Here is a 57,275-nt window from a genome sequence, read left to right on the forward strand (position 1 = left end):
GCGCACCACGGCGGCCGGCGGCGTCCCCGCCACGATCCGCGAGGTCGTCACCTCCGGGCGGCTGTCCCGCACCAGGCTGGGCCTGCTCCGCAAGGCCGACCGGGCCGCCGTCGACCGGGCCATCGAGCTCGTCGGCCTCGCCGACCGCGCCAAGGACTCGGTGGACGCGCTCTCCGGCGGACAGCACCAGCGGGTGCTGATCGCCCGCGCGCTGGCCGCCGAACCCGAGCTGCTGATCATGGACGAGCCGATGGCCGGCGTCGACCTGGCCAGCCAGGAGATCCTCGCCGCGACCCTGCGCGAGCAGGTCGCGGCCGGCACCACGGTGCTGCTGGTGCTGCACGAGCTCGGCCCGCTGGAGCCGCTGATCGACCGCGCGATCGTGCTGCGCGACGGCTGTGTGATGCACGACGGGCCGCCGCCGGAGGCGCTGGGCCAGCACGCCCTGCCCGGACACGACCATGTACACCCCCACGCGGCCATCGAGCCCGTCCGGACGGGACTGCTGAGCTGATCATGGAATTCCTCAACCCTCCCTTCATGCAGCGGGCCCTGCTCGCCGCCGTGCTCGTCGGCGTCATCGCCCCCGCCGTCGGCATCTACCTCGTCCAGCGCCGCCAGGCCCTGATGGGCGACGGCATCGGCCACATCGCGATGACCGGCGTCGGGCTCGGCTTCCTGCTCTCCACCAGCCCGGTCTGGATGGCCACCGCGGTCGCCGTCGCCGGTGCCGTCGTGATGGAGCTGATCCGCTGGTACGGACGCACCCGCGGCGACATCGCGCTGGCCATGCTGTTCTACGGCGGCATGGCGGGCGGTGTGCTGCTGATCAACCTCTCCGACACCGGTTCCAACGCCAACCTCACGTCGTACCTCTTCGGTTCGCTGTCCACGGTCTCCTCCGAGGACATCGTCTCGATCTGCCTGCTGGCGGCCTTCGTGCTGCTGGTGGCGCTGGGGCTGCGCCGTCAGCTCTTCGCGGTCAGCCAGGACGAGGAGTTCGCCCGGGTCACCGGGCTGCCGGTGCGGGCGCTGAATCTGCTGGTCGCCGTGACGGCGGCGGTGACCGTCACCGTCGCGATGCGGGTCGTCGGGCTGCTGCTGGTCAGTGCGCTGATGGTGGTGCCGGTCGCGGCCGCGCAGCAGATCTCCAGGTCCTTCCGGGTGACATTCGTGCTGTCGGTCGTCATCGGCACGGCGGTGACCCTGGCCGGCACCGTGACCTCGTACTACCAGGACATTCCGCCCGGCGCGACCATCGTCCTGCTGGCCATCGCGGTCTTCGTCGCGCTGACGCTGCTGGCGACCCCGCTGGCCAGAAGCCGCGCCCGCCGGAGCGAAGCGGCGTCCGAGGAGTGCACCCTGGAGGTACCGGCCTCCCGTCCGGCCCCGGACGAGCTCCGGGTTTGACCGCGGCGCCGGGACGGGCTGGCACAATGGCCCGACACAGGTACGGGCGACACGAGGAGGCTGCTGTGGCGACGGCGCCGATCAGTGGAACGAACGCGGCCCCGGTACGCGGCCGGTCGACCCGGCAGCGGGCGGCGGTGGCGGCGGCGCTCGACGAGGTGGACGAGTTCCGCAGCGCCCAGGAGCTGCACGACGTGCTCAAGCACCGCGGCGACTCGGTCGGGCTGACCACCGTCTACCGCACCCTCCAGTCCCTCGCCGACGCCGGCGAGGTCGACGTGCTGCGCACCACGGACGGCGAGTCCGTGTACCGGCGCTGCTCGACCGGGGACCATCACCACCACCTGGTGTGCCGGATGTGCGGCAAGGCCGTGGAGGTCGAGGGCCCCGCGGTGGAGCAGTGGGCGGAGACCATCGCCGCCCAGCACGGCTATGTGAACGTGGCCCACACGGTGGAGATCTTCGGTACCTGCGCGGAGTGCGCACAGACCGAGAAGTGAGGGTCCGGGGGCGCCGCCCCCGGACCCCTCGCTCAGCCCTTCGGCTCCTGCTCCGCCTCCACCGCACCACCGAAACGCCGGTCCCGCCGGGCGTACTCCAGGCAGGCCCGCCACAGGTCGCGGCGGTCGAAGTCCGGCCAGAGCACGTCCTGGAAGACCATCTCGGCGTAGGCGCTCTGCCAGATCAGATAGTTGGACGTGCGCTGCTCCCCGCTGGGTCGCACGAAGAGGTCGACGTCCGGCATGTCCGGGTAGTAGATGTACTTCGCGAAGGTCTTCTCGTTGACCTTGGACGGGTCCAGCCTCCCGGCCGCGACGTCCTCGGCGATGCGCTGCGCGGCGTCGGCGATCTCCGCCCGGCCGCCGTAGTTGACGCAGAAGTACAGCGTCATCCTGTCGTTGTCCTTGGTCTGCTCCTGGGCGACCTGGAGCTCCTGGACCACGGACTTCCACAGCTTGGGCATGCGGCCCACCCAGCGGATGCGGATGCCCAGCTCGTCCATCTCGTCGCGGCGGCGGCGGATGACGTCCCGGTTGAAGTTCATCAGGAACTTCACCTCCTCCGGGGACCGCTTCCAGTTCTCGGTGGAGAACGCGTACAGCGAGAGGTTCTTGACGCCCATCTCGATGCAGCCCTTGAGCACGTCCATGACGACGCCCTCGCCGACCTTGTGGCCCTCGGTGCGCGGGAGGCCGCGTTCCTTGGCCCAGCGGCCGTTGCCGTCCATCACGACGGCCACGTGCTTGGGCACCAGCTCGCCGGGGATCTTCGGGGGCGTGGCACCGGAGGGGTGCGGCTCCGGGGTCTTGTAGTCGCGCCGGTTACGGCCGCCGAGCATCCCGCGTACTGCCATGAACTGTCTCGCTCCCTGTGCCTGATCTGCCTGAGTCACTTCTCTACGTACCGCAGTGAGCGCAGCCCGCGCTCCAGGTGCCAGTGCAGATAGGCGGACACCAGTCCGCTCCCCTCCCTGACATGACGCGCCTCGCACGCGTCCGCCGTCTCCCAGTCGCCGCTGAGCAGCGCGCTCAGCAGGGCGACGGCCTCAGCCGAGGGTACGACGCTGCCGGGCACCCGGCAGTCGCCGCATACGACACCGCCCGCCGCGACGGAGAAGAACCGGTTCGGTCCGGGCATTCCGCACCTGGCGCAGTCCTCGAAGCTGGGTGCGTAGCCGTTGACGGCGAGCGAGCGCAGCAGGAACGCGTCGAGGATGAGGTGGGGCTCGTGCTCGCCGCGGGCGAGGGTGCGCAGCCCGCCGACGAGCAGCAGGTACTGCTGGACCGCGGGCTCGCCCTCGTGGTCGGTGAACCGCTCGGCGGTCTCCAGCATCGCGGTGCCGGCGGTGTAGCGGGCGTAGTCGGTGACGATGCCGCCGCCGTACGGGGCGATCGTCTCGCTCTGGGTGCAGAGCGGCAGTCCGCGGCCGATCAGTTCGCTGCCGCGGGCGAAGAACTGCACGTCGACGTGGGAGAAGGGTTCCAGCCGCGCTCCGAACTTGGACTTCGTGCGCCGCACCCCGCGCGCGACGGCGCGGACCCGGCCGTGGCCGCGGGTCAGGATCGTGATGATCCGGTCGGCCTCGCCCAGCTTCTGCGTGCGCAGCACCACGCCGTCGTCCCGGAACAAGCTCATACGACCATTGTCCGGTACGGAGCCGGCTCACCGGTCCTCCGGGGCGGTCAGGAGGGGGTGCGCGCCGCCTCGGCGAGCAGCCGGGCCGTGTCCTGGGCGCAGAGCTGCAGCGCGCCGCCGACCGTGGTCAGCACCTCCCGCTCCGCCTGTCCGTACGGGCCGTCGGCGAGCGCGATCCGGGCGCCCTGGAGCAGAATCGATTCACGTCCGGCGGGGGCCAGATGCGGGGCGAGGGGCTCCAGCGCCTCGTGCAGTTCGATGGCGAGGGCCGCTCCGCAGGCCTCGGCCGCGGGGCCGAAGGCGGAGCCGTCGCCGGTGTCGGCGGCGAGCACCTCGACGACGGTGCAGAGCTGTTCCTCGGTGCAGTCGTCGAAACCGGCGCCGCGCACGATGGCGGCCGCGGTCTCCAGCACCGTGCGGGAGGTGGTGCCGCCGGCCGCGAGGACGCCGAGCGTGACGGTGTGGACGGCGTCCCGGAGCATGGCGGAGAGCCGGGTGGTGGTGGGGTGGTCGAGCGCGTCGGTGCCGAAGTGCTCGCGGCAGGCGGCGCATTCGACGACCGGGCCCACCGTGCCGCGCGCCAGCATCGGCACGCCGAGCACCGCGAAGCGCCGACGGCCGGTGAGCCGGCGGTAGTTGCGGTCGCCGCCGCAGCCGGGGCAGAAGAACTCGCCGTCGCCCACGGGGTCCCAGATGGTGCGGATGCCGCAGATACGCAGCTTCATGGCGCGTTGTCCCAGGGCTGACCGCACGTCGCACACCTCCGTAACGCTCCGGCAACATTGCCGTGTGGACGTGATGTTAACCACAGTCGTGATGTGGCGTCAGCACCTCGCTCGTCACAACCCTCCGGAGATGGCCGAACCCCGCCCCCCGGATGCGGGTGGACGGGGTCCTCGGCCGTGCGGCTCACGCCCTCGCGGGCGCCGGATCAGCGGCTGGAGCGGTTGACGGCGGAGACGACCGCCTTCAGCGAGGCCCGGGTGGTGTTGGCGTCGATACCGATGCCCCACAGGACCTTTCCGTCGATCGCGCACTCGATGTACGAGGCGGCCTGGGAGCTGGCGCCCTCGCTCATGGTGTGCTCGGTGTAGTCCAGCAGACGGGCGTCGATGCCGATGGCCTGCAGCGCTTCGAAGAACGCGGAGATCGGTCCGTTGCCGGTGCCGTTCAGCACGGTGTCCGCGCCGTCCACGGTCGCCTCGACGGTGATCGTGTCCTGGCCGTCGGAGCCGGTCGTGGTCTGGCCGGTGCGCAGCTGCACGCGGCCCCAGGCGTTCTCCGGGTTGGGCAGGTACTCGTCGCGGAACGTGGACCAGATCTGCGTCGGGGTGACCTCGCCGCCCTCGGCATCCGTCTTGGCCTGAATGATCCGGGAGAATTCGATCTGCATCCGGCGCGGCAGGTCCAGCTTGTGGTCGTTCTTCAGGACGTAGGCGATTCCGCCCTTGCCGGACTGGGAGTTGACCCGGATGACGGCCTCGTAGCTGCGGCCGACGTCCTTCGGGTCGATCGGCAGGTACGGCACCGCCCACTCGATGTCGTCGACGGTCTTGCCCTGGGCGGCCGCGTCGGCCTCCATGGCGTCGAAGCCCTTCTTGATGGCGTCCTGGTGGGAGCCGGAGAAGGCGGTGTAGACCAGGTCGCCCGCGTAGGGGTGGCGCGGGTGGACCTCCATCTGGTTGCAGTACTCGCTGGTGCGGCGGATCTCGTCGATCTGCGAGAAGTCGATCTGCGGGTCGACACCCTGCGAGAACAGGTTCATGCCCAGGGTGACCAGGTCGACGTTGCCGGTGCGCTCGCCCTGGCCGAACAGGCAGCCCTCGATCCGGTCGGCACCGGCCATGATGGCCAGCTCGGCGGCGGCGACGGCGGTGCCGCGGTCGTTGTGCGGGTGGACCGACAGGCAGACGAACTCGCGGCGCGACAGATTGCGCGACATCCACTCGAACCGGTCCGCGTGCGTGGAGGGCGTCGAACGCTCCACGGTGGCGGGCAGGTTGAGGATGATCTCGCGGCCCTCCTCCGGCTGCCAGACGTCGCAGACCGCCTCGCAGACCTCCAGGGCGAAGTCCAGCTCGGTGTCGGTGAAGATCTCGGGGCTGTACTGGTAGCCGAAGATCGTCTCCGGGCCCAGCAGCTTCTCCGCGTACTCCATGACCAGTCGCGTGCCGTCCACGGCGATCTGCTTGATGTCGGCCTTGGAGCCGCGGAAGACGACCCGGCGGAAGGTGGGCGCCGTCGCGTTGTACAGGTGGACGGTGGCGCGGTGGGCGCCGACGAGGGACTCCACGGTCCGCTCGATCAGGTCCTCTCGGGCCTGCGTCAGGACGGAGATCGTCACGTCCTCGGGGATCGCGCCCTCTTCGATGATGGAACGGACGAAGGCGAAGTCGGTCTCGCCGGAGGACGGGAAGCCGACCTCGATCTCCTTGTAGCCCATGCGTACGAGCAGGTCGAACATCTCGCGCTTGCGGGCCGGCGACATCGGGTCGATCAGCGCCTGGTTGCCGTCGCGCAGGTCGGTGGAGAGCCAGCGGGGCGCGACCGTGATCCGCTGGTCCGGCCAGGTGCGGTCGGGGATGTCGACGGCGTCGTAGGTGCCGTACTTGTGGATCGGCATCCCGGAGGGCTTCTGCAGCCGAGTCGCGTTGGTGACCGGCGTCGGACGGCCGACGGCGGACTCGGCGGGGGTCTGGGCGGGATTCACGGCAGTCATGGCGTAGGGCTCCTCGGGGTCCAACCAGTGGGACGGCCGACTGTGTCGCTGCAACACAAGACTCCGCGGGGAGGGGGTCGGCCTACGACTACAGGCCCTCGCCGCGGCAGCTAAGAAGAAGCAGCCCGAAACGCATGATGCGAAGAGACTAACCGAGGGGCGCCTGATACGTCGGTCCCGTATCAGTATGCGGGACCGGGCGCAGGAAACGCCCAACAGTGACCGATCACTCCATTTCGTCAATCCTGATCGCAACCAGTGACATCGCGATTACCTGCTGCCACAGTCGGTGGTATGCAGCCTCAGTCACCGCACGGGTTCCACCCCGTCTTCTGCACGATCGTGCCGCCTCACGTCCTCGACAAGCTGTCGCAGTCCGACAACCCCGATCTCGCCGGTCCCTCCCGTCGCACCCTGGAGAGCGACGCGGCCCGCCGCACCCGCCGCCAGATGGCCACGGTCGTCACCGTGCCCGTCGCCCCCGCGACCGACGGGGAAGCCTCCGACAAGCCCGACCGGACGCTCTACGACTGCCGCCACCGCACCCGCCTGCCGGGCACCAAGGTCCGCTCCGAGGGCCAGGATCCGACGCAGGACGCGAGCGTCAACCGCGCGTACGCGGGGCTCGGCGCCACCTTCGAACTGCTGCTCAAGGCGTACGGCCGTCGTTCGATCGACGGCAACGGACTGCCACTGATCGGTTCCGTGCACTACGACGAGAAGTACAACAACGCCTTCTTCGACGGCGAGCAGATGGTCTTCGGCGACGGGGACGGGGAGATCTTCCTGGACTTCACCGTCTCCATCGACGTGATCGGCCACGAGCTGACCCACGGCCTGACCCAGTACACCGCCAATCTGAGCTACTACGGCCAGTCCGGCGCGCTCAACGAATCCATGTCCGACGTCTTCGGCTCCCTGGTGAAGCAGTACACGCTGGGCCAGAGCGCCGACCAGGCGGACTGGCTGATCGGCGCCGGACTGCTGGCGCCCGGTGTCCAGGGCGTCGCGCTGCGCTCGATGAAGGCGCCGGGCACGGCCTACGACGACGACGTGCTGGGCAAGGACCCGCAGCCCGCGTCGATGGAGGACTACATCCACACCAGCGAGGACAACGGCGGGGTGCACCTCAACTCCGGCATCCCGAACCGCGCGTTCTATCTGCTGGCGACGGCGCTCGGCGGCAACGCGTGGGAGCGTGCCGGGCAGCTCTGGTTCGATGTGCTCACAGGTGGTCAACTGGCCGTGGACGCGGACTTCGCGTCCTTCGCCCGGCTGACGGTCGCCGCGGCCCGCAGCCGCTTCGGCGAGGGCGACGAGACCGAGGCCGTCCTGAAGGCATGGTCGGAAGTGGGCGTACCGACCGCTTAGCACCCGGACGCCCGGCGTTGGAGGACATCGCATGCGGATTCAGGTCAGCAGGACCGGCGGCTTCGCCGGTGTCGCACGCCACAGCGAGGTCGACACCGCCGGGCGGGACGACGCCCCGGAGTGGGAGGCACTGGCCGAGTCGGCGCTGGCCGCGGGCCACGACACCCCGCCCAAAGGGGTGCCGGACGGCTTCCGGTACCGGATCACGGTCGGCGACCGGACGGTCCACTGCGCCGACCCGAGGCTGACCGACGCCCAGCGGGCCCTGGTCTCACGCGTCCTGAAGGAGGGCGCGTGAGACCGGTCTTCGCGTGACCCGCCTCAGAACCCCAGCTTGCGCAGCTGCTTCGGGTCGCGCTGCCAGTCCTTGGCGACCTTCACATGGAGGTCCAGGAAGACCGGTGTGCCGAGGAGCGCCTCGATGTGCTTGCGGGACTTCGTGCCGACGTCCTTCAGCCGCTTGCCCTTCGGGCCGATGATGATGCCCTTCTGGCTCGGGCGCTCGATGTAGACGTTGGCGTGGATGTCGAGCAGCGGCTTGTCCGCCGGGCGGCCCTCGCGGGGCAGCATCTCCTCGACGACGACCGCGATGGAGTGCGGCAGCTCGTCCCGCACGCCTTCGAGCGCGGCCTCGCGGATCAGCTCCGCGACCATGACCATCTCGGGCTCGTCGGTGAGATCGCCCTCCGGGTAGAGCGGCGGGCTCTCCGGGAGCAGCGGGGCGATCAGGTCGCCGAGCAGGTCGACCTGGGTGTCCTTGACCGCGGAGACCGGGATGATCTCCGCCCACTCGAAGCCGAGCTCCTCGCCGAGGCGCGAGACGGCGAGCAGCTGTTCGGCGAGCTGCTTGGAGTCGACCAGGTCGGTCTTGGTGATGATGGCGATCTTCGGGGTCTTCTTGATGCCCGCGAGTTCCTTGACGATGTACTTGTCGCCGGGGCCGAGCTTCTGGTCGGCGGGCAGGCAGAAGCCGATGACGTCGACCTCGGCCCAGGTGGTCCGCACGACGTCGTTGAGCCGCTCGCCGAGCAGGGTGCGCGGCTTGTGGAGGCCGGGCGTGTCGACCAGGATCAGCTGCGCGTCGTCGCGGTGCACGATGCCGCGCACGGTGTGCCGGGTGGTCTGCGGCCGGTTGGAGGTGATCGCCACCTTCTGGCCGACCAGAGCGTTCGTGAGGGTGGACTTGCCCGCGTTGGGGCGGCCCACGAAGCAGGCGAAACCGGCCCGGTGGGGGGCCTTGCCCGCGGCCTGCCGCGCGGCGGCTTCTGTGTCAGGTCGAACGCTCATGGCGCCCATTGTCCCCGATCCCGGCGGCCCCGCCGCACCAAGGGCCGCGGCGGGGCCTGCCGGGGTGTCGCCTCAGGCGGTACGGGCACGGCTGCGGCGGGCCCGTATCCACATCGCCGCACCCCCGCCGACGATCACCAGCAGGATCCCGGCCATCAGCCAGGGCAGGGCGAAGTACGGGACGGCGGCGGACTCGCGGGTCTGCCGGGCGCTCGCGGTCAGCCGGATCTCGCCCCATTCCAGCTGGGGCGCGTCGGCCCACTGCTCGGTCAGCCGTACCTCCTGGCGGGGCAGCAGTTCGGAGGGGATCCGCTTCAGGTCGCGGGCGAGCAGGGTGCGGCCGAAGAGCCCCTCGGCCTTGAGGGCGACCTTGGGGCTGAGGGTGACATTGCCCCGGTTGTGGAGGGTGTACGAGATGACGGCCCGGCTCCGCCCGGTGCCGGGGACCAGCGGCTGGGTGTGCTCGACCCGGATGTCGTCCACGGAGAGCGCGGGCATGGTCGGTCCGTTCACCCGCAGATAGATCCGGGCGCCGACGGCCTTCTGGATGCCCACGGCGACGGAACCGGCGTCGGCGGGGTCGACGCGTTCGTCGAGTGCGACGAGAGCGCCGGGGTGGTCGCCCGGTTCGGCGCTCCCGGGGACGGTGATGGTGAGCGGGACGGTGACCGAGCCGTGCGGCTCCACGGTGACCCGGTCGCGGTCGGTCCTGGCCCAGGCGCCGACCGAGCGCTGCCGCTCGTCGAGGGCCCGTACGGCGAAGCCGCCGTCGCGCGCGGTGTTGTAGGCGTCGGCCGCGTACAGCCGGAAGGTCTGCGGCCGGTCCGTCTTGTTGGTGACGGTGACCTTGTCGTGGAGCGTGGCGCCGGGATCGGCCGAGAGGTAGAAGTACGGGCGCTGACCGGCCCGTTCGGTGGCCGGGTAGACCGACCAGCTGCCGTTGTCCGCGGCGTGGGCGACGGGCGCGCCGATCAGCAGGAGGGCGGCGGCCAGGAGAGTCAGGTAGATGGTGCGCACGGTGCGAAGCCCCCGGGTGGTGGTCGGGACGGGCGGTCCGGGCGGGTGCGCGCCCGGTCCGCCTGCTGGTCGGGACCGCTCGGTCAGGTGAGGGTGAGGGTGAGTACGCCGGAGTACGCGCCGGGGGCGGTGTACGCCGGTACCTTCAGCGCGAGCCGGGCGTCGACGGTGAACTCACCGCCGGTGACGGTCCCGTTCGGCGTGGACGCCAGGGTGGCGCCCGCGCTGCCGACCGAGCCCCCGGAACCCGCCGCGCAGGTGCTCGGGCTGCCGGGCTTCGTCGCGCAGACCGGGGTCCAGGCGAGTGCGGAGGCGCCGATCGTCGCGCCGCCGGGGCCCTTGAAGTCGGTGACCTTCCCGGTCAGGGACCAGCCCGCGGGGCCGCCGCGGAAGTCCTCGACCGTGACCGTCTGCAGGGAGCCCCGGGAGGAGCCGCCGCGGCCGAAGTCGACTGCCGACATCTCGACGGTGTCCCCGGCCTGGACCATGGAGAGCGTGCCCGCCCTGATGGAGGTGTTGAGCCGCTGGCTGCCGTCCGGGACCTCGCCGCCGCCACCGGTGACGGTGTAGGCCTGCGGGCCGGCGCCCCTGGCCGGGTCCCAGCTGCCGCCCTCGTAGGCGACGATGCCGGTGGTCGCCGGGTCGTCGACGGTGAGCCGGCCGTTGAAGTTGCCGGAGCCGTCCGCCTTGGCGGTGGCCGTGTCGGCGGTCGCCGCGTCACCGGCCCGGCCGGCGAGGGTGATGTCCGCGCCGGGGGTGAACTTCGACCCGGTGACGGTGACCGCGTCGCCCGCCTTGCCGGACGCGGCCCCGAGCTGGATGGCACGCTCGTTGACCTGGCCGCCGTCGTCCGTCGCGATGATCGTCTCGGAGACGGGGGCGGGCGGGTCCGTCACCGTGCAGGGGGTGTCCAGCTCCATGATGTAGCTGGTGTGGATGTTGTAGTCGCCGGGTGAGAGCGTGATCTGTCCGGGCGCGGTGACCGTGAAGGTGCCGGTCATCGAGAACGACGGGAAGACGCCCTTGCCGGGTACCGGGTCGTTCTTCTTCGGGCCCGCGACGGTGACGCTCGCGCTCTGCGCACCGCCGACGGTGACCTTGCCGGTCGGCGTCATGATGTCGGCGGGCAGCGCCAGATCGACCGGGTTGCTCGCGGCGGCTTCGACCACGGTGTACGTGACCGTGACCGTGTCGCCCACCTTCGGGGCGGCGTTGTCGACGGTGATCTCGGCCTTCGTGGTCCCGTCGATCGGCGGGATGCCCGCGATGGCCGGCGGGATGCAGTGGGTGGGGAAGTCCACCGGCACCGAGGCGGTGGCCATGGCCTGCGCGGGGCCCGCGAGCCCCCCTCCCCCGGCCACGACGAGCGCGCCGACGCCCAGCGCGGCGGCCCAGCGGCGGCCCGGCCGTCTTCGGGCGGCGGATCTTCGCATGCTGATTCTCCGGACGGTCTGACGCATGGAGCCCCCTCCTGCGGATGCGGCGCGGCGGCTCTCCGCGCCGACGGGGGCCCATTGACGGCTCCGGCCCCGAAGAAGTCAATGGAAGCGGGACTCCTGGGCTGATGACCCATCAGATACTGTCAAGATCCGCGCTTCCCGCGCCCGGTGTGCGAAAGCCCCGCACCGGTCGGGTGCGGGGCGTTCGTGGACGGTGTGGGGATCGGGCCGGTGTCAGCCCGCCGTCACGCTGACCCGCAGTGTGCCGTCGGGCCCGGCGAGCAGTACGGGGGTGTCCGGGCCGCCCAGGTCCCGTACCGCGGCACGGTCCTCGTCCGACGGGGTCTCGGCCTCGGAGACGACCGCGGCCGCCTCCAGGGAGGTGGCCCCGCTGGCCACGGCCATCGCCACGGCGGTCTGCAGCGCGCTGAGCTTCAGCGACTCCAGCCGGACGGTGCCCGCGACGTACGTACGCCCGGTCTCGTCCCGTACGGCCGCGCCCTCCGGCACACCGTTGCGGGCGCGGGCGCTGCGCGCCAGCGTGACGATCTTGCGGTCCTCGGCGCCGAGGTCGGTGCTCTCAGTCATGTGCCGAGCATACGAACCGGGCGCGCCGTCCCGCGCACCGCCTACGGCCGGTCGAGCCGCAGCCGGTCCGCCTTCGGCAGTCCCGCCACCACCAGGTCGTAGGAGTCCTCGATCAGCTCGCGGAGCACCCGGTCGGGCACCCCGGACACCGTCACCGTGTTCCAGTGCCGTTTGCTCATGTGCCAGCCCGGCACCACCGCGTCGTACTTCTCCCGCAGCCGCACCGCCTCGTCCGGATCGCACTTCAGGTTCACCGTCAGCGGCCGGGCGTCCAGCGCGGTGAGCGCGAACATCTTGCCGAGCACCTTGAAGACGGAGGTCTCGGGGCCGAACGGGAACTCCTCGGCGCTCGCGTTGAACTCCAGGCAGAAGGCCCTCAGCTGCTGCGGGGTCATTCCTCGCCCTCCCCCTGTGGTGCCACGGGCTCCACCAGCACCGTGACGATCTTGTTGCGGCGGCCCGCCGGGGACTCCGCGGTCAGCCGCAGCCGGCGGCCGTCCGGCAGGTCGACGACGGCCGAGGCCCCGGCGATCGGGACCCGCCCCAGCGCCTTGGCCAGCAGGCCGCCGACGGTCTCCACGTCCTCGTCGTCGTACTCGTCGAGGCCGAACAGCTCCCCGAGGTCGCCGATGTCGAGGCGCGCGGTCACCCGGAAGCAGTCGCTCCCCAGCTCCGTGACGGGCGGGAGCTCGCGGTCGTACTCGTCGGTGATCTCGCCGACGATCTCCTCCAGGATGTCCTCGATGGTGACGATGCCCGCCGTGCCGCCGTACTCGTCGATCACCACGGCGACGTGACTGCGCTCCTGCTGCATCTCGCGCAGCAGGTCACCGGCGTTCTTGGTGTCGGGCACGAAGGCGGCCGGGCGCATCGCGGTGGAGACCAGATCGGCCTCCGACTCGCGGTTGATGTGGGTCTTGCGGACCAGGTCCTTGAGATAGACGATGCCGACGATGTCGTCCTCGTTCTCCCCGGTGACCGGGATCCGGGAGAAACCTGAACGCAGGGCCAGGGTGAGCGCCTGCCGGATCGTCTTGTAGCGCTCGATGCACACCAGGTCCGTCCGCGGCACCATGACCTCGCGCACCAGTGTGTCGCCGAGCTCGAAGACGGAGTGCACCATACGGCGCTCCTCGTCCTCGATCAGCGACTCCGCCTCGGCGAGGTCGACCATCGCGCGCAGTTCGGCCTCGCTGGCGAACGGGCCCTTGCGGAAGCCCTTGCCCGGGGTCAGCGCGTTGCCGATGAGGATCAGCAGCTGCGGGATCGGGCCCATGACCCGGGCCAGCGGCAGCAGGACGTACGCCGCGGCGGTGGCCGTGTTCAGCGGGTGCTGGCGGCCGATGGTGCGCGGCGAGACTCCGATGGCGACGTAGGAGACGAGGACCATCACGCCCATGGCGACGGCCAGCGCCTCCCAGGTCTGCGGGAACTCCTTCAGGCAGGCGTACGTGACGAGCACCCCGGCCGACATCTCGCAGGCGACCCGCACCAGCAGGGCGACATTGAGATAGCGGGTCGGATCCGCCGCGACCTGCTCCAGCTTCCCGCTGCCGCGCCGCCCGGAGCGGACCGCCTCGGCGGCCCGGAAGCTGGAGACCCGGGCGATGCCCGCCTCCGCGCAGGCCGCCAGCCAGCCGACGACGACCAGCAGAACGGCCCCGAGAACGAGAGGAACGCTCACGAGACGGTGGGGGCGGGCGACGGACCGGTCAGACCGTGCTCGGCGCGCCAGCCATCGACGATCGCGGCCTGCAGGCCGAACATCTCGGCCTTCTCGTCCGGCTCCTCGTGGTCGTACCCGAGGAGGTGCAGCACTCCGTGGACGGTGAGGAGCTGGAGCTCCTCGTCCATGGAGTGCCGGGTCTCCGCGTCCTCGCCCTGCTTCTTGGCGACCTCCGGGCAGAGCACGATGTCACCGAGGAGCCCCTGCGGGGGCTCCTCGTCGTCCTTGGCCGGCGGACGCAACTCGTCCATCGGGAAGGACATGACATCGGTGGGGCCGGGGAGGTCCATCCACTGGATGTGGAGCTGCTCCATGGCGTCGGTGTCCACCACGATCACCGAGAGCTCGGAGAGCGGGTGGATCCGCATCCTCGCGAGTGCGTAGCGGGCGATGTCGAGGATCGCCTGCTCGTCGACCTCGGTTCCGGACTCGTTGTTGACGTCGATCGACATGGTGCGCTGCTACTGCTTCCCGTTGTGGCTGTCTCGGTTGTCGTACTTCTCGTACGCGTCGACGATACGGCCGACGAGCTTGTGCCGGACGACATCCTGGGAGGTGAGCCGGGAGAAGTGGACGTCCTGGACGCCGTCCAGGATCTCCTGGACCTGGCGCAGACCGCTCTTGGTGCCGTTCGGCAGGTCGACCTGGGTGACGTCACCGGTGATGACGATCTTCGAGTCGAAGCCGAGCCGGGTCAGGAACATCTTCATCTGCTCGGCGCTGGTGTTCTGTGCCTCGTCGAGAATGATGAACGCGTCATTGAGGGTCCTGCCCCTCATGTACGCCAGGGGCGCCACCTCGATCGTGCCCGCGGCCATCAGCCGGGGGATGGAGTCGGGGTCGAGCATGTCGTGCAGCGCGTCGTAGAGCGGGCGCAGGTACGGGTCGATCTTCTCGTAGAGCGTGCCGGGCAGGAAGCCGAGCCGCTCGCCCGCCTCGACCGCGGGCCGGGTCAGGATGATCCGGTTGACCTGCTTGGACTGCAGGGCCTGGACGGCCTTCGCCATGGCGAGATAGGTCTTGCCGGTGCCGGCGGGGCCGATGCCGAAGACGATGGTGTGCTTGTCGATCGCGTCGACGTACCGCTTCTGGTTGAGCGTCTTGGGGCGGATCGTGCGACCGCGGCTGGAGAGGATGTTCTGGGTGAGCACCTCGGCCGGTGTCTCCTCGCCGTCCCCCTCGCCGCTCTCCGTCGCCCTGAGCATGGCGATCGAGCGTTCCACTGCGTCCTCCGTCATCGGCTGACCGGTGCGGAGCACCAGCATCATCTCGTCGAACAGGCGCTGGATCAGGGCGACTTCCGTCGCGTCTCCGGCGGCGCTGATCTCATTTCCCCGGACGTGGATGTCGGCCGCCGGGAAGGCCGTCTCGATCACGCGCAGCAAGGCGTCGCCGGAACCCAGAACGGTCACCATCGGATGGCTGGCGGGGACGGTGAAGTGGGCTCGCGCCTGCCTCGGCGCAGGGGTCTGGGCTGTGGGTGTCTGAGTCATGGGCCGGCTCTGTGGCCTGCACATACCTCCCGTTGCAAGGTTCTCGCCGATCGACAACCTCTCGGATTTACAAGCCTACGACTCCGCACCGACAACACCGAGGTCTTTTTCGCACACGCTCACGAACAGACGTGCCCGGCCGTCAGGCGGGATGCCGGAAGCCGATCGTCGGGACCGCGCGGCGCAGCGGCCAGGGCCGGGCGGCGGCGGGCAGCAGTTCCTCCAGGAAGGCGTACCGCTGGAGCGCGGCCGGGTCCTGGTCGGCGAGGGTGCGGATCTGCTGCCACCAGGCGGCGATCTCCGCCCAGCCCGGCGCCGACAGCGATCCGCCGAACTCCTGGACCGAGAGCGCCGCGGTCAGCCCGGCGAAGGCCAGCCGGTCGGCCAGCGGCCAGTCCGCCAGGGTGCCGGTGACGAAACCGGCGACGAAGACGTCGCCCGCGCCGGTGGGGTCGAGCGCCTCGACCTCGATCGCGGGCACCTCGGCGCTCTCCCCGGTCGCCGAGTCCACCGCGTACGCGCCCTCGGCGCCCAGGGTGACCACGGCGAGCGGGACGCGCTCGGCCAGGGCGTGGGCGGCGGCGCGCGGGCAGTCGGTGCGGGTGTAGCGCATCGCCTCCTCGGCGTTGGGGAGGAAGGCCTGGCAGTGCTCCAGGTCGGTGAGGGCGTCCAGGTCCCAGCGGCCGGTCTCGTCCCAGCCGACGTCGGCGAAGATCCGGGCGCCGTTGCGGGCCGCGGTGGCGACCCACGGTTCGCTGCGGCCGGGGGCGAGCGAGGCGACGGCGGCGCGGGCCCGGGGCGGGCAGCGCGGGAAGGACGGTTCGCCGGCGGGGAGGGCGATGCCGTGGGTGCCCTCGGGGCCGGGGGCCTCGTGGCCGTGCGAGACCATCGTCCGCTCGCCCTCGTACGCCATCGAGACGGTCACCGGCGAGTGCCAGCCGGGGACGGTGTGCGACATGGACAGGTCGATGCCCTCGCCCTGCTCCAGGGCGTCCCAGCAGTACTCCCCGTAGTGGTCGTCACCGAAGGCCGCGGCCAGCGAGGTGTGCAGCCCCAGTCTCGCCAGGGCGGTGGCCATGTTGGCGACACCGCCGGGGCTGGAGCCCATGCCGCGGGCCCAGGACTCGGTACCGCGCACCGGGGCGCTGTCCAGGCCGGTGAAGATGATGTCGAGGAAGACCGTGCCGGTGAGGAAGACATCGCAGTCCGGGTCCTGCGGGGCGCGCAGCCCGTCCAGTGGGTCGATACCTGGAATGTCCGTGCTCACCTTGCACTCCCCGGTCGTGGCAGATCCAGCCAGTGTGCCCGATTCGCCGCCGTAACCGGAGCGCGCGCGCCGCCGGTGCCGACAAGGCCCGCCCCGGCACCCCGCATTCAGCCGCTGACCTGCATAAACATGCGCTGCTACCCGGAGCCCCGGAACGTAAACGCATATGTGAGCCAGATCACACGGGGGTGGCTTTCGGTCGACTGTCCGCGGTTGATACAAATTGGCCCGCGAGCCCCTTCGGCGACGGTTGCCGACGAGTGGCCCGACTTCCCCGCATTTCCCGCATTGCCCTCCCCTGCCTTCTCTGCCGCATCGGCATGTCTTCAGGAACGCCCATGTCCTCGCGCCCTCGCGCCGCGTGGCCCCTGGTCGCCGTGTTCACCGCCGGTTACCTCGCCGCCTATCTGCTCCCCACCATCGTCGGGCGGCTCTCCGTCCATCTCGGCCTCAGTACGGCGCAGTCGGGTCTGGTCGGCAGTGCCCTGCTGCTCAGTTCGGCGACCGCCGGGTTCACACTGGCGGGCCGGGTCGAGACGTACGGGCCGCGGCGGCCGGCCCGGATCGGGCTGGTGCTGGCCATGGCGGGGTACGGCTGCGCCGCCCTGGCCGGGTCGGTGCCGCTGGTGGTCATGGGCGCGATGATCGGCGGCTTCGGCTCCGGTACGGCGACCGCGGTGGCCGCCTCGGGCATCGCCGCCCAGCGCGATCCGCACCGGACCTCGTCGCTCGGGCTGCTCAGCGTCTCCGCGACGGCGGGCGCCCTCTATCTGACGATCCCGCACCTCGGCGGCGGCCACCGGCTGCCGTTCGCCTCGATCGCCCTGGTCGCCCTGGTCGTCTGGCCGGCCACCGCCCGGCTCGGCGGCGTCGTGCCCGCCGGTCCCGCCGTTCCGGCCGCCGCCCGGCTGCCGCACCGCCGTTCCGGTCTGGTCCTCGCGGGCGGCATGCTCGTCTGGTCCATGGCGCAGAACGCGCTGTGGGGTGTCAGCAGCCGGATCGGGGTGGCTCAGGTCGGGCTCTCCGAGGTGACCATCGGCGCGGTGTTCGCCGCCGCGCTCGGCGCGGGTCTGCTCGGGGTGATGGGCGCCGGGGTACTGGGCGCCAGGCTCGGCCGGGCGGTGCCGATCGGTCTGGGCACCGTGATCATCGCGGCGAGCATCGTGCTCAGCTCGTCGGCCGGGAGCCTCGGCCGGTTCGCGACCGGCGAGATCCTCTGGAACACGGTCTACCCCGTGGTCCTGTCGTACCTGATCGGTCTGGCCGCTTCCCTGGACGTACGCGGCCGCTGGGCGGTCCTCGCGGGCTCCGCGTCGTCCGTCGGGGTGGCCTGCGGTCCGGTGCTCGGCAGTGTGCTGTCCGAGCAGGCCGGCTACCCGGTCATGGGCCTGATCCTGGGCGCGCTCACCCTCCTGGTCGCGGCCCCGTTCACGGCCGTCGCCCTGCACACCGGCGGCCGTCCGCTGGTGCCGGGTTCGGTGCGCCGCAGGGGCGGCGCCCCGGCCGCGCTGCTCGCCGTCACCACCGGAGCGGTGCCGGGCGCCGTGCCCAAGCTGGGCGCGCCCGAGCAGGCCGTCACGGAGATCAGCCTGCCCGTGCGCCGCAGGCGCCCGGTCCGGGCCGCGTTCCGGACGGCCGGCCCGGCGGGCGGGGCCGGTCAGTCGAACGCGTACGCCTCGACCTCGGACAGATAGCGCGCCCTGCGCTCCTCGTCGTGGTCGAGGAAGGCCGCCTCGAAGGAGTTGCGGGCCAGCGTGCGCAGCTGCTCCCGGTCCAGGCCGAGCGCCTCGCGGACGGCGTGGAAGGTGTCCCCGGCGTATCCGCCGAAGTAGGCGGGGTCGTCGGAGTTCACCGTGCAGAGCAGTCCGGCGGCCATCATGGCCCGCAGCGGGTGCTCCTCCAGGGTGTCGATGGCGCGCAGCCGTACGTTGGACAGCGGGCAGAGGGTGAGCGGCACCCGGTCCGCGACCAGCCGCTCCACCAGCTCCGGGTCCTCCATGCAGCGCAGCCCGTGGTCGATGCGCTCCACCCCGAGGACGTCCAGGGCCTCCCGGATGTACTCGGGCGGGCCCTCCTCGCCGGCGTGCGCGACCTTGCGCAGCCCGAGTGCTCCGGCCGCCTCGTACACCTCGCGGAACTTGGCGGGCGGGTGGCCGACCTCCGCCGAGTCGAGGCCGACCGCGCTGATCCGGTGCAGATACGGCTTCGCCGCCTCCAGGGTCGCCAGCGCCGACTCGGCCGGCTGGTCGCGCAGGAAGCACATGATCAGCTGGGTGGAGATGCCGTGCTTCTCCTCGCTGCGCTCCAGCGCCCGGCCGAGCCCCTCGACGACGGTGCCGATCGGGACGCCGCGGGCGGTGTGCGCCTGCGGGTCGAAGAAGATCTCCGCGTGCCGGACGCCCTGTGCGGCGGCGCGGGCGAGGTAGGCGTCGGCGAGCTCCTCGAAGTCCTCCTCGGTCCGGAGCACCGCCATCAGCGCGTAGTACAGGTCCAGGAAACTCTGCAGGTCCTCGAAGAGGTAGGCGGTGCGGAGCTCCTCGGTGTCCGCGTACGGCAGTTGTACGCCGTTGCGTGCGGCGAGCGCGAAGGCCAGTTCGGGTTCGAGGGTGCCTTCGATGTGGAGGTGGAGTTCGGCTTTGGGGAGGTGCACGGGTTTTTCACGCTCACAGACGGTGGTGCTGATGTGTTCAGAGGTGCCGGGTGGGCACGGGAACCCGGCCGAGGTCCTGGGCCACGGTCAGTTCGCCCTCGTACCCCGCCGCGCGGGCCTGGGTCTCGAAGGCGGCCGGGTCGTCGTACCGCTGCGAGAAGTGCGTCAGCACGAGGTGCCGCACGCCCGCGTCCCGGGCCACCCGGGCCGCCTGGCCGGCGGTCAGATGGCCGTGGTCGGTGGCGAGCCGTTCGTCCTCGTCCAGGAAGGTCGACTCGATGACCAGCAGGTCGCAGCCCTCGGCGAGCACATGCACGCCGTCGCAGAGCCTCGTGTCCATGATGAACGCGAACCGCTGGCCGCGCCTGCGCTCGGAGACGTCGTCGAGCGTGACGCCGCCGAGGGCGCCCTCGCGCCGGATCCGGCCGACGTCCGGGCCCTTGATGCCGTGCTCGGCGAGCTTCTGGGGCAGCATGCGCCGCCCGTCGGGCTCGACGAGCCGGTAGCCGAACGACTCGACGGGGTGCGAGAGCCGGTGGGCGCTGAGCGTGTACGCGTCGGTGGTGGCGAGCATCCCGTCGGCGGCGACCGGGGCCTCGGCCAGCTCGACGGACTCGCGGTAGGCGGTGGCGTACCGCAGCCGCTCGAAGAAGCGCTGTCCGCTCGCCGGGTAGTGCGCGGTGACCGGGTGCGGGACCTGGTCGAGGTTGATCCGCTGGATCACCCCGGCCAGGCCCAGCGAGTGGTCACCGTGGAAGTGCGTGACGCAGATCCGGTTGATGTCGTGCGCGGCGACACCGGCCCGCAGCATCTGGCGCTGGGTTCCCTCACCGGGGTCGAAGAGGATGCCCTCGCCGTCCCAGCGCAGCAGATAGCCGTTGTGATTGCGGTGTCTGGTCGGGACCTGGCTGGCGGTGCCGAGGACCACGAGTTCGCGTACGGACACGGTGTGCGACCGGCCCCTCTAGCCGGGGGGCCACTGCAGTCCGCGGCCGCCCAGGACGTGGGCGTGCGCGTGGAAGACGGTCTGGCCGGCGCCGGAGCCGGTGTTGAAGACGACCCGGTACCCGCTGTCCACGATCTTCTCGTCGGCGGCGACCTGCCCGGCCTCACGCAGTATGTCGGCGGCGATCGCCGGCTCGGCGGCGGCGAGCGCGGCGGCGTCCGGGTGGTGGACGCGGGGAATGACGAGTACGTGGGTGGGGGCCTGCGGGTTGATGTCCCGGAAGGCGACGGTGGTCTCGCTCTCGCGGACGATGGTGGCCGGGATCTCGCCCGAGACGATCTTGCAGAACAGGCAGTCGGGCTGCGGTTCTCCTGCCATGGGGCGGCTCCTCGGTAGGTGATGGTCGTGGTGATCGCTGTACGGCATGCTATCGGGCCCGCAATCCAGCCCCTCCGGCGATCGGGGAGCGGGGCCCGGGGGCTGTGCCCCCGGGCACGGGAAGGGGCGGGCAGGGGAACACGCCGCCACCGGCGCACCCCACCCGCGCCCCCGCTCCCTACACCTCCGGCAGCTCCGGCGCCCGCTTCGCCGGCGTCCGCGCCAGTGACGCCAGCGCGATCCGGATCGCCTCGTCCAGCTGCGGGTCACGCCCCGCCACGTGGTCCTGCGGCGTCATCACGACCTCCACATCGGGATCCACCCCGTGGTTCTCCACGCCCCAGCCGTAACCCTCCAGCCAGAACGCGAACTTGGGCTGGGTGACCGATGTCCCGTCCACCAGCCGGTACTTGCCGTCGATGCCGACCACGCCGCCCCAGGTCCGGGTGCCGACGACCGTCCCGATGCCCAGCGCCTTGATCGCGGCGTTCACGACGTCGCCGTCCGAGCCGGAGAACTCGTTGGCCACGGCGACCACCGGCCCGCGCGGCGCGTCCTGCGGGTAGCTGAACGGCCGCCTGCCGCGCGGCAGGTCCCAGCCGACGACGCGGCGGGCGAGCTTCTCCACGACCAGCTGCGAGGTGTGGCCGCCGCGGTTCTCCCGGACGTCCACGACCAGTCCCTCACGGGCCACTTCGATCCGCAGGTCGCGGTGGAGCTGCGCCCAGCCCGAGCCGACCATGTCGGGGACGTGGAGGTAGCCGAGGCGCCCGCCGGAGTGCTCGTGCACGTACGCCCGCCGGCCGGCGACCCACGCGTGGTAGCGCAGCGCCTCCTCGTCGGCCAGGGGTACGACGACGACATGGCGGGGGCCGCCGCCGTCCACCGGCGAGACGGTCAGCTCGACCGGCTTGTCCGCCGAGCCGGTGAGCAGCGGTCCGGGCCCGGTCACCGGGTCGACCGGGCAGCCGTCGACGGCGAGGATCGTGTCCCCGGCGCGGACCGCCACCCCTGGCGCGGCGAGCGGCGAGCGGGCCTCCGGGTCGGAGGACTCGGACGGCAGGATCCGGTCGATGCGCCAACCGCCGTCCTCCGCACGGGAGATGTCCGCACCGAGCAGGCCCTGCCGGGCCGAGTCGTCGCACCATCCGCCGGACGGCCTCACATAGGCGTGCGAGGTGCTGAGTTCCCCCTGCACCTCCCACAGCAGGTCCATCAGGTCGTCATGGGTGGCGACCCGCTCCAGCACCGGGCGGTAGCGGTCCAGGACCCCGTCCCAGTCGAGGCCGCCCATGTCGGGGCGCCAGAAGTTGTCCCGCATGATGCGTCCGGCCTCGTTGTACATCTGGCGCCATTCGGCGGCCGGTTCGAGGATCCGCCGGATCCGGGAGAGGTCGACGGTGACGCCGCCGTCGCTACCGCCGTCCTCGTCGTCGGCGGAGACATGGCTGTCGGACGGTACGACGCGCAGCTTGCCCCGGGTGTGCAGGACGATCCGCTTGCCGTCCCCGCTGACCGCGAAGTCCTTGACGCCCGAGGCGAGTTCCTCGCAGCGCAGCTTCTCCAGGTCGTACCGCTCCAGCACGGTCTCGGGCCGCCCCGAGTCGGGTGTGGCGCCGCTCGTGCCGAGGACCCCGGTCACCGGGTGGCACAGCCACAGCAGGCCGTCCTTCGCGGCCCGCAGCGTGGAGTAGCTGGCGGCCTCGACGGGCAGCGGCAGGATCCGGTCGGCGAGCCCTTCGAGGTCGATGCGGGTGACGGGCAGCGCGGTCGGGTTGTCCTGGTCGCCCTCGCCGCCGCCCTTCTCCTTCTCGGTCGGGCGGCCGTGGCGCTGGGGCCCGAACGGGGAGGGCGTGGTGGCGGCGAGCGTCAGCAGATGCGGGCGGCAGGAGCCGATGAACGCCAGGTCGAAGACATGGGCGTCGTAGACCGGGTCGAAGGACCGCTCGGAGAGGAACGCGAGGTGCTTGCCGTCGCCGGTGAACGCGGGGGCGAAGTCGCGGAAGCGCAGCGGGGTGGCCTCGGTGACCGAGAGGTCGGCGAGGTGCGCGAGCTTGAGCTGGCTGAGCGGCTCGGGGCCGGGGTGGGACCAGGCGAGCCAGGCGGAGTCGGGCGAGAAGACGAGGCCGGAGGCGTCGCCGTGCTCGCTGCGGTCCACCTCGTGGACCTCACCGCTCTCCCGCTCGACGATCAGGACCCGCCCGTCGTGCGCGGCGACGGCGAACCGGCTGCCGTCGGGGGCCGGGGCGAGGTCGAGGACCCTGCCGATGCGGCCCGCGGCGAGGCGGCGCGGTGCGGAGCCGGGCGCGGTGCCGGTGGCGGGTGCGCACTCCAGGGCGTCATCGCCCTCCGCGTCGGTGACCCAGACGACGTGCTGATCGCCCTCGGCCTGGAAGGTGCGGGGCAGCCGGGCCCGTACGCCCGGTTCGGCGGCGAGTACGCGGGCCGGGCCCCCGTGGTGGGTGACCCAGTGGACGGCGCCGCGCGTCCCGACGGCGCTGCCCCGGCCGGTGCGGTCCGGGGAGGCGGAGTCGAGGTGGCTGCCGGCGTGCACGGGGTGCGGCTGGAGGTCGGTGCGCTGGCCGCCGAGCCGGATGTCGAGGCGGCGGGGGCCGTCGCCCTCCAGGTCGTCCAGCAGCCAGAGTTCGCCGGCCGAGGCGTAGGCGACGCGGGTGCCGTCGGTGGTCGCGTGGCGGGCGTAGAAGCCGTCGGTGCCGGTGTGGCGGCGCAGGCCGGAGCCGTCGGGGAGCGAGGAGTAGAGCGCGCCGACGCCTTCGTGGTCGGAGAGGAAGGCGATGCGCTCCCCCACCCACATCGGGCACTCGATGTTGCCGTCGAGCTCCGCGTGGATCCGTACGAACTCCGCCGGGCCGTCCGCCGGGGGTTCCTGCTCGATCCACAACTTGCCCGCCGTGCCGCCCCGGTAGCGCTTCCAGGTGGCGGCCTCGCGCCCCATCGTGACCGAGAGCAGCAGGACCCGGCCGCCGGGCCCGTACGCGAGCGATCCGACCGGCCCGTACGGCAGGGTCCGTGCGGGCCCGCCGTCGACCGGGACGGCCCGGGCCCAGGTGCGCCGGTGCGAGGCCTGCCCCTGGGCGCTGATGACCAGCACCTCGCCGCCGGGCGTCCAGCCGTGGACGGCGGTCTGCCCGTCGCCCCAGTGGGTGAGCCGCTCCGAGGGGCCGCCGTCGGCGGGTGCGACGTGCACCTCGGGCGCCCCGTCCCGGGTGGAGGTCCAGGCGACCCGGGTTCCGTCGGGCGATATCCGCGGGCCGGTGACAGGCCGGTTGTCGGCACTGACGCGCCAGGCCCGGCCGCCGTCCAGCGGCGCCAGCCAGACATCGTCCTCGGCGGTGAAGGCGATCGAATCGCCCTGGACATGGGGGTATCGGAGGTAGGCAGGCTGTGTCACACCGATCACCCTAGGCGGCGGCCATGCTCTGCGTAACCGGGTTGGCCGGAGTACGACGGGCCGCCGGACTCACTTGCCCAGGGGTGCTTCGGTCACCGTCACGGTCACGGTGACGGCCGGCCGGAAGCCGGCACCGCCACCGGCCGGCTGCGGGTTCACCACGGCGGTCGAGGGGGCGGCGTCGCAGTCGCCGAGCACATCCGCCCGGAAGACGGACCTCCCGCCCGCCTTCGCTGTCAGGTCGCCGCGCACACACCGCCCGCCGAGCGCCTGGGTGACCTTGCCGGTGAGTGTGATGGCCTCGCCGTTCCCGGTCTTGCCGGTGCAGTCGACGTCCGCGATCCGGTTCGCGGAGGCGGCGGGCGAGGCGGCCCCGGCCCCGAACCCCTCCCGGTCGACTCCGGCGGTGCAGCTCAGCCACCGCACGTCGACCCCGTTGCGCTCCAGTGCGCCGGTGCCGACCTGATCGGTGGTCACGGCGATGGACGCGGAATTCAGTCCGCCCACGGGCTCACAGCCCACAGCACCCGCGACCGCCGCGACCACGAGTGCGGACACGGCCAGAAAGCGCCGTTCTCTTCCCCGGGCCCATGCCCTTGATGTCCCCATACGGGCACCTTCCCACCGTTCGCCCGTGGAGCGGTAGACGGCTTGCGGTCAGAACCGCGAGCGGCTCCGGCGCACGCGACGGGGCGCACAGCAGGCGCACAGCGTGACCCAGCACTCAGGACTCAACACTCAGCACCCAGGACTCAGGGCAGGGTTCACGACCAGCGGCCGGTGCGCCCCAGCAGCAGTGCCGTCGCCGCCGTGCCCGCCGTCGAGGTACGCAGGACGCTCGCCCCGAGCCGGCAGGTCCGGGCGCCCGCCGCGGCGAAGACCGCCAGCTCCTCCGGCGACACACCGCCCTCGGGACCCACGACGAGCACGATCTCGCCCTGGGCGGGGAGCCGGACGGTGGCCAGCGGCTCGCTGTCGTGCCCCCGGTCCTCGTGCAGCACGGCGGCGAAGTCCGCCGCGGCCAGCAGCGCCGCGACCTGCTTGGTCGTCATCGCGTCCGCGACCTCGGGGAAGCGCACCCGGCGGGACTGCTTCCCCGCCTCGCGGGCGGTGCTGCGCCATTTGGCCAGGGACTTGAGGCCGCGGTCGCCCTTCCACTGCGTGATGCAGCGCGCCGCCTGCCAGGGCACGATCGCGTCGACACCGGTCTCCGTCATCGTCTCCACGGCGACCTCGCCCCGGTCGCCCTTGGGCAGCGCCTGGACGACGGTGATGCGGGGGGCGGGCCGGGGCTCCTCCCGGATCTCGTCGAGATCGGTGACGACGAGCCGGTCCTTGCCCTCGGCGGCCAGGACGATGCCTTCCGCCCAGTGGCCGCGCCCGTCGGTGAGCACGACCTCCTCGCCGGCGCGCAGCCGCTTCACCGACACGGCGTGCCGGCCCTCGGGCCCCTCAAGGACGAACTCGGGCCCGCCGGGGACCTGTTCGACGACGAAGACCGGTGCGGTCACTGCGTACTCCCTGTGCTCACTGCCGTCCGTGCGGCGTCCAGTTCTTCGGCGAGCAGCCGGACCAGCCGGCCCGCGGGCAGCTCGCGTGCCATCCGGTGTCCCTGGCCCGCCCACAGCGCCATGCCCTGCGCGTCCCCGGCCTTCGCCGCGGCCTTGCGCAGCCCGGCGGTCAGATAGTGGACCTGCGGATAGGCGGCGGGGGCGTACGGTCCGTGCTCGCGCATGAACCGGTTGACCAGGCCCCGGGCCGGGCGGCCGGAGAACGCCCGGGTCAGGGCGGTCCGTACGAACAGCGGGTTGGTCAGCGCCTGCTTGTGCAGCGGGCTCGCCCCCGACTCGGGGCAGACGAGGAACGCCGTACCGAGCTGCGCCGCCTCCGCTCCCGCGGCGAGCACCGCGGCGATCTGGGAACCGCGCATCAGCCCGCCCGCGGCAACGATCGGTATCTGCACGGTCTCGCGGACCTGGGACACCAGCGAGAGCAGCCCGATCCCGGTGCCGTCGGTCTGCGGGTCGTCGCGGTGGGTGGACTGGTGGCCGCCCGCCTCGATGCCCTGGACGCAGACGGCGTCGGCGCCCGCCCACTGGGCGGCCTGGGCCTCCTCGGGCGTGGTGACCGTCACGACGGTGTACGTGCCGACGCCGGCGAACGCGTCGAGGGTGTCGCGGGTCGGGCAGCCGAAGGTGAACGAGACGGCCGGGACCGGGTCCTCCAGGAGGATGGCGAGTTTGGCGTCGTAGTTGTCGTCGCCGCCGGAGTCCGTGTCGCCGAGCGGGGTCTCGTACCAGGCGGCCTCGCCCGCGAGCTGGTGCCGGTACACCTCCACGGCGCTCGGGTCGGCGAGTGCCGGCTGCGGCATGAAGAGATTGACGCCGAAGGGCTGACCGGTCAGCCCGCGCAGCTGTTTGATCTCGTTGTACATGCCGTCGGCCGTCTTGTACCCGGCGGCGAGAAAACCGAGCCCGCCCGCCTCGGAGACGGCTGCGGCGAGCTGCGGACCGGACGAGCCGCCCGCCATCGGGGCCTGCACGATCGGATACCGGCAGAGATCGGTCAACGCGGATGACATGACCGCATCGTGTCACGTCCGGCGCGGCGCGGGGCGCGCGGGACGGGGTCCGCTTTGTACTCAAACGCCGGACGGTCCCGTCGAGCGGGTCCGTCCGGCGTCCGGAACGGGTGCGGCAGACCGGTCAGCGGCCGTTGAAGGCGTCCTTCAGCCGGGAGAACAGTCCCTGCTGGCCGGGCTGGAACTGGCCGGTGGGCCGCTCCTCGCCGCGCACCTTCGCCAGGTCCCGCAGCAGTCGCTCCTGCTCCGGGTCCAGCTTCGTCGGGGTCATCACCTCGACGTGCACGATGAGATCGCCGCGACCGCCGCCACGCAGATGCGTGATGCCGCGTCCGTGCAGCGGGACCGACTGGCCGGACTGGGTGCCCGGCCGGATGTCGACCTCCTCCAGGCCGTCGAGCGTCTCCAGCGGCACCTTGGTGCCGAGCGCGCCCGCCGTCATGGGGATGGTGACCGTGCAGTGCAGGTCGTCGCCCCGGCGCTGGAACACCGCGTGCGAGAGCTCGTGGATCTCCACGTACAGATCGCCGGCCGGGCCGCCGCCGGGACCGACCTCGCCCTCGCCGGCGAGCTGGATGCGGGTGCCGTTGTCGACACCGGCGGGGATCTTCACGGTGAGCGTGCGCCGCGACCGGATGCGGCCGTCACCGGCGCACTCCGGGCACGGCGTCGGCACGACCGTGCCGAAGCCCTGGCACTGCGGGCAGGGCCGCGAGGTCATGACCTGGCCGAGGAAGGACCGGGTGACCTGGGAGACCTCGCCGCGGCCGCGACACATGTCACAGGTCTGGGCGGAGGTGCCGGGGGCGGCGCCCTCGCCGCTGCACGTCGTGCAGACGACGGCCGTGTCGACCTGGATGTCCTTGGTGGTGCCGAACGCGGCCTCGGCCAGATCGATCTCCAGCCGGATCATCGCGTCCTGGCCGCGCCGGGTGCGCGAACGGGGTCCGCGCTGCGACGACGTACCGAAGAACGCGTCCATGATGTCGGAGAAGTTGCCGAAGCCGCCCTGTCCGAATCCGCCCGCGCCACCGCCGCCGGAGGCGGACAGCGGGTCGCCGCCGAGGTCGTAGACCTGCTTCTTCTGCGGGTCCGACAGCACCTCGTAGGCGGCGTTGATCTCCTTGAACCGCTCCTGGGTCTTCGGATCGGGGTTCACATCCGGGTGCAGCTCGCGTGCGAGCCGACGGAATGCCTTCTTGATCTCGTCCTGGGATGCGTCGCGGCGCACGCCGAGTACGGCGTAGTAGTCCGTGGCCACTTACGACTCCGCCAGGATCTGTCCGACGTAACGTGCCACTGCGCGTACCGCTCCCATCGTTCCGGGGTAGTCCATGCGGGTCGGTCCGACCACGCCGAGTTTGGCGACTGCCTCGTCGCCCGAACCGTAGCCGACCGCGACGACGGACGTGGAGTTGAGCCCCTCGTGGGCGTTCTCGTGCCCGATACGTACGGTCATGCCCGAGTCCTTGGCCTCGCCGAGCAGCTTCAGCAGCACGACCTGCTCCTCCAGTGCCTCCAGCACCGGCCGGATCATCACCGGGAAGTCGTGCCCGAAGCGGGTGAGGTTGGAGGTGCCGCCGATCATCAGCCGCTCCTCCGTCTCCTCGACGAGGGTTTCGAGCAGGGTGGAGAGCACGGTGGACACGGTTCCCCGGTCCTCGCTCTCGAAGGATTCCGGCAGGTCCTGCACCAACTGCGGGACGTCCGCGAAACGGCGTCCGACGACCCGGCTGTTGAGCCGGGCCCGCAGATCGGCGAGAGAGGTCTCGCCGAACGGAGCGGGGCAGTCGATCATGCGCTGTTCGACCCGGCCGGTGTCCGTGATCAGTACGAGCATCAGCCGGGCGGCCGCCAGGGACAGCAGCTCCACGTGCCGCACCGTCGACCGGGTCAGCGAGGGGTACTGCACGATGGCGACCTGCCGGGTCAGCTGCGCGAGCAGCCGTACGGTGCGGCCCACGACGTCGTCGAGGTCGACCGCGCCGTCGAGGAAATTGTGAATGGCACGGCGCTCGGGCGACGAGAGGGGCTTGACCCCCGCGAGCCTGTCGACGAAGAGCCGGTAGCCCTTGTCCGTCGGGATGCGTCCGGCGCTGGTGTGGGGCTGGGCGATGAAGCCCTCGTCCTCCAGCACCGCCATGTCGTTGCGGACGGTCGCCGGGGAGACTCCCAGCTTGTGCCGCTCGGTGAGCGCCTTGGAGCCGACGGGCTCCTCCGTGCCGACATAGTCCTGGACGATGGCGCGGAGCACTTCGAGTCTGCGTTCGCTGAGCATCGCGCACACCTCCAGCTGTGTTCCTCGGTGGTTCTCGGGACGTTCCTGTTTCTCTGCCCAGGAATCCGCTTGGCACTCTGTCAACGCGAGTGCCAGCAATCCCCCGGCCAGTGTACGGCGGCCGAGTGGGGACCTAGCAAGGGCGACCGGCCACGCTACCGCGAGACCGTGCAGGTCGTTTGCCGATAGCGTCCCGGTATGGATGCCTCTTGGGAAGAGTTCGGGTGGGAGCGACTCGGTCACGGAGTGGGCCGGCGGCGCCTTCCCGGATGGGACGCGACGGTCGCACTGGTGGCCGGGACGGACGGAGTGCTGCTCTACGACACCGGATCGTCGCTCCGGGAGGGGGCCGAGGTCCGGACCCAGGCGCAGGCTCTGCTGGGCCGGAGGGTGACGCATATCGCACTCAGCCACCCCCATTTCGACCATGTCCTGGGCACCGCCGCGTTCTCCGGCGCCGAGGTGTACGGGGCGGTCGGCCTGGCGGAGCTGCTGGAGCGGGAGGCCGCGGAGCTGCACACCTCGGCGGTGCGCCACGGGGTCGCCGAGCACGACGCGGCGGAGGCCGTGGACGCGCTGGTGGCACCGCACCACCAGGTGTGCGGCGAGTGGACGCTCGACCTGGGCGGCGGGCGCGAGGTGGTGCTGGCCGACGTGGGCCCCGCGCACAGCGGCCACGACCTGGTGGCGGTGGTCCCCGGCTCCCCCGCGATCGTGCTCTGCGGCGACCTGGTCGAGGAGTCCGGCGAACCGCAGGCGGGCCGGGACGCGTTCCCCGCCCGCTGGCCGGCCGCGCTGGACCGGGTGCTGGCGCTGGGCGGCGAGGACGCGGTGTACGTACCGGGGCACGGGGCGGTGGTGGACGCGGCGTTCGTACAGGACCAGCGCGAACAACTGGCCGTACGCTTCGGCGTGTCGTGACGCGTTGTCGTCCTATCGTCGTCCGATGCGCAGCTACCAGCCGGACCTGACCCCGCCGTGGAAGAAGTCCGCCCCCGTTCCCGAGGTCCCCGCCGAGACCGATCTGGTCGTGGAGGAGGTCTCCACCGGATTCTGCGGCGCGGTGATCCGCTGCGAGAAGACGGCCCAGGGTCCGACGGTGACCCTGGAGGACCGTTTCGGCAAGCACCGGGTCTTCCCGATGGAGCCGCGCGGCTTCCTGCTGGAGGGGCGGGTGGTCACCCTGGTCCGCCCCTCGGCCGCCGCTCCGGTGCGCCCCGCCCGTACGGCCTCGGGCTCGATCGCGGTCCCCGGGGCGCGCGCCCGGGTGGCGCGGGCGGGCCGGATCTATGTGGAGGGCCGGCACGACGCGGAGCTGGTCGAGCGGGTCTGGGGCGACGACCTTCGGATCGAGGGCGTGGTCGTCGAGTATCTGGAGGGCATCGACGACCTCCCGGCCATCGTGCGCGAGTTCTCCCCGGGCCCGGACGCCAGACTGGGCGTCCTGGTCGACCACCTGGTCCCCGGCTCCAAGGAGTCCCGGATCGCCGACCGGGTGTCGGACGCGGACGTACTGGTGGTCGGCCATCCCTACATCGACGTGTGGGAGGCGGTGAAGCCGTCCTCCGTGGGCATCACGGCCTGGCCTGCGGTACCGCGCGGCCAGGACTGGAAGACGGGCGTGTGCCGCGCGCTCGGCTGGCCGGAGAACACCGGCGCGGCCTGGCAGCGCATCCTGTCCACGGTCCGCTCGTACCGCGACCTGGAACCGTCACTGCTGGGTTCGGTGGAACACCTGATCGACTTCGTGACGGCGCCGGAGTAGGGGTTGCTCCAGCCCCCTCCGGCGGACATTCCAGCCCCCTCCGGCGATTGAGGAGCGGGGGTCCGGGGCGGGGCCCCGGACCCTCAGTCCACCAGGTCCCGGACCACCGCGTCCGCCAGCAACCGCCCCCGCAGGGTCAGCACCGCCCGCCCCTGCTCGTACGGCCCGGACTCCAGGAGCCCGTCCGCCAGGGCGCGGCGGGACGCGGCCAGACCGGCCGGGGCCAGCAGCGACAGCGGGCAGCCGTCGGCGAGCCGGAGCTCCAGCAGGATCCGCTCCACCCGCCGGTCCTCCGCGGAGAGGATCTCGCGCCCGGCGCCCGGCGACCGCCCCTCGGCCAGCGCCTGCGCGTACGCCCCCGGATGCTTCACGTTCCACCAGCGCACCCCGCCGACATGGCTGTGCGCCCCGGGCCCGGCGCCCCACCAGTCGGCCCCGCGCCAGTACAGCTCGTTGTGCAGGCACCGGCCCTCGGGCGTGCGGGCCCAGTTCGACACCTCGTACCAGGAGAAGCCCGCCGCGGCCATCGCCTCGTCGGCGATCAGATAGCGGTCGGCGTGGACGTCGTCGTCCGTCATCGGGACCTCGCCGCGCCGGATCCGCCGCGCCAGCTGCGTCCCCTCCTCGACGATCAGCGCGTACGCCGAGACATGGTCCGGCCCAGCGCCGATCGCCGCGTCCAGCGAGGCCCGCCAGTCGTCGTCGGACTCCCCGGGCGTGCCGTAGATCAGGTCGAGGTTGACGTGCTCGAAGCCCGCCTCCCGGGCCTCGGCGACACACGCCTCGGGCCGCCCCGGCGTGTGCGTGCGGTCCAGGATCTTCAGTACGTGCTGCCGGGCGCTCTGCATCCCGAACGAGATCCGGTTGAAGCCGCCCTCCCGCAGCTCGGCGAGGTACGCGGGGCCGACGGACTCCGGGTTGGCCTCGGTGGTGATCTCGGCGTCGTCCGCGAGGCCGAACTCCTCCCGGATCGCCCCCAGCATCCGGACCAGGTCCGCCGCCGCCAGCAGGGTCGGCGTGCCGCCGCCGACGAAGACCGTACGGACCGGGCGCGGATCGTCGCCGAGGACCTTGCGGGCCTGGCGGACCTCGCCGATCAGATGCTCGGCGTAGTTGTCCCGGGAGGCCAGCGCGCCGCCGGAGCCGCGCAGCTCGGTGGCGGTGTAGGTGTTGAAGTCGCAGTAGCCGCAGCGGGTCGCGCAGTACGGCACGTGCAGATAGAAGCCGAGCGGCCGGCCGGCCGCGCCTTCCAGGGCGTGGCGGGGCAGCGCCCCGTCGTCGGGTACGGGTTCACCATCGGGCAGTACGGAAGGCATACCGCCCATTGTCGCTCGCCGCCGGGGAACGCCCGGCCACGCCCGTGATCGCGGAGGGCGCCCGTGCCCCGGCGGCGCGGGTCCTCACCCGGCCTGGAGCACCAGCAGCGCCAGGTCGTCGTCGGGCGGCCGCTCGGCGAATTCGTGCACCGCCCGCTTGATCCGGTCCGCGATCCCGTCCGCCGACAGCCCGGTGCAGTCGGCCAGCGCCCGGGCCAGTCCGTCCCCGTCGTCGAACATCAGCGGTCCGGAGCGCCGCTCCGTCACCCCGTCCGTGACGCACAGCAGGCTGTCGCCGGGTGCCAGATCGAAGCTCTGGCTCTCATAGGCGACGTCGTCGAAGATCCCGAGCAGCATCTGCGGCTCGGCGGCCGGGCGCACCTCGCCGTCGGGCCGCAGCAGCAGCGGCAGCGGGTGGCCGGCGCTGGCCAGGGTGCAGTGCACGCCGCCGCCGGGCAGCGGTACGAGCTCTCCGTACAGCAGGGACAGGAAGCGGGACTGCCCGGTGTCCGCGGTCTGCTGGCCGCCGGCCGCGGCCACCATGAGCGCGGCGGCCTCGGCGGCCTCCATCGCGTCGTCGAGGAGCAGCCGGTTGAGCCGGTCCAGGACCTCGCCGACGCCGAAGCCCTCGCGGGCCAGCAGCCGCAGCCAGGGCCGGGCGAGGCCGGTGACGACGGCGGCCTCGGGGCCGCTGCCCTGCACGTCGCCGAGTACGAAGCACCAGCGGTCGCCGGGGCACGGGAAGATGTCGTAGAAGTCACCGCCGACGACGCCGTCGTCGCTGGGCTCGTACACCAGCGAGCTGGTGACCCCCGGTATGTCGGCGACCTTGCCGGGCAGCAGGGCGCGCTGGAGGATGCGGCTGATGGTGGCCTGCCGGGTGTACTCGCGGGCGGCGCCGACGGCGAGGCCGACCCGGCGAACGAAGTCCTCGATGAGCGCGGTCACTTCGTCGGGGACGCGGGCGAGGCCCTCCCGGCCGAGGAGTACGGCGCCGAGGGTCCGGCCGCCCGAGGTGATCCGGTAGGCGAGGGCCGACACGGCGGGCTCGTCGGTCTTCGCGCCCTCCTCCTCGCCCCCGGGCCACGGCATGGAGACGGGTCCGGTGCCGACCCGCTCGGGGAGCCGGATCGGGTCCTGCTCCAGCAGGATGCGCAGCCGCCCGGTCTCGGCCTCGTCCCGGTGCCAGACGCTGGCGAGCCGGGGGACGGCGGAGGGGCCGCCGTTCTCGGGTTCCAGCCAGATCGCGCACCAGTCGGCGAGCCTGGGCACCAGTAACTGTCCGGAGAGCGCCGCGACGATGTCCTCGTCGAGCTGGCCGGCGAGCAGGTCCGAGGCCTCGGCGAGGAACGAGAGCGCGCCGCGGCCGGCCCAGTCCGCGTCGTCGCGCAGCGCGCGGCGGGCGGAGGGGGCGAGCAGTTCGGCGGCGCGCAGGCCCTGCTGGAACCCGGGCTCGGCCGCCGGTTCCGGGAAGGGGTTCCAGTCGTCCACGGGGAGCCGGGCCCAGACGGTCTTGAGGCCGGTGCGGTAGGTGATGCCCCAGCGTTCGGCGAGGGTGCCGACGAGCTGGAGCCCGCGACCGTAATCGGCGGGCTCGTCGGGGCCGACGAGGCCGGTGCCCGCCGCCGCGTCGGCCGCGCTCCCGGACTCCGGGCGGTCGCTGCGCACGGCGCGGGCCGGGTGGTGGTCCGAGACCTCCAGCACCAGGGCCGCGACCTCGTCCTCGGTGGCCTCCTCCAGCCGGGCGAGCAGCTCCACATTGGTCCCGGCGTGCACGACCGCGTTGGTGACCAGCTCGCTGACGACCACCTCCGCGTCCTCGGCCACGCGCTCGCTGAAGCCCACGGCCGCCGGCAGCCCCAGCCCGGTCCACTCGCCGAGCGCGGCCCGGACGAACCTGCGGGCGGCGGAGGGTGCGAGGAGGTTGCCGGGCAGGGACGTATGGGCGGCCGGCCGCGCGTCCGCACGGCCTGAGGGATCACCGGGACGCTGAACGATGTCCCGCTGCAAGGGAATGGGCCCCACGGTGCAGCTCCTGACCTGTTCTCGCTCTGTCTGTTCTCGTTGCTGTCTGTCTGTTCTCGTTGGGCGGCGCTGACGACACCGACAGAGTGACAGATGGACCATGCTCATAAGCAACGAGTTGCCGAAGTGAGCGGAGAAAATGAGCGGGGAGGAACACCGTGGGGACGGACAGGCCCTACGCCTCGCGGGTCCCCGCGTACATGTCGTCGATGAGGCCCTTGTACGCGCGCTCGACGACCGGCCGCTTCAGCTTGAGGCTGGGCGTCAGCTCGCCGTGCTCGATGTCGAGGTCGCGGGGCAGCAGCCGGAACTTCTTGATGGTCTGCCAGCGCTGCAGCCCCTCGTTGAGCCGCTTCACATAGCCCTCGATGAGCGCCACGGCCTGTGGTGAGGCCACCACTTCGGCGTACGGCTTCCCGCCCAGGCCGTTCTCGGCGGCCCAGCCGAGGATGGTCGGCTCGTCGAGGGCGATCAGGGCGGTGCAGAAGTTACGGTCCGCGCCGTGCACCAGGATGTTGGAGACGAACGGGCAGACCGCCTTGAACTGTCCCTCGACCTCCGCCGGGGCGATGTACTTGCCGCCGGACGTCTTGATCAGGTCCTTCTTGCGGTCGGTGATCCGGAGATAGCCGTCCACGGACAGCTCGCCGATGTCGCCGGTGTGGAACCATCCGTCCGGCTCCAGCACCTCGGCGGTCTTCTCCGGCTGGCCGTGGTAGCCCTCCATCACACCGGGGCCGCGCAGCAGGATCTCGCCGTCGTCCGCGATCCGTACCTCGGTGCCGGGGAGCGGCTTGCCGACGGTGCCGGTGCGGTAGGCCTCGCCCGGGTTGACGAAGGAGGCGGCGCTGGACTCGGTGAGGCCGTAGCCCTCCAGGACGTGGATCCCGACGCCGGAGAAGAAGAGGCCGATGTCGGGGGCGAGCGCGGCGGAGCCGGAGACACAGGCGCGCAGCCGGCCACCGAAGGCCTCGCGGATCTTGGCGAAGACGAGGGTGTCGGCGACCTTGTGCTTGGCGCCGAGCGCGAACGGGACGGAGGCCGTACCGGTGCGCCGGAAGTTGTCCTGCGAGACCGTCGCGTACTCGCGGGCGACGCCGGCCGCCCACTGGAAGATCTTGTACTTGGCCCCGCCGCCGGCCCGCGCCTTGGCGGCGACGCCGTTGTAGACCTTCTCGAAGATCCGGGGCACGGCGGCCATGTACGTCGGCTGGACCACCGGCAGATTCTCGATGATCTTGTCGACCCGGCCGTCGACGGCGGTGACGTGGCCGACCTCGATCTGGCCCGAGGTGAGGACCTTGCCGAAGACGTGCGCGAGCGGCAGCCAGAGGTACTGGACGTCGTCGGAGTCGATGAGGCCGGTCGCCACGGTGGCCTTGGCCATGTACGACCAGTTGTCGTGCGGCAGGCGCACGCCCTTGGGGCGGCCGGTGGTGCCCGAGGTGTAGATCAGGGTGGCCAGCTGGTCGGCCGTGATGGCGGCGACCCGCTCCTTGATGGCCTCGGGGTGCTGCGCCAGGTATTCGGCGCCGCGGGCCTCCAGATCGGCGAGGGTGAGCACCCAGCCCTCCGGGTCGCCCTCGGCGGGGCCTGCGTCCTCGGGGTCGATGACGACGACATGGGCGAGGTCCGGCAGCTCGGCCCGGCGCTCGCGGGCCTTGGCCAGCTGGGCGGCGTCCTCGGCGATCAGCACCCGGCTCCCGGAGTCGGAGAGGATGAAGGCCGACTCCTCCGCGTTGGTCGACGGGTAGATCGTGGTGGTGGCGGCGCCCGCGCACAGCACGCCGAGGTCGACGAGGATCCATTCCACTCGCGTACTGGCGGCGAGCGCGACCCGTTCCTCCGGCCGCACACCCAGACCGATGAGCCCTGCCGCGACGGCGTAGACCCGCTCGGCCGCCTGCGCCCAGCTCAACGACTTCCACTCATCGGGACCCTCGCCGGTGGCCGAGGGGACGGGGTAGCGGTAGGCCTCCCCGTCCGGGGTGGCCGCCACGCGGTCGATGAAGAGGTTCGCCACGGAGGGCGGTCGGTTCTCGATCAAGGTCTGTGTGTCGCTCACGACGTCCTCCGGGCCTGCGGCAGTGCTTCACGACCGGCTGCTGGTTGCTGCTTGATCCTGCGGGTGTCTGCGTGCTTGATCCTGCGGCGCTCGTCCTGCGGGGCTTGTTCCACTGTCCTGCGGGCTCGTTCCGCGCGGGGCTTGTTTAACTGGCGAGTAACTACGAAGCCGTGATCAGGGTAGAGCGCCCGCGTCCACCGCGTAAGAGGCAACGGGCCGCCGCTTCATAACAAACGGGCCCCCGTGTCGCGAGGTGCTGCGACACGGGGGCCGTTCGGACTGCCACCGGGCGGGTGCGGAGCGAGCCGGACCCCGGACCCCGGCCGCGGCCGGGGTCCGGATCGGGAGCGGGCTCGGGCGGACTACTTCTTGCCCTTGCCCTCGCCGCCCGACTCGTCCGTGGACAGCACGGCGATGAAGGCCTCCTGCGGCACCTCCACGTTGCCGACCATCTTCATCCGCTTCTTGCCTTCCTTCTGCTTCTCCAGCAGCTTCCGCTTACGGGAGATGTCGCCGCCGTAGCACTTGGCGAGGACGTCCTTGCGGATGGCGCGGACGGTCTCACGGGCGATGACCCGGGAGCCGATGGCGGCCTGGATCGGCACCTCGAAGTTCTGCCGCGGGATCAGCTCGCGCAGCTTGGCCACGAGCCGGACACCGTACGCGTACGCCTTGTCCTTGTGGGTGACCGCGGAGAAGGCGTCGACCTTGTCGCCGTGCAGCAGGATGTCGACCTTGACGAGCTGGGCCGTCTGCTCGCCGGTGGGCTCGTAGTCGAGCGAGGCGTAACCCCGGGTCTTGGACTTCAGCTGGTCGAAGAAGTCGAAGACGATCTCGGCCAGCGGCAGGGTGTAGCGGATCTCGACCCGGTCCTCGGAGAGGTAGTCCATGCCGAGCAGGGTGCCGCGCCGGTTCTGGCAGAGCTCCATGATCGCGCCGATGAACTCGCTGGGGGCCAGGACCGTGGCGCGCACGACGGGCTCGTGCACCTTGTCGATCTTGCCCTCGGGGAATTCGCTCGGGTTGGTGACGGTGTGCTCGGTGCCGTCCTCCATGTCGACGCGGTAGACCACGTTGGGGGCGGTGGCGATGAGTTCGAGGCCGAACTCCCGCTCCAGCCGCTCCCGGATCACATCGAGGTGGAGCAGCCCGAGGAAGCCGACGCGGAAGCCGAAGCCGAGGGCCGCGGAGGTCTCCGGCTCGTACACCAGGGCGGCGTCGTTGAGCTGGAGCTTGTCCAGCGCCTCACGCAGGTCCGGGTAGTCCGATCCGTCCAGCGGGTAGAGGCCCGAGAACACCATCGGCTTGGGGTCCTTGTAGCCGCCCAGCGCCTCGGTCGCACCCTTGTTCAGGGAGGTGATGGTGTCACCGACCTTGGACTGCCGGACGTCCTTCACCCCGGTGATGATGTAGCCGACCTCACCCACGCCGAGTCCGTCGGCCGGGGTCATCTCCGGGGAGGAGACCCCGATCTCCAGCAGCTCGTGGGTGGCGCCGGTGGACATCATCCGGATGCGCTCGCGCTTGTTGAGCTGACCGTCGACGACACGGACGTACGTGACGACGCCCCGGTACGAGTCGTAGACCGAGTCGAAGATCATCGCGCGGGCCGGGGCGTCCGCCTGGCCGATCGGGGCCGGGACGTCCCTGACCACCCGGTCGAGCAGCGCGTCCACGCCGATGCCGGTCTTCGCGGAGACCTTGAGCACGTCCTCCGGCTGGCAGCCGATGAGGTTGGCCAGCTCCTCGGAGAACTTCTCGGGCTGCGCGGCCGGCAGGTCGATCTTGTTGAGCACCGGGACGATGGTGAGGTCGTTCTCCATCGCCAGGTAGAGGTTGGCCAGCGTCTGGGCCTCGATGCCCTGCGCGGCGTCGACCAGCAGGACCGTGCCCTCGCAGGCGGCGAGCGAACGGGAGACCTCGTAGGTGAAGTCCACGTGGCCCGGGGTGTCGATCATGTTGAGGACATGGGTGCGGCCCTGGCCCTCGCCCGTGTCGGGCGTCCAGGGCAGACGCACCGCCTGGGACTTGATGGTGATGCCGCGCTCGCGCTCGATGTCCATACGGTCGAGGTACTGAGCGCGCATCTGCCGCTGGTCGACCACGCCGGTCAGCTGGAGCATCCGGTCGGCAAGGGTCGACTTGCCGTGGTCGATGTGCGCGATGATGCAGAAGTTGCGGATCAGCGCCGGGTCGGTACGGCTCGGCTCGGGCACGTTGGTAGGAGTCGCGGGCACGCAGGGTCCTGATTCTTGAGACGCCGAACGCCGTGTCTCGGGTCGATGTCGGTTCGGTCGGATCGATACGTAGCCTCCATCGTCCCATGGTTGCGGGGCGGAGACCGGTTTGGGCCGGTCGGAGCGGGACTGGTACCGTTGACAGCTGTGCCTGGCGACTCTCTTGAGCCGTGGGGCGCACACCGAAGATCCATCGAACCTGAAAAGGCTCTTTTCGTGGCGAACATCAAGTCCCAGATCAAGCGGAACAAGACGAACGAGAAGGCGCGCCTGCGCAACAAGGCCGTCAAGTCCTCGCTCAAGACCGCTATCCGCAAGGCCCGTGAGGCTGCCGCCGCCGGTGACGTCGAGAAGGCCACCTCGGCCGCTCGCGACGCCTCCCGCGCGCTCGACAAGGCCGTCTCGAAGGGTGTCATCCACAAGAACGCCGCCGCCAACAAGAAGTCGGCGCTGGCCTCCAAGGTTGCCTCCCTCCAGGGCTGAGCATTCTGATGTGATCGCCGGGACGGACCCAGCGGGCCCTCTCTCCCGTTCCTGACCGGCACCCCGCGCCGCACACCGAACCTGCGTTCGCCACGCGGGTGCGGCGCACCAAGCGTGAACCGAGGCCCCGGCCCCGCTCTCCCCGGAGCGAGGACCGGGGCCTTCGGCGTACCCGTTCCGGGGGCGGGGCCTTCGGCTTACGTGCTTCTGCGGGGCCCGGGGGCCGGGCCGGGGCGCGGTCCCGGCCCTGATCCGCCGGTCAAGGCCCTACCGCCCCGACCGTGCCGCCCGCGCGATCGCGACCACGGCCTTCTCCAGGGCGTACTCCGGATCGTCCCCGCCGCCCTTGACCCCCGCGTCGGCCTCCGCGACCGCCCGCAGCGCCAGGGCCACCCCGTCCGGCGTCCAGCCGCGCATCTGCTGCCGGACCCGGTCGATCTTCCACGGCGGCATGCCCAGCTCACGGGCGAGGTCGGCGGGCCGTCCGCCACGGGCCGAGGACAGCTTGCCGATCGCCCGTACACCCTGCGCCAGCGCACTGGTGATCAGCACCGGCGCGACTCCCGTCGACAGCGACCAGCGCAGGGCCTCCAGCGCCTCCGCCGCCCGCCCCTCCACCGCGCGGTCGGCGACCGTGAAGCTCGACGCCTCGGCGCGGCCCGTGTAGTAACGGGCGACGACCGCCTCGTCGATGGTGCCCTCGACATCCGCGACGAGCTGCGAGACCGCGCTCGCCAGCTCCCGGAGATCGCTGCCGATGGAGTCGACCAGCGCCTGGCACGCCTCCGGTGTCGCCGAACGCCCCAGCGCCCGGAACTCCGACCGTACGAACGACAGCCGCTCGGCCGGCTTGGTCGTCTTCGGGCAGGCGACCTCCCGCGCCCCCGCCTTGCGCGCCGCGTCCAGCAGACCCTTGCCCTTGGCGCCGCCCGCGTGCAGCAGCACGAGGGTGATCTCCTCGACCGGATCGCCGAGATACGCCTTGACGTCCTTGACCGAGTCGGCGGAGAGGTCCTGCGCACCGCGCACGATCACCACCTTGCGCTCGGCGAAGAGCGAGGGACTCGTCAGCTCCGCGAGGGTGCCCGGCTGGAGCTGGTCGGAGGTGAGGTCGCGGACATCGGTGTCGGGGTCGGCGGCACGGGCCGCCGCCACCACCTGTTGCACGGCGCGGTCGAGGAGCAGGTCCTCCTGGCCCACGGCGAGCGTGAGGGGGGCGAGCGGGTCGTCGGTGGAATTCCTTCTGGTGGCCATCGCCGTCCAGCATCCCATGCACCACTGACAGCCCCGGCCTCCCTCCCCGCGCCGCCCGGCCCTCCACTTGCCGCTCGGCCTCCCACTCCCTCTGCTCGGCCTGCCGGGAAAATCCCGCACATCGCTAGGATTCCAGCCGCGACAACGGATCAAGTGAATTCCAGAGGAGAACCCGAATTGAGTTCGTCAATGATTCCACGCCGCCGGCTCGGCAATACCGGACTGGAGGTTTCCGCTCTCGGACTGGGCTGCATGGGAATGAGTCAGACATATGGAATTCCGGACGACAAGGAATCCATGAGGACCATCCATCGCGCCCTCGACCTCGGCTGCGATTTCTTCGACACGGCGGAGTCCTACGGTCCGTTCGTCAACGAAGAACTCTTAGGCAGGGCGCTGCGCGGCCGCCGGGACGACGCGGTCGTCGCGACGAAGTTCGGCTGGGAGTACGAGGGCACCGCGCGGGGCGCGCTCAACAGCCGGCCCGAGCACATACGCGAGGCGGTCGACAGGAGCCTGGGTCGGCTGGATACGGACCGGATCGACCTGCTGTATCAGCACCGGGTCGACCTGGAGGTGCCGATCGAGGACGTGGCCGGGGCGGTCGGCGAACTCATCGCGGCCGGAAAGATTCTTCACTTCGGTCTCTCGGAGGCGGGAGCGAACACCGTCCGCCGGGCGCACGAAGTCTGTCCCGTATCGGTTCTCCAGACGGAGTACTCCCTGTGGGAACGTCATCTGGAGCAGGAGATCCTGCCGGTGATCCGAGATCTGGGCATCGGCCTCGTCCCCTATTCTCCGCTGGGTCGCGGATTCCTGACCGGCACTGCGGTCCGCGCGGAAGAATATCCGGACAACGACTATCGCAGGCATGATCCGCGATTCCAGGGCGATAACTTCAGGGTCAATTCCGCGGCTGCCGACGTGGTGCGGGACGTCGCCCGCGGGTGCGGTGCGACCCCGGCGCAGGTGTCGCTCGCCTGGCTGCTGCACCGGGGCGACGACATCGTGCCGATCCCCGGCACGAAGCGCAGGGCGACGCTGGAGGAGAACCTCGCGGCGGCGGAACTCGCGCTCGGCCCGGACGAACTGCGGCGCCTGGATGCGGCGCTGCCGCCGTCGGCGGTCGCCGGCAGCCGGTACCCCGAGAGCGTCATGCACATGAACGGCCGATAGAGACCGCCTCCACCGGACCGCGCGGCATACCGGGTACGGGAGAATGGGCAGGTGAGCGATGTGAGACATGTGCTGGTGCTGCCCGACCGCGATGCCGCGGAGGAGGTGGCCGGAGAGCTCGGCGACCGCTTCGGGGTGACCGAGGAGCCCCAGCTCGTACGCGACGCGCTGGCCGGTGAGGACGATGCCGAGGACGCCCAGTGGCTGGTGGTCGTGGAGGACCCGTCGGGGCGGCTGGACTCCTCGGCACTCGACGCCTTCGCCGCGGAGTACGAGGGGTGGCTCGAAGCTCCGTAGGACGCGTCGGCCGAGGGGCGCGGCCCCGGGTTCAGTTCTTGGGGACGATCTGGATGTCCATGTCGATGGAGATGCTGGAGCCGACGGCCGCGATGCCACGGGCCAGCATGGTCTGCCAGGTCAGAGTGAAGTCCTCGCGGTGCAGTTCCGTGGTGGCCCGGCAGGCGGCGCGGGTCTCGCCCTCCAGGCCGTTGCCGAGGCCGAGGTACTGGGTGTCCAGCGTGACCGTGCGGCTGACACCGTGCAGGGTGAGCGCACCGGTGACGCCCCAGCGGGTGCCGCCCCGGTGGACGAAGCGCTCGCTGTAGAACTCCATCGTCGGATAGCGCCCGACGTCGAGGAAATCGCTGGAGCGCAGGTGGTCGTCCCGCATCTGGACGTTGGTGTCGATCGACGCGGCGTCGATGATCACATGCATGGCCGAGTCCTCCATGCGGTCGGCTATGCGCACCGCACCCGCGAAGGTGTTGAACCGGCCGTGAATGCGCGCGAGTCCGATGTGCCGGGCGGTGAAGCCGATCTGCGAGTGCATCGGCTCGACCTCCCACTCGCCCGGAGCGGGCAGCTGCGGGGGTGCGGACAGCTGAAGGGTCACATCGCCCAGGCTCGCGTGACCGCCCTCGACGACCGTGGCCGAGCCGTGGAACGGAGTGAAGCCCTCGGCCGTGACAGCCAACCGGTACTCACCGGCCGGGACGGTGGCGAGCACATTGCCGAACGGGTCCGTCTCACCGCCGAACACCTTGCGGCCCGCCCCGTCCGTGACCGCGAACTCGGCCAGCGGCACGACCTCGTTGACGGGATCGAGCACGCGGCAACTGAGCAATCCGGCGGTGCGCGGCATCTCCAGTCCGGCGAGGGCACTGCCCTGCGCGGCCCCCGCCGCCCGCCTGCCATTCAGCCAACGACCGAACATCTTCCACCTTCCCCCGGACGATTCACCTTGGGGCCCGGCGGCTGGACGTCTCTGTCGGAGCAGCGGCCCACCGACGAGCATGCATTCGATCACCAATGTGGCGTTCGAGGCAAACAGAGCAGCTCGCAGTGGCTTGGGGTGAGGTGTTACCGAAGGTCCGAATTGATCGTTCCCGGGCGGGCTGATCATGACCGGCTCACCGCCCGCAGTCCTCGCCCGGCATCCGGCCCGCCGTCCGTCACAGCGATCGCGCCGTCGGTGTCCGTACGCAGCACCACCGCGCCGCCCGCTCTGAGCGCGTCGACGGTACGCGCGGCCGGGTGACCGTACGGGTTGTCCCTGCCGACGCTCACCAGGGCGAACCGCGGGTGCGCGCTGCGCAGCAGGGCGGGATCCTGGTGGGCGGAGCCGTGATGGGCGACCTTGAGCACATCCACCCGCGGCAGTGCGGGATACCTGCGCAACAGCCCCTGCTGAGCCGGTGGTTCGAGGTCTCCCAGGAGCAGCAGGGTCAACCCGCCGGACCGGACGTACAGGGTGACGCTGGCGTCGTTCGGCTCCAGCGGTACGGGCCCGGCGCCCGGGCCTGCCGCAGTGCCACCGGTCCCTGTGGCGTTCGCCGGCCAGAGAACCCGCCAGTCGAGCGCCCCGATCCGTCGGCGTTCCCCCGGCACGGCCCGCACCAGGGGGACCCGCGCCCCGGCCGCCGTTCTCCGTACGAACGCGACCTGGTCCGGCGGTTCGTCCAGGCTCGTCGTCTCGATCGCCCCCACCGCCCTGCCCCGCAGCACACCGGGCAGGCCCCGCACATGGTCTGCGTGGAAGTGGGTCAGGACCAGGAACGGCACCTCGGTGATGCCGAGCTCGTGAAGGCACCGGTCGACGAGAGAGGGATCGGGCCCGGCGTCGACGACGACCCCCGCGCCCTCCCCCGCGGCCAGCACCAGGGCATCTCCCTGCCCCACGTCGCACATCGCGAACGCCCAGCCCGGCGGCGGCCATCCGGTCAGCACCCGGGTGAGCGGTACCGGTCGCAGCACCGCGAGGACCAACAGCAGGGCTGCGGCCGCACAGACCCAGGGATGGCGCACGATCCGACGGGCGAGGAGCACCACCACAGCGGTCAGCACGGTGAGCAGCACCGCCCCCTTACCGCCGTCGGGCCAGTCGATCTCCGCTCCGGGCAGGGCCGCCCCGGTGCGGGCCACCGTGGCGATCCACCCGGCCGGCCATCCCGCGATCCTGGCGAGCAGCTCTGCCACCGGCATGGCCACCGGCGCCAGGGCGAGCGCGGCGAACCCGAGGACCGTGGCCGGTGCCACCGCGAACTCGGCCAGCAGATTGCACGGGACCGCCACCAGACTGACCCGGGAGGCGAGCAGCACGACGACCGGCGCGCACACCGCCTGCGCGGCGGCCGCCGCGGCCAGCGCCTCGGCGAGCCGGGACGGGACCCTGCGCCGTTGCAACGCGTCGCTCCACTTCGGGGCGATGGTCAGCAGGGCGCCGGTGGCGAGCACGGAGAGGACGAATCCGTAACTGCGCGCCATCCACGGGTCGTGGAGCACCAGCAGCAGAACGGCGGCTGCCAGCGCGGGAATCAGTGATCTGCGCCGCCCCGTGCCGATGGCGAGCAGGGTGATCAGCCCGCAGGCGGCTGCCCGCAGAACGCTCGGTTCGGGCCGGCAGACGATGACGAAGGCGAGGGTGAGCCCACCGCCGAGCAGCGCCGTCAGCCGCAGCGGGATCCCCAACCGGGGTGCCAGTCCGCGGCGTTCGACGCGCAGCGCCGTACCCGGTGGTCCGATGAGGAGGACGAGCAGGATCGCCAGGTTGGCACCGGAGACCGCCATCAGGTGGGTGAGGTCGGCAGCCCTGAACGCCTCGTGCAGTTCGGGGGTGACGCGTGAGGTGTCGCCGACCACCAGGCCCGGCAGAAGAGCCCGCGCATCGGGTTCGAGCCGCTCGGTCGCCTGCCGCAGACCACCGCGCAGCGCGCCTGCGGTGCGCTGGAGGAGGGAGGGGGGTCCGATGACGCGCGGCGGCCCCTTGCCCTCGGGACGCAGGACGGCGGCGCTGCGCTCCCCGCCGTGCAACGGTGGCGCCAGTCGGCCGCCGACACGCAGATGGGTGGAGGGGAGCAACCGCTGCCACTGCCCCGTCGAGCCGTCGCCGGGCGAGACGATCAGCAGCACGGGCGTACTCAGCCCGGTGACCGCGCCGTCGGGGCCGGTCAGCCGTGTGATCTCGGCGTCCACGAGGAGGGATGCGGGCGTGCTGCGGTCGCCGCGCACCCGGGGCCGGGTCTGCCGGACGTCGGACGTCACCGTCGCCTCCGCCTCGACCCTCGCGAACCGCTGGGCGAGCGCGTGGATTGGCCCCTCCCGTACGTCCGCGCTGTGCAACCCGGCCGACGCGGCCCCGGCTGCCGCACAGAGCAGCGCCGCGGCGGTGGCGGTCGCCGTGACCCGCGGCCGCCGCCGACCGCGTACCGCAGCCTCGCCCCTCGCCCCGCCCCCGCCCTCCTCCGCATCCTCGGGCTCCCCTTCGTTCTCACCCTCCCCTCCGCCCTCGGTCGCCCTGCGCAGAGCCCGGGTCGCCGAGACCCCCGACACGGCAAGGAGCACCATGGCCGCGCCCACGCAGAGCATCACGCCCGTGATGGTCCACCGCCCCGGCGCACTCAGCGCCGACGCGGCTCCGGCCCAGGCCGCCATGGCCGGCGGGACCAGGCGCAGATCGAGCGGGCCCTCCTGCCGCGGATCGGAGGCGCCGAGCCGACGGCCCGACGCCGCGTGGACGTCCGGGCCGTTCACGGCCCCACCAGTGGTCGGAGGTCGGCGAACCGGCGGTCACCGATCCCGTTGACCTCACGCAGTTCGTCGACGGAGCGGAAACCGCCGTGCTGTGTGCGGTAGTCGACGATGTGCTGGGCGAGGACCGGGCCGACCCCGGGCAGCGTGTCCAGCTGTTCGGGGGTCGCGGTGTTGAGGCTGACCGGGCCGGCCGGAGAGCTCCCGCCGCCGCCCGGCACGGCACCGACCGGGCCGCCGACGGTTGCGGGGCCGGACGGGGCGCCCACCACGATCTGCTCTCCGTCCATGAGCACCCGTGCCCGGTTGAGTCCGGTGAGGTCGGCTCCGTCCCGGACTCCGCCCGCCGCGCGTAACGCATCGGCGACCCTTGCTCCGGACGGCAGTTGACGGACCCCGGGCCTTCGCACCTTTCCGCTCACGTCGACGACGATGCGTCCGCCCGGCCCGTTCGCGGGCGGTGGCCCCGGTGACGGCTCCGGCGCCGGGGCGGCGTCCGGCACCGGGGTCGATGTCCGGGCGTGCGAGGCCTCGTCGACCGGATCGGGCGCGCGAACGGAGTGCGGACGCGCGGACCAGAAGTGCATCGCGGCAAGGACTCCGGCAGCGACCAGGACAACGGCCAGCGCCGCAAGGGTCTTCGGCTCCAGACCGCATCTGAGCTGCAACCAGACCGGAATCCGTTCCCGCAGCGCGGGACCCGGCCGCTCCCACCACCGCCCCGACGCACCGGAAGCCGGACTCGGGCTCGGGCTCGGGCTCGGGCTCGGGTTCGCGCTCCGGCTCGGGTTCGCGCTCCGGCTCGGGTTCGGGGCTTGAGCCGAGGCCGAGCTCGGAGGCGGTGCCGAGACCGGAGCCCGGGCAGAAGCAGGGGCAGGAGCCACCCCCGGCACGGGCCGCGCGACCCGTCCACCGGACACATCCGTCATGAGGGCGTCCGCCCGTCGGCGGGAAGCCGCGGCCATGGCCTCCGCCCGCCCGCGCGACGACGAGCACCGCCGACCGGGTCCGCTGCGGACACGGACGTCCGAGGCCGGGGCCCGGCCGGGACCGCTGCCACTGGTTGCACGAGGTGATCGGAGAGTCATGCCTCACGACGGTAGGCACATCTGCCCGAACCCGCCGAGCAGCCCCGATTCCGGTGGACAACCGACCAGTTGTGGACAACTCGGCCACCCCTGGGGGTGACGCACAGAAGACCGGCGGAGTCGCCGGCCCCGGGTCAGCGCGGCGAGACCACTGCCCCGAGCAGACCGGGCCCGGTGTGCGCACCGATCACCGCGCCCACCTCGCTCACATGCAGATCGACCAGACCCGGCACCCGTTCGCACAGCCGCTCGGCGAGCCGTTCGGCCCGCTCGGGTGCCGCCAGGTGGTGCACGGCGATGTCCACACGGCCGCTGCCCGCACGCTCCACGACGATCTCCTCCAGGCGCGCGATCGCCTTCGAGGCCGTCCGTACCTTCTCCAGCAGGTCGATGTGTCCGCCGTCGAGCTGGAGCAGCGGCTTCACGGCGAGCGCCGACCCCAGCAGCGCCTGCGCGGCCCCGATGCGGCCGCCTCGGCGCAGGTAGTCGAGCGTGTCGACGTAGAAGTACGCGGAGGTGCCCGCGGCCCGCTTCTCCGCGGCGGCGACCGCCTCGTCCAGGCTTCCGCCCGCCTCCGCCGTCTCCGCCGATGCCAGGGCACAGAAACCGAGGGCCATGGCGACCATCCCGGTGTCCACCACCCGTACCGGAACCGGCGCGTCCTTCGCCGCGAGCAGAGCGGCGTCGTACGTACCCGAGATCTCGGCCGAGAGGTGCAGCGAGACGATGCCGGTGGCCCCGGCCTCGGCCGCCGCACGGTACGCGGCGGCGAACACCTCCGGACTCGGCCGGGACGTGGTCACGGGACGACGCTTCTGGAGCGCCACCGCGAGGGAACGGGCCGAGATCTCGGTGCCGTCCTCCAGGGCCTGATCACCGAGGACCACGGTCAGCGGCACCGCGGTGATGCCGTGCCGCTCCATCGTCTCGGGCGGCAGGTAGGCCGTGGAATCGGTGACGATCGCGACATGGCGGGACATGAGCGGGAGGTTACCTGGCGAGTCCGTGTCCCGGCAGTCCGACCCCGGTCGGATGATCTCTCCTGACCTCTTCGGACCGCATCCTGTCGCAGCCGGTCATCGAACGTCTCAGTTCGTCGTTTCCGGCCGGGCCGCCTTCTGCCACGGATATTCGGTCTGCCGTCGCGGGTCCGGAGCCGTGATCGACCGGGCCGCTCCGTCGGCCGGCCCGCTCCCCTGCCCCTGCCCCCGCTCCTGCGCCTGCCCGTATCCCTGCCCCTGACCCTGACCCTGGCCCTGGCCCTGTGGCGTGTCCGTCTCCACCGTCCAGTGCCGAAGCGCTCCGGCCTCCACGTCGATCTGTGCGTTCAGCGCGTCAAGATCGTCGTCGGTGAACCTCCGCGCCCGGTCCAGCGCGGCCCACCGCAGCGAGTCGGCGGAGTGCGTGATCCGTTCCGTACGCTGCTTCAGGCCCGGCAGCAGCGAGGCGACGGTCGCCCGGTCGGGATCGCGCTCCAGTTTCTTCAGCTCTTCGTCCAGCTCCCGCCCGTGCACACTCAGCCTCTGGAAGAGGCCCAGCGACTCCGAGAGCGAGGCGTCCTCGACGGATCCCGCCCGCAGCGCCTCCTGCGTGGCCCGCATGGATGTGCGCAGTGCCAGCCGCAGGTGCGCCAGCTCCCCGCCCACGCCCGCCTGGCCGAAGCTCTTCGCCCGCAGCGTGGTCTCCTCGACGGTGCGCCGCGCCTGTGTGATCGTACGGTCCACACCGCGCTTCGCAGCGCCGATGGCTTTGACGCCCACGTACACGCCCAGGGCCACGAAGGCGAAAAAGAGCAACCCCAGAATCAGGATCACGGCTTCCATGAGCGCCCCTCGGTGTCGTTTCGGCTGCCGGTGCCGGCCCCTCCACCGTAAACGGAAAGGGCAGGCCGAGGGTTCCTCCGGAACCCCAGACCTGCCCTTAGGGGAATGCCCCCACACCATCGCGCGGCGCGGTCAGCGCCTCACGCGGGACGCCGTGACATCACGCCGGGACGATGTTGACCAGCTTCGGTGCCCGCACGATCACCTTGCGGATGCCGGCGCCGTCCAGCGCCGCCACCACGGCCGGATCGGCCAGCGCCAGCGCCTCCAGCTCCTCGTCCGAGATCGACGGGGAGATCTCCAGGCGCGCCTTGACCTTGCCCTTGACCTGCACGACGCAGGTCACGGTCTCGTCCACGACATACGCCGGGTCGGCGACCGGGAAGTCCTGGTGCACGACCGACTCCGTGTGGCCCAGCCGACGCCACAGCTCCTCGGCGATGTGCGGGGCCAGCGGTGCCACCAGCAGCACCAGCGACTCGGCGACGGACCGGGGCAGCGGGCCGCCCGCCTTGGTCAGGTGGTTGTTCAGCTCGGTGACCTTGGCGATCGCCGTGTTGAAGCGCATCCCGGCCATGTCCTGGCCGACGCCGTCGATCGCCTTGTGCAGCGCACGCAGCGTCTCCTCGCCCGGCTCCGTGTCGACGACGGTGACCGCACCGGTCTCCTCGTCGACGACATTGCGCCACAGCCGCTGCAGCAGCCGGTACTGACCGACGACGGCGCGCGTGTCCCACGGCCGCGACACGTCCAGCGGGCCCATCGCCATCTCGTACAGGCGCAGCGTGTCCGCCCCGTACTCGGCGCAGATCTCGTCCGGCGTGACGGCGTTCTTCAGGGACTTGCCCATCTTGCCCAGGACGCGGCTGACCTTCTCGCCCTGGTAGTAGAACGTTCCGTCGCGCTCCTCGACCTCGGCCGCCGGGACCGCGATGCCGCGGCTGTCCCGGTAGACGAACGCCTGGATCATGCCCTGGTTGTACAGCTTGTGGAACGGCTCGGCGGACGAGATGTATCCCAGGTCGTGCAGCACCTTGGACCAGAAACGGGCGTACAGCAGGTGCAGGACTGCGTGCTCGGCGCCGCCGACGTACAGGTCGACACCGCCGGTCGGCTGGCCCTCGCGCGGGCCCATCCAGTACTGCTCGATCGCCGGGTCGACCAGCTTCGCCTCGTTGTTCGGGTCCAGATAGCGCAGCTCGTACCAGCAGGAGCCCGCCCAGTTGGGCATGGTGTTGGTCTCACGGCGGTACTTCTTCGGACCGTAGCCGTCGCCCAGGTCCAGGGTGACGTTGACCCACTCGGCGTTCCGGGACAGCGGGGTCTCGGGCTGGGTGTCGGCGTCGTCGGGGTCGAAGGTGCGCGGCGAGTAGTCGTCGACCTCCGGCAGCTCCAGGGGCAGCATCGACTCGGGCAGCGGGTGGGCGACGCCGTCCTCGTCGTAGACGATCGGGAAGGGCTCGCCCCAGTAGCGCTGGCGGCTGAACAGCCAGTCACGCAGCCGGAAGTTGACGGTGCCCTCGCCGACGCCGTGCGCCGTCAGCCACTCGGTGATCCTCGCCTTGGCGTCGACGACACCCAGACCGTCCAGCGAGATCTCGTCATTGGCGGAGTTGACCAGCTTCGCGTCGTACGAGCCGAAGGCGTCGTCCCAGGCCGAGGGGTCCGTGCCGCGGTCGTCCGACGGCTCGACGACACAGCGCATCGGCAGCTCGAAGGCGCGCGCGAAGGCGAAGTCGCGCGCGTCGTGCGCCGGTACGGCCATGATCGCGCCGGTGCCATAACCCATCAGGACGTAGTCGGCGATGAAGACGGGGACCTTCTCGCCGCTGACCGGGTTGGTCGCGTACGCACCGGTGAAGACACCGGTCTTGTCCTTGGCCTCGGCCTGCCGCTCCACGTCGGACTTGGCGGCGGCCAGCTTGCGGTAGGCGGCGACGGCCTCGGCCGGGGAGGCATATCCGCCGGTCCACACCGCATGGGTGCCCTCGGGCCAGGCGGCCGGGGTGATCCGCTCGACCAGCTCGTGCTCGGGTGCCAGCACCATGTAGGTGGCGCCGAACAGGGTGTCCTGGCGGGTGGTGAAGACGGTGATGCTGCTGACGTCGTCGACCGGGAAGTCGACACGGGCGCCTTCGGAGCGCCCGATCCAGTTGCGCTGCTGCAGCTTGATCGCCTCGGGCCAGTCCAGCCCGTCCAGGTCGTTCAGCAGCCGGTCGGCGTAGGCGGTGATGCGCATGTTCCACTGGCGCAGCTTGGCCTTGAAGACGGGGAAGTTGCCGCGCTCGGAGCGGCCGTCGGCCGTCACCTCTTCATTGGCCAGCACGGTGCCCAGACCGGGCGACCAGTTGACGGGCGCGTCGGAGGCGTACGCCAGGCGGTAGTCGCCCAGCACGTCGGCGCGCTCGACGGCGCTCAGCGCGCTCCAGTCACGGCCGTCCGGGGTGGGGCGTGCGCCGCTCTCGAACTGCGCGACCAGCTCGGCGATCGGGCGGGCCCGGTCGGCCTCGGTGTCGTACCAGGAGTTGAAGATCTGCAGGAAGATCCACTGGGTCCACTTGTAGTACTCCGACTCGATCGTGGCGAACGAGCGGCGCTTGTCGTGGCCCAGGCCCAGCCGGCGCAGCTGAGCGGTCATGTTCTCGATGTTGGCCTCGGTGGAGACCCGCGGGTGCGTGCCGGTCTGCACCGCGTACTGCTCAGCGGGCAGGCCGAAGGCGTCGAAGCCCAGGGTGTGCAGCACGTTGTGCCCGGTCATCCGCTGGTGACGGGCGAAGACGTCGGTGGCGATGTAGCCCAGCGGGTGACCGACGTGCAGGCCCGCACCCGAGGGGTACGGGAACATGTCCATGATGAACTTCTTCGGCCTCGCGGCCAGCTCCGCATCGCCCGCCAGGTCACCGCTCGGGTTCGGCGCCTCGTACGTGCCCTCTGCGTCCCAGAAGTCCTGCCAGCGTGCCTCGATGTCGGCGGCCATCGCCGCCGTGTAGCGGTGCGGCGCAGCCGTCTCGGCTGCGGAAGTCGTCTCGCTCATGATCCTCAAAGCTCCATCGATCGTCATCTGCCGGCGCCCATGTCTACGGACACGCGTCTACGGAAACGAAAAATCCCCTCGCACAGGAGGGGACGCCGCGCCGATTCCGACCAGGCATTCTCACCGGTCGGGACTGATCAGCGCGGCTCGCTAAGCAGAAGGCGTACGGCACGCATGGCGTCAGGGTACCGCACGGGCCCGGAACCGGGCCGGGCGCGGCCGGACCGTGGACAGGGCGGCGGGCGCGACCGTACGGCACCCTCCCGGCTTTCCGCAGGTGGAACGGTGGCGGGCTCGCGGGTGCGCCCTGAACACACACGCGAAGCGGGTCACCCTGTAAGGATGACCCGCTTCGCGTTCTTCACTGTGGAGCTAAGGAGAATTGAACTCCTGACCTCCTGCATGCCATGCAGGCGCTCTACCAACTGAGCTATAGCCCCGTGCTGTTTTCCGCCCGGTTCCCCCGGCGACATCGAGAACATTACCGGTGACCCCACCGGTCCACCAAATCGATTCCCCGTCGCGCCGATTTGACCGGTTCTGCGACATCGCCTCGGTGGCCGGACGCGCCGATGCCGGCGGGGGTCAAGCCGTGGCGAAGGAGTAGAAGCGCTTGAGCGTGCAGTGCTCCTCCAGCAGCCGGCCGTAGATCGGCTCCCCCTCCAGCTCCCGATAGGTCTCGATCGGGTCGCCCTTTATGATCAGCGCCCGCGCGCACTCCTCGCACCAGTACTGGTACTCCGGATTGATCGGGTCCATGTCCCTGACGATGGGCGTGCCGCTGCCGCACCAGTCGCATTTCCGCCTGTGTGCACCCATGGGTCAGCTCCGGCTTTGGCCGCGAGTCGCAGGGAATCCGGGAACAAGGGGCAGGTCGGGGACCTCGTGGCGGCTCGCAGGCATCGCGCGCTCCCTCCCGTTCGGTCCGTCGGCCCCCTCCGGCGCTCCGATTCTGCCATGACCCCGCAAGAGGGGAAGCCCGCCGGAGTTCCGGCCGTTCACCGATGCCGTACGAGACCCGCCGCAGCCCCTGCCACGGCGGCCACGAAGAGGGCGAGGGCGCATACCCACAACGCGTGCCCGGACCCCTGCGCCCCTTGTGCGTCAAGGCGGTTGAGGTAGAGCGTGCCGAGCGCGGCGACCCCGGTCAGCTGACCGAGCTGGGTGACCGTCACCAGTGCGCCGCTCGCGTCGGCCGCGTCCTTGGGACGTACGTCCGCCAGCGCCCTCGTGAGGGTGGGGCCGAAGCCCAGCGCCATCCCGGCACCCATCACCACGAAGGCCACGTACAGCGCGGGACCGCCGTCGCCGCCGTCTCGCATCAGCAGCCCGACGGCCACGGCGGCTGCGGCCATGAGTACGAACCCGCCCGGTACCAGGGCCCCTTGGAGCCGGGCGGGCCACCGTCGCCAGGTCAGTCCGGTCACACCGAACACCAGCGCCGTCGGCGCGAACATCAGACCCGCGCGCAACGGCGAGTAACCCAGACCTCCCTGGACGTGCAGCGTCATCGCAAAGAGGAAGCCCGCATTGATCGCCATCACCAGAAGAAGGCGCAGCGCGGCCCGGGCGATGCCGGGAACGCGCAGCACCCCGGGCGCGATCAGGGGCGCACCACCGCGCGCGGCCAGCCGTGACTCGTGTCCGACGAAGCCCGCGAAGAGCCCCACGGACGCGGCCGGGCAGACCCGGGACCAAACCGGCCAGTCCAGCTCCTGCCCGAGCACCAGGGGAACGGTGAACAGCGTGACGGCGGCGGCGAGCAGTACCAGCCCCGGCAGATCGAGGCCGCGGCCCCGGGCCCGGACCCTGCCGGGCGCGGTACGCGGTTCGCGCGGCAGGACCCTGATGCCGAGCACCAGCAGGACGAGCCCGATCGGCACGTTGACCAGGAAGACAGGCCGCCAGCCCGCGCCGAACAGATCGGCACTGACCAGCACCCCGCCGACCACCTGTCCGGCCGCCGCCCCGGTGGCGAGCACCGCGCTGTAGGCGCCGAGCGCCCGGACCCGTGCCTCACCGGTGAAGTGGCGCTGGATGAGGCTGAGCACCTGCGGAATCATCACCGCGGCGGCCGCGCCCTGCACCAGCCGGAAGGCGATCAGCTGCCCGGTTCCCGCGGCGAGTCCGCAGGCGAGCGAGGCGGCGGTGAAGACGAACAGCCCGGCCAGATGGGCCCGGCCGTGTCCGAGCAGGTCGCCGAGCCTGGCGCCGGTGATGAGCAGCACCGCGTACGTGATGGTGTAGCCGGCCACGACGAGCTGCAAACCGGCGCCGGAGGCGCCGAGTTCGCTCCGGATCGTCGGGGCGGCGACGTTGACGATGAAGATGTCGAGCAGCGCCATGAACTGGGCCGCGAGCACCAGCGCGAGCACTCTCGCCGAGCGGTTGTCAGTGGTGGAGTCTTCACTGGTTACGGAATGTGGAGTTGCCTCGGAGGCCGTCGTCATGACATCGAGCCTGGCCCCGGCCGCATACGGGTAACGAGAGCCCGCTGATGCTGGTACCGACAGCACCTGGCAACTCCCCTGCGGGGCACCGACCATGGGGGGTGTGACTACGGTGACGACACATCAGGCGGCGCATCCGGCGGAGAACCCGACGGGCCGTCACCGGCGGCGTCCGGAGCTCGCTGCGTTTCTGCGCAATCGCCGGGCGCGGGTGACACCCGCCGATGTGGGCATGGCACCCGGCCTGCGCCGCCGCACCCCGGGCCTTCGCCGCGAGGAGGTCGCGCAGCTCTCCGGCGTCGGTGTCACCTGGTACACCTGGCTGGAGCAGGGCCGTCCGATCAACGCCTCCCCGCAGGTGCTGGACGCCGTGGCGCGCACGCTGCGGCTGGACGCGTCGGAGCGCGAACACCTCTACCACCTGGCGGAGGTGGCCTACGCACCCGGCAGGCAGTCCGACGCCATCGAGGTGGGGCCGGAGATCCAGGGCATCATCGACGCGCTCGATCCGCACCCCGCCGTGGTCTACAACACGAGGTACGACGTCCTGGCCACCAACCCCGCCTATCGCGACCTGTTCGTCGTCCCCGAGACCGTGGGAGCGGGGATACGCAACGTGCTGTGGACGCTGTTCACGGTCTCCGAAGAGGCCTCTCCCGTCGTTCACCGCACGCAGGAGCTGCCGATCATGGTGGCCACGCTGCGGGGCGCGTACGGGCGCCATACGGGCGAGCCCGCCTGGGAGTCGTTCGTCGAACGGCTCTCGGCCGCCAGCCCGTACTTCGCCGAGCTGTGGCGCAGCGGGGCCGTCGCCCCGCCCGGGCCGCGGGTGAAGACCTTCCGCCACCGGGCGGTGGCCGGGGAGATGCGGATGACCTCGGTGTCGCTGTCCGTCAACGGGCTGCCGGAGTGCCGGATCGTGGCGTACACACCGGCGGACGAGGAGAGCAGGGAACGGGTTGCCGTGCTGCGGCGGCGCCGGGAGGGCTGAAGAGCGGCATGCAAAGATCCCGCCCCCTGCAGGGGACGGGATCCTGATTGTGGAGCTAAGGAGAATTGAACTCCTGACCTCCTGCATGCCATGCAGGCGCTCTACCAACTGAGCTATAGCCCCGCTGTTCGCTGTGTTTCTCTGCGTTTCCGCGCTGCGAACAAGAAGAACTTTAGCCTGTGACCTGCCGGAAAGTGAAATCCGGCCGGTGCCGGGGTCGGGACGGCCTCAGGTGTCGTCGCCGAGCACCGGCTCGGGCAGTGTGCCGGCGTTGTGCTCCAGCAGGCGCCAGCCCCGCGCACCCTCGCCCAGCACCGACCAGCAGCAGTTGGAGAGCCCGCCGAGTCCTTCCCAGTGGTGCGCCTCCAGGCCCAGCAGCCGGCCGATGGTGGTGCGGATGGTGCCGCCGTGGCTGACCACGACGAGCGTGCCGCTCTCGGGCAGCTTGTCGGCGTGTCCGAGCACGACCGGGGCGGCCCGGTCGGCGACCTCGGTCTCCAGCTCACCGCCGCCGCGGCGCACGGCCTCGCCGCGCTTCCACGCGGCGTACTGCTCGCCGTACTGCCCGAGGATCTCGTCGTGGGTGAGCCCCTGCCAGGCGCCCGCGTAGGTCTCGCGCAGTCCCGCGTCGTGCGCGACTTCGAGGCCGGTGATCGCGGCGAGCTCGGCGGCGGTGGCCGCCGCCCGCTGCAGGTCGGAGGCGACGATCGCGTCCGGCTTCAGCGAGGCCAGCAGCCGGGCGGCCCGCCGGGCCTGCCCGACTCCGGCCTCGGTGAGCGCGATGTCGGTTGACCCCTGGAACCTGCGCTCCAGATTCCAGGCCGTCTGGCCGTGGCGCCAGAGAACGATCCTGCGGCCCCTGCCGCTCGTGCTGCCGTTCAGCTCTGCTCACCTTCCGTGCCGCCGACGAGCCGGGCGTGCTCCTCGGCCTTGCCGCGGGTCTTGACGGCGTCCTCGGGAAGCGGGATCTCGGGGCAGTCCTTCCAGAGGCGCTCCAGCGCGTAGAAGACACGCTCCTCGCTGTGCTGGACGTGGATGACGATGTCGACGTAGTCGAGGAGGATCCAGCGCGCGTCGCGGTCGCCCTCGCGGCGTACCGGCTTGGCGCCGAGCTCCTTCTGGAGCCGCTCCTCGATCTCGTCGACGATCGACTTGACCTGGCGGTCGTTGGGGGCCGAGGCCAGCAGGAAGGCGTCCGTGATCGACAGCACGTCGCTGACGTCGTACGCGATGATGTCGTGCGCGAGCCGGTCGGCGGCCGCCTGGGCGGCGGCGTTGATGAGCTCGATGGAGCGGTCCGTGGCGGTCACATGCAGGCTTTCGTCGGCGGTCAGAGAGACCTCTAGGGTCTCACGGACCGCCGACAGCCCACGCAGCGATTGTTCGGAGATCGAATCGACATCGTCCGGACGGCCGGACGCGGGTCACTTGATCTTGTAGTCCTGGCCGAGCAGAACGGACACATCCGCGTTCGCGGCGGGCTTGCCCTGCTTGACCGCCTCCATCGGCAGATCCAGGGTCTTGGCGACCTGCGTCGCCTTCTCCTTGTCCGCCGCGCTCCGGTAGACGACCTCGGACGTCGCCACGGTCCCGGCCGTTCCGCCGCCGACGAAGGTGTAGCCGCCGTTGACCAGCTTGATCTGCGCGGACCCCGTGCCGTCCTCGTTCCCGGTGGCGTTCTTGACGCCGACCCGCACCGGTGCGTCCGCGCCGGCATCCGGGGCCTTGACCGAGCCGCCCAGGATGTCCTTGACGACGCTCTCGGTGGCCGCGTCGGTGAGTGATCCGTCGGCCTGCACCGGCAGCACCGCCGTCTTGTAGTCGCCCATCTTGGCGTGCTGGGCGAGCTTCGCCAGGGAGGCTCCCAGGTCCTTCTCGGGAAGCGAGGGGTCGAGGATCTGCGCCAGCGTCTGCACGGTGACCGTGGCGGCCTTCGGGTCGTCCGAGATCTTCCGCAGCACGCCGCGCATGACCTCCCCGAACCGTGTGAGCTGCTTCGTCTCGGCCTCGCCCGGCCCCTGGTAGGTGGCGTACGCGACGGCCATCTGGCCGCTCAGGGTCTGCGCCTCGCCCTTCTTCACCAGGGGGGCGGCACCCTTCTTCTGGTCCGGCACATCGGTGTCGGTGTCGACCTCGATGTTGCCGACCAGATCGACAAGGGTCTCCAGGTACGGGGTGTCGAGCCGCCACGTGCCGCTGATGTCGGTGCCGAGGAGGGTGCCGATGGACTCGCGGGTTCCGGTGGTGCCGTCGTCCTTGACGGACTTGCCGAGGGTGGTCGCGTTGCCGTCCTCGTCGGCGACCGCGAGCGAGTTGGGCAGCAGGACCGTCGTGCCCTGTTTGGTCGTCACATTGTCGACGAGCAGCGCCGTGGAGGTGCCGCCCTGCTTGGTGTTGCGCAGATGGACCACGATGACGTCCCGCTTCTGCGGGCCCGTCGATGCCGTGCTGTCCTCGTCCGAGCCGGACAGGCCCGGGATCATTCCGGCGGACCAGAGATAGCCGACACCGCCGACCACGACCAGGGCCACCACGACTATGAGCGCGACCATGCGGTTGCGGCCGCGACGCCGTGCCTCCTCGCGCCGCTCACTGCGGCTCTCGGTGAACTTCAGCCAGTCGATGACGTCTTCGGAGTCCTCGTCGGGCTCCTCGATGAAGGAGAACTGCTCGGTGCGGTAGTCGCGGTCGGCGCGGCGCTGCCCGGGAACGGCCGCGTCCGGCTCCGCCCCGGAGTCCGGCACGGGCGCGGGTTCCGGCTCGGGCGGAGCGGGCGCGGGCGGGGCCGGCTGCGCGGCCGCCTGCTGCGGGATGTTCCACTGCTGGGTGGTGTCGACCGCGGCG

50 protein-coding genes and 2 tRNA genes (2 of these 52 cut by a window edge) are annotated in these 57,275 nt (G+C 71.4%); 12 read left to right on the forward strand and 40 right to left on the reverse strand.

All coding sequences use genetic code 11. From position 1 onward, the window contains the following. The 3 genes from ACWCPY_RS08225 to ACWCPY_RS08235 form a co-directional block, all read left to right on the forward strand. On the forward strand, positions 1-514 hold the 3' portion of the coding sequence (locus ACWCPY_RS08225; RefSeq protein WP_451263538.1) for a metal ABC transporter ATP-binding protein. The gene continues 269 nt to the left of window position 1, outside the view; only the last 514 of its 783 coding nucleotides appear in the window; its start codon lies beyond the left edge, outside the window; its stop codon occupies positions 512-514. Between the two features lie 2 nt (positions 515-516). Then, positions 517-1,410: a metal ABC transporter permease gene (locus ACWCPY_RS08230; RefSeq protein WP_451263539.1), complete on the forward strand. Its 894-nt coding sequence runs from the start codon at positions 517-519 to the stop codon at positions 1,408-1,410. A 65-nt stretch (positions 1,411-1,475) separates the two neighbouring features. Beyond that, positions 1,476-1,910, forward strand: coding sequence for a Fur family transcriptional regulator (locus ACWCPY_RS08235; protein ID WP_451263540.1), 435 nt, complete (start codon positions 1,476-1,478; stop codon positions 1,908-1,910). 32 nt (positions 1,911-1,942) lie between these two features. On the opposite strand, the gene ACWCPY_RS08240 is transcribed toward ACWCPY_RS08235, so the two are convergent. The 4 genes from ACWCPY_RS08240 to leuA form a co-directional block, all read right to left on the reverse strand. Beyond that, positions 1,943-2,764, reverse strand: a complete 822-nt coding sequence (locus ACWCPY_RS08240) for an isoprenyl transferase (RefSeq protein ID WP_451263541.1) — start codon at positions 2,762-2,764, stop codon at positions 1,943-1,945. Between the two features lie 35 nt (positions 2,765-2,799). Then, positions 2,800-3,546: a DNA repair protein RecO gene (gene recO / locus ACWCPY_RS08245; RefSeq protein WP_362445017.1), complete on the reverse strand. Its 747-nt coding sequence runs from the start codon at positions 3,544-3,546 to the stop codon at positions 2,800-2,802. A 47-nt stretch (positions 3,547-3,593) separates the two neighbouring features. Further along, entirely contained in the window at positions 3,594-4,271 is a 678-nt protein-coding gene (locus ACWCPY_RS08250; RefSeq protein ID WP_362445629.1) for a TerB family tellurite resistance protein, read from the reverse strand. A 206-nt stretch (positions 4,272-4,477) separates the two neighbouring features. Next, positions 4,478-6,265, reverse strand: coding sequence for a 2-isopropylmalate synthase (gene leuA, locus ACWCPY_RS08255; protein WP_451263543.1), 1,788 nt, complete (start codon positions 6,263-6,265; stop codon positions 4,478-4,480). A 294-nt stretch (positions 6,266-6,559) separates the two neighbouring features. On the opposite strand from leuA, the gene ACWCPY_RS08260 reads away from it, so the two are divergent. Beyond that, entirely contained in the window at positions 6,560-7,636 is a 1,077-nt protein-coding gene (locus ACWCPY_RS08260) for a M4 family metallopeptidase (protein ID WP_451263544.1), read from the forward strand. A gap of 31 nt (positions 7,637-7,667) precedes the next feature. Beyond that, complete coding sequence (locus ACWCPY_RS08265) at positions 7,668-7,934, forward strand: protealysin inhibitor emfourin (RefSeq protein WP_451263545.1); 267 nt, start codon at positions 7,668-7,670, stop codon at positions 7,932-7,934. A gap of 23 nt (positions 7,935-7,957) precedes the next feature. On the opposite strand, the gene era is transcribed toward ACWCPY_RS08265, so the two are convergent. From era to ACWCPY_RS08310, 9 genes are all read right to left on the reverse strand, one after another. After that, a complete protein-coding gene (gene era / locus ACWCPY_RS08270) occupies positions 7,958-8,932 on the reverse strand; it encodes a GTPase Era (RefSeq protein WP_451263546.1) in 975 nt (324 codons plus the stop codon). A gap of 63 nt (positions 8,933-8,995) precedes the next feature. Then, positions 8,996-9,940, reverse strand: coding sequence for a WxL protein peptidoglycan domain-containing protein (locus tag ACWCPY_RS08275; protein WP_451263547.1), 945 nt, complete (start codon positions 9,938-9,940; stop codon positions 8,996-8,998). A gap of 83 nt (positions 9,941-10,023) precedes the next feature. Then, complete coding sequence (locus tag ACWCPY_RS08280; protein WP_451263720.1) at positions 10,024-11,373, reverse strand: beta-xylosidase; 1,350 nt, start codon at positions 11,371-11,373, stop codon at positions 10,024-10,026. A 240-nt stretch (positions 11,374-11,613) separates the two neighbouring features. Next, a complete protein-coding gene (locus ACWCPY_RS08285; RefSeq protein ID WP_072483567.1) occupies positions 11,614-11,967 on the reverse strand; it encodes a cytidine/deoxycytidylate deaminase family protein in 354 nt (117 codons plus the stop codon). Between the two features lie 41 nt (positions 11,968-12,008). Then, complete coding sequence (locus ACWCPY_RS08290) at positions 12,009-12,362, reverse strand: MmcQ/YjbR family DNA-binding protein (protein WP_451263548.1); 354 nt, start codon at positions 12,360-12,362, stop codon at positions 12,009-12,011. Further along, positions 12,359-13,651, reverse strand: coding sequence for a hemolysin family protein (locus tag ACWCPY_RS08295; RefSeq protein ID WP_451263549.1), 1,293 nt, complete (start codon positions 13,649-13,651; stop codon positions 12,359-12,361). Before ACWCPY_RS08295 ends, ACWCPY_RS08290 begins: the two co-directional genes overlap by 4 nt. Beyond that, entirely contained in the window at positions 13,648-14,145 is a 498-nt protein-coding gene (gene ybeY / locus ACWCPY_RS08300) for an rRNA maturation RNase YbeY (protein ID WP_072483570.1), read from the reverse strand. The genes ACWCPY_RS08295 and ybeY overlap by 4 nt, the downstream gene beginning before the upstream one ends. A 9-nt stretch (positions 14,146-14,154) precedes the next feature. Then, complete coding sequence (locus tag ACWCPY_RS08305) at positions 14,155-15,186, reverse strand: PhoH family protein (protein ID WP_451263550.1); 1,032 nt, start codon at positions 15,184-15,186, stop codon at positions 14,155-14,157. A gap of 142 nt (positions 15,187-15,328) precedes the next feature. Beyond that, positions 15,329-16,453 (reverse strand): carbohydrate kinase family protein, encoded by a 1,125-nt coding sequence (locus tag ACWCPY_RS08310; RefSeq protein WP_451263551.1) that lies wholly within the window; start codon positions 16,451-16,453, stop codon positions 15,329-15,331. A gap of 338 nt (positions 16,454-16,791) precedes the next feature. Between ACWCPY_RS08310 and ACWCPY_RS08315 the strand changes: the two genes are divergently transcribed. Then, positions 16,792-18,147: an MFS transporter gene (locus tag ACWCPY_RS08315; RefSeq protein WP_451263553.1), complete on the forward strand. Its 1,356-nt coding sequence runs from the start codon at positions 16,792-16,794 to the stop codon at positions 18,145-18,147. On the opposite strand, the gene ACWCPY_RS08320 is transcribed toward ACWCPY_RS08315, so the two are convergent. The 9 genes from ACWCPY_RS08320 to hrcA form a co-directional block, all read right to left on the reverse strand. Further along, positions 18,111-19,103: an adenosine deaminase gene (locus tag ACWCPY_RS08320; RefSeq protein ID WP_451263554.1), complete on the reverse strand. Its 993-nt coding sequence runs from the start codon at positions 19,101-19,103 to the stop codon at positions 18,111-18,113. The two genes, ACWCPY_RS08315 and ACWCPY_RS08320, sit on opposite strands and share 37 nt — an antisense overlap. Before the next feature lie 37 nt (positions 19,104-19,140). After that, entirely contained in the window at positions 19,141-20,049 is a 909-nt protein-coding gene (locus ACWCPY_RS08325; protein WP_451263555.1) for a ribonuclease Z, read from the reverse strand. An 18-nt stretch (positions 20,050-20,067) separates the two neighbouring features. Continuing rightward, a complete protein-coding gene (locus ACWCPY_RS08330) occupies positions 20,068-20,427 on the reverse strand; it encodes a histidine triad nucleotide-binding protein (RefSeq protein ID WP_451263556.1) in 360 nt (119 codons plus the stop codon). Between the two features lie 178 nt (positions 20,428-20,605). Beyond that, on the reverse strand, positions 20,606-23,839 hold the full coding sequence (locus tag ACWCPY_RS08335) for a S41 family peptidase (RefSeq protein ID WP_451263557.1): 3,234 nt from the start codon (positions 23,837-23,839) through the stop codon (positions 20,606-20,608). Positions 23,840-23,908: 69 nt separating this feature from the next. Further along, entirely contained in the window at positions 23,909-24,397 is a 489-nt protein-coding gene (locus tag ACWCPY_RS08340; RefSeq protein ID WP_451263558.1) for a hypothetical protein, read from the reverse strand. Positions 24,398-24,603: 206 nt separating this feature from the next. Further along, positions 24,604-25,350 carry a 16S rRNA (uracil(1498)-N(3))-methyltransferase gene (locus ACWCPY_RS08345; RefSeq protein WP_451263559.1) on the reverse strand — a complete coding sequence of 249 codons (747 nt, stop codon included), beginning with the start codon at positions 25,348-25,350 and terminating at the stop codon, positions 24,604-24,606. Continuing rightward, the gene (locus tag ACWCPY_RS08350) at positions 25,347-26,420 is read right to left on the reverse strand and encodes a nitronate monooxygenase (RefSeq protein WP_451263560.1); all 1,074 of its coding nucleotides are present in this window, start codon (positions 26,418-26,420) and stop codon (positions 25,347-25,349) included. The genes ACWCPY_RS08345 and ACWCPY_RS08350 overlap by 4 nt, the downstream gene beginning before the upstream one ends. Positions 26,421-26,544: 124 nt before the next feature. Beyond that, complete coding sequence (gene dnaJ, locus ACWCPY_RS08355; protein ID WP_451263561.1) at positions 26,545-27,681, reverse strand: molecular chaperone DnaJ; 1,137 nt, start codon at positions 27,679-27,681, stop codon at positions 26,545-26,547. Beyond that, the gene (gene hrcA, locus ACWCPY_RS08360; RefSeq protein WP_266419393.1) at positions 27,682-28,698 is read right to left on the reverse strand and encodes a heat-inducible transcriptional repressor HrcA; all 1,017 of its coding nucleotides are present in this window, start codon (positions 28,696-28,698) and stop codon (positions 27,682-27,684) included. Between the two features lie 198 nt (positions 28,699-28,896). Between hrcA and ACWCPY_RS08365 the strand changes: the two genes are divergently transcribed. Further along, complete coding sequence (locus tag ACWCPY_RS08365) at positions 28,897-29,619, forward strand: MBL fold metallo-hydrolase (RefSeq protein WP_451263562.1); 723 nt, start codon at positions 28,897-28,899, stop codon at positions 29,617-29,619. Positions 29,620-29,644: 25 nt separating this feature from the next. Beyond that, positions 29,645-30,463, forward strand: coding sequence for a DUF3097 domain-containing protein (locus tag ACWCPY_RS08370; RefSeq protein WP_329821066.1), 819 nt, complete (start codon positions 29,645-29,647; stop codon positions 30,461-30,463). An 83-nt stretch (positions 30,464-30,546) separates the two neighbouring features. On the opposite strand, the gene hemW is transcribed toward ACWCPY_RS08370, so the two are convergent. The 4 genes from hemW to lepA form a co-directional block, all read right to left on the reverse strand. Next, positions 30,547-31,788: a radical SAM family heme chaperone HemW gene (gene hemW, locus ACWCPY_RS08375; protein WP_451263563.1), complete on the reverse strand. Its 1,242-nt coding sequence runs from the start codon at positions 31,786-31,788 to the stop codon at positions 30,547-30,549. Between the two features lie 75 nt (positions 31,789-31,863). Beyond that, positions 31,864-33,789: a SpoIIE family protein phosphatase gene (locus ACWCPY_RS08380; protein ID WP_451263721.1), complete on the reverse strand. Its 1,926-nt coding sequence runs from the start codon at positions 33,787-33,789 to the stop codon at positions 31,864-31,866. Positions 33,790-33,979: 190 nt separating this feature from the next. Continuing rightward, the gene (locus ACWCPY_RS08385; protein ID WP_451263564.1) at positions 33,980-35,869 is read right to left on the reverse strand and encodes an AMP-dependent synthetase/ligase; all 1,890 of its coding nucleotides are present in this window, start codon (positions 35,867-35,869) and stop codon (positions 33,980-33,982) included. Positions 35,870-36,231: 362 nt separating this feature from the next. Continuing rightward, a complete protein-coding gene (lepA, locus tag ACWCPY_RS08390; protein WP_451263565.1) occupies positions 36,232-38,106 on the reverse strand; it encodes a translation elongation factor 4 in 1,875 nt (624 codons plus the stop codon). Positions 38,107-38,322: 216 nt separating this feature from the next. On the opposite strand from lepA, the gene rpsT reads away from it, so the two are divergent. Continuing rightward, positions 38,323-38,589, forward strand: a complete 267-nt coding sequence (rpsT, locus tag ACWCPY_RS08395; RefSeq protein WP_072483588.1) for a 30S ribosomal protein S20 — start codon at positions 38,323-38,325, stop codon at positions 38,587-38,589. Between the two features lie 267 nt (positions 38,590-38,856). On the opposite strand, the gene holA is transcribed toward rpsT, so the two are convergent. Further along, positions 38,857-39,843 (reverse strand): DNA polymerase III subunit delta, encoded by a 987-nt coding sequence (gene holA / locus ACWCPY_RS08400; protein ID WP_451263566.1) that lies wholly within the window; start codon positions 39,841-39,843, stop codon positions 38,857-38,859. A 189-nt stretch (positions 39,844-40,032) separates the two neighbouring features. Here holA and ACWCPY_RS08405 point away from each other — a divergent pair, with 189 nt between their 5' ends. After that, entirely contained in the window at positions 40,033-41,019 is a 987-nt protein-coding gene (locus tag ACWCPY_RS08405; protein WP_451263722.1) for an aldo/keto reductase, read from the forward strand. Between the two features lie 51 nt (positions 41,020-41,070). After that, entirely contained in the window at positions 41,071-41,316 is a 246-nt protein-coding gene (locus tag ACWCPY_RS08410; RefSeq protein ID WP_329821061.1) for a hypothetical protein, read from the forward strand. A 31-nt stretch (positions 41,317-41,347) separates the two neighbouring features. Here the strand turns inward: ACWCPY_RS08410 and ACWCPY_RS08415 are convergent, their stop codons facing one another. The 9 genes from ACWCPY_RS08415 to ACWCPY_RS08455 form a co-directional block, all read right to left on the reverse strand. Further along, on the reverse strand, positions 41,348-42,232 hold the full coding sequence (locus ACWCPY_RS08415; protein WP_451263568.1) for a YceI family protein: 885 nt from the start codon (positions 42,230-42,232) through the stop codon (positions 41,348-41,350). Between the two features lie 185 nt (positions 42,233-42,417). Continuing rightward, entirely contained in the window at positions 42,418-45,048 is a 2,631-nt protein-coding gene (locus ACWCPY_RS08420; protein ID WP_451263569.1) for a ComEC/Rec2 family competence protein, read from the reverse strand. Continuing rightward, positions 45,045-45,713: a helix-hairpin-helix domain-containing protein gene (locus ACWCPY_RS08425; protein ID WP_451263570.1), complete on the reverse strand. Its 669-nt coding sequence runs from the start codon at positions 45,711-45,713 to the stop codon at positions 45,045-45,047. Before ACWCPY_RS08425 ends, ACWCPY_RS08420 begins: the two co-directional genes overlap by 4 nt. 554 nt (positions 45,714-46,267) lie before the next feature. After that, a complete protein-coding gene (locus ACWCPY_RS08430) occupies positions 46,268-47,113 on the reverse strand; it encodes a DegV family protein (RefSeq protein ID WP_451263571.1) in 846 nt (281 codons plus the stop codon). A gap of 108 nt (positions 47,114-47,221) precedes the next feature. Next, a complete protein-coding gene (locus tag ACWCPY_RS08435; protein WP_451263572.1) occupies positions 47,222-47,956 on the reverse strand; it encodes a hypothetical protein in 735 nt (244 codons plus the stop codon). Positions 47,957-48,116: 160 nt separating this feature from the next. Beyond that, positions 48,117-50,990 (reverse strand): leucine--tRNA ligase, encoded by a 2,874-nt coding sequence (leuS, locus tag ACWCPY_RS08440; RefSeq protein WP_451263574.1) that lies wholly within the window; start codon positions 50,988-50,990, stop codon positions 48,117-48,119. Between the two features lie 367 nt (positions 50,991-51,357). After that, positions 51,358-51,430, reverse strand: a tRNA-Ala gene (locus ACWCPY_RS08445). Positions 51,431-51,575: 145 nt separating this feature from the next. Beyond that, positions 51,576-51,809 (reverse strand): hypothetical protein, encoded by a 234-nt coding sequence (locus ACWCPY_RS08450; protein ID WP_015608461.1) that lies wholly within the window; start codon positions 51,807-51,809, stop codon positions 51,576-51,578. A 179-nt stretch (positions 51,810-51,988) separates the two neighbouring features. Beyond that, positions 51,989-53,440 carry an MFS transporter gene (locus tag ACWCPY_RS08455; protein WP_451263575.1) on the reverse strand — a complete coding sequence of 484 codons (1,452 nt, stop codon included), beginning with the start codon at positions 53,438-53,440 and terminating at the stop codon, positions 51,989-51,991. Between the two features lie 94 nt (positions 53,441-53,534). Here ACWCPY_RS08455 and ACWCPY_RS08460 point away from each other — a divergent pair, with 94 nt between their 5' ends. Continuing rightward, positions 53,535-54,431, forward strand: a complete 897-nt coding sequence (locus ACWCPY_RS08460) for a helix-turn-helix transcriptional regulator (protein ID WP_451263576.1) — start codon at positions 53,535-53,537, stop codon at positions 54,429-54,431. Positions 54,432-54,481: 50 nt separating this feature from the next. Here the strand turns inward: ACWCPY_RS08460 and ACWCPY_RS08465 are convergent. The 4 genes from ACWCPY_RS08465 to ACWCPY_RS08480 form a co-directional block, all read right to left on the reverse strand. After that, positions 54,482-54,554 (reverse strand) — tRNA-Ala (locus tag ACWCPY_RS08465). A 105-nt stretch (positions 54,555-54,659) separates the two neighbouring features. Further along, entirely contained in the window at positions 54,660-55,313 is a 654-nt protein-coding gene (locus ACWCPY_RS08470; RefSeq protein ID WP_451263723.1) for a histidine phosphatase family protein, read from the reverse strand. Then, positions 55,310-55,741, reverse strand: a complete 432-nt coding sequence (gene rsfS, locus ACWCPY_RS08475) for a ribosome silencing factor (RefSeq protein ID WP_451263577.1) — start codon at positions 55,739-55,741, stop codon at positions 55,310-55,312. Before rsfS ends, ACWCPY_RS08470 begins: the two co-directional genes overlap by 4 nt. 114 nt (positions 55,742-55,855) lie before the next feature. Beyond that, positions 55,856-57,275: the 3' portion of an LCP family protein gene (locus ACWCPY_RS08480; RefSeq protein WP_451263579.1), read on the reverse strand. The gene runs 338 nt beyond the window's last position; 1,420 of the gene's 1,758 nt are visible here — the last part of the coding sequence; its start codon lies off the right edge, out of view; it ends in the stop codon at positions 55,856-55,858.

The sequence above is a fragment of the Streptomyces sp. NPDC002403 genome (genome assembly GCF_053593015.1).

What these genes read in the sequence shown, in the direction of transcription:
- ACWCPY_RS08230 (WP_451263539.1), top strand. Translation starts at nt 517, where the DNA reads ATGGAATTCCTCAACCCTCCCTTCATGCAGCGGGCCCTGCTCGCCGCC.
- ACWCPY_RS08240 (WP_451263541.1), bottom strand. Translation starts at nt 2,764, where the DNA reads ATGGCAGTACGCGGGATGCTCGGCGGCCGTAACCGGCGCGACTACAAG.
- recO (WP_362445017.1), bottom strand. Translation starts at nt 3,546, where the DNA reads ATGAGCTTGTTCCGGGACGACGGCGTGGTGCTGCGCACGCAGAAGCTG.
- ACWCPY_RS08250 (WP_362445629.1), bottom strand. Translation starts at nt 4,271, where the DNA reads ATGAAGCTGCGTATCTGCGGCATCCGCACCATCTGGGACCCCGTGGGC.
- leuA (WP_451263543.1), bottom strand. Translation starts at nt 6,265, where the DNA reads ATGACTGCCGTGAATCCCGCCCAGACCCCCGCCGAGTCCGCCGTCGGC.
- ACWCPY_RS08260 (WP_451263544.1), top strand. Translation starts at nt 6,560, where the DNA reads ATGCAGCCTCAGTCACCGCACGGGTTCCACCCCGTCTTCTGCACGATC.
- ACWCPY_RS08265 (WP_451263545.1), top strand. Translation starts at nt 7,668, where the DNA reads ATGCGGATTCAGGTCAGCAGGACCGGCGGCTTCGCCGGTGTCGCACGC.
- era (WP_451263546.1), bottom strand. Translation starts at nt 8,932, where the DNA reads ATGGGCGCCATGAGCGTTCGACCTGACACAGAAGCCGCCGCGCGGCAG.
- ACWCPY_RS08280 (WP_451263720.1), bottom strand. Translation starts at nt 11,373, where the DNA reads ATGCGAAGATCCGCCGCCCGAAGACGGCCGGGCCGCCGCTGGGCCGCC.
- ACWCPY_RS08285 (WP_072483567.1), bottom strand. Translation starts at nt 11,967, where the DNA reads ATGACTGAGAGCACCGACCTCGGCGCCGAGGACCGCAAGATCGTCACG.
- ACWCPY_RS08290 (WP_451263548.1), bottom strand. Translation starts at nt 12,362, where the DNA reads ATGACCCCGCAGCAGCTGAGGGCCTTCTGCCTGGAGTTCAACGCGAGC.
- ybeY (WP_072483570.1), bottom strand. Translation starts at nt 14,145, where the DNA reads ATGTCGATCGACGTCAACAACGAGTCCGGAACCGAGGTCGACGAGCAG.
- ACWCPY_RS08305 (WP_451263550.1), bottom strand. Translation starts at nt 15,186, where the DNA reads ATGACTCAGACACCCACAGCCCAGACCCCTGCGCCGAGGCAGGCGCGA.
- ACWCPY_RS08315 (WP_451263553.1), top strand. Translation starts at nt 16,792, where the DNA reads ATGTCCTCGCGCCCTCGCGCCGCGTGGCCCCTGGTCGCCGTGTTCACC.
- ACWCPY_RS08330 (WP_451263556.1), bottom strand. Translation starts at nt 20,427, where the DNA reads ATGGCAGGAGAACCGCAGCCCGACTGCCTGTTCTGCAAGATCGTCTCG.
- ACWCPY_RS08350 (WP_451263560.1), bottom strand. Translation starts at nt 26,420, where the DNA reads ATGTCATCCGCGTTGACCGATCTCTGCCGGTATCCGATCGTGCAGGCC.
- hrcA (WP_266419393.1), bottom strand. Translation starts at nt 28,698, where the DNA reads ATGCTCAGCGAACGCAGACTCGAAGTGCTCCGCGCCATCGTCCAGGAC.
- ACWCPY_RS08365 (WP_451263562.1), top strand. Translation starts at nt 28,897, where the DNA reads ATGGATGCCTCTTGGGAAGAGTTCGGGTGGGAGCGACTCGGTCACGGA.
- ACWCPY_RS08370 (WP_329821066.1), top strand. Translation starts at nt 29,645, where the DNA reads ATGCGCAGCTACCAGCCGGACCTGACCCCGCCGTGGAAGAAGTCCGCC.
- hemW (WP_451263563.1), bottom strand. Translation starts at nt 31,788, where the DNA reads ATGGGCGGTATGCCTTCCGTACTGCCCGATGGTGAACCCGTACCCGAC.
- holA (WP_451263566.1), bottom strand. Translation starts at nt 39,843, where the DNA reads ATGGCCACCAGAAGGAATTCCACCGACGACCCGCTCGCCCCCCTCACG.
- ACWCPY_RS08405 (WP_451263722.1), top strand. Translation starts at nt 40,033, where the DNA reads ATGATTCCACGCCGCCGGCTCGGCAATACCGGACTGGAGGTTTCCGCT.
- ACWCPY_RS08415 (WP_451263568.1), bottom strand. Translation starts at nt 42,232, where the DNA reads ATGTTCGGTCGTTGGCTGAATGGCAGGCGGGCGGCGGGGGCCGCGCAG.
- ACWCPY_RS08430 (WP_451263571.1), bottom strand. Translation starts at nt 47,113, where the DNA reads ATGTCCCGCCATGTCGCGATCGTCACCGATTCCACGGCCTACCTGCCG.
- ACWCPY_RS08435 (WP_451263572.1), bottom strand. Translation starts at nt 47,956, where the DNA reads ATGGAAGCCGTGATCCTGATTCTGGGGTTGCTCTTTTTCGCCTTCGTG.
- leuS (WP_451263574.1), bottom strand. Translation starts at nt 50,990, where the DNA reads ATGAGCGAGACGACTTCCGCAGCCGAGACGGCTGCGCCGCACCGCTAC.
- ACWCPY_RS08450 (WP_015608461.1), bottom strand. Translation starts at nt 51,809, where the DNA reads ATGGGTGCACACAGGCGGAAATGCGACTGGTGCGGCAGCGGCACGCCC.
- ACWCPY_RS08455 (WP_451263575.1), bottom strand. Translation starts at nt 53,440, where the DNA reads ATGACGACGGCCTCCGAGGCAACTCCACATTCCGTAACCAGTGAAGAC.
- ACWCPY_RS08460 (WP_451263576.1), top strand. Translation starts at nt 53,535, where the DNA reads ATGGGGGGTGTGACTACGGTGACGACACATCAGGCGGCGCATCCGGCG.